The organism is Lentzea roselyniae, from assembly GCF_039537795.1.
Classification (GTDB): Bacteria; Actinomycetota; Actinomycetes; order Mycobacteriales; family Pseudonocardiaceae; genus Lentzea; species Lentzea atacamensis.
The window spans coordinates 1-55,237 of record NZ_BAABBE010000018.1 but is presented as its reverse complement, the minus strand read 5'-3'; the positions used below and the strand labels follow the sequence as shown (position 1 = coordinate 55,237).

Annotated in this window: 67 protein-coding genes (1 of these 67 cut by a window edge); 12 read left to right on the top strand and 55 right to left on the bottom strand. The window is 66.7% G+C overall.

Going from position 1 to position 55,237, the window contains the following annotated elements; genetic code table 11:
- From ABFX45_RS29155 to eccB, 3 genes are all read right to left on the bottom strand, one after another.
- Positions 1–822 carry the 5' portion of a WXG100 family type VII secretion target gene (locus ABFX45_RS29155; RefSeq protein ID WP_346133328.1) on the bottom strand. It extends 237 nt beyond the left edge of the window, so 822 of the gene's 1,059 nt are visible here — the first part of the coding sequence; it begins with the start codon at positions 820–822; its stop codon lies beyond the left edge, outside the window.
- Between the two features lie 11 nt (positions 823–833).
- Positions 834–1,151, bottom strand: coding sequence for a hypothetical protein (locus tag ABFX45_RS29150; protein ID WP_346133326.1), 318 nt, complete (start codon positions 1,149–1,151; stop codon positions 834–836).
- Positions 1,152–1,221: 70 nt separating this feature from the next.
- Entirely contained in the window at positions 1,222–2,832 is a 1,611-nt protein-coding gene (gene eccB, locus ABFX45_RS29145; RefSeq protein ID WP_109632783.1) for a type VII secretion protein EccB, read from the bottom strand.
- A 330-nt stretch (positions 2,833–3,162) separates the two neighbouring features.
- On the opposite strand from eccB, the gene eccE reads away from it, so the two are divergent.
- The 3 genes from eccE to ABFX45_RS29130 all read left to right on the top strand — a co-directional run bounded on the left by eccE (position 3,163) and on the right by ABFX45_RS29130 (position 6,947).
- Positions 3,163–4,311 (top strand): type VII secretion protein EccE, encoded by a 1,149-nt coding sequence (gene eccE / locus ABFX45_RS29140; RefSeq protein WP_428834201.1) that lies wholly within the window; start codon positions 3,163–3,165, stop codon positions 4,309–4,311.
- Positions 4,308–5,033: a hypothetical protein gene (locus tag ABFX45_RS29135; protein WP_109628738.1), complete on the top strand. Its 726-nt coding sequence runs from the start codon at positions 4,308–4,310 to the stop codon at positions 5,031–5,033. Before eccE ends, ABFX45_RS29135 begins: the two co-directional genes overlap by 4 nt.
- A 351-nt stretch (positions 5,034–5,384) precedes the next feature.
- Positions 5,385–6,947, top strand: coding sequence for a S8 family peptidase (locus ABFX45_RS29130; protein WP_109628740.1), 1,563 nt, complete (start codon positions 5,385–5,387; stop codon positions 6,945–6,947).
- 70 nt (positions 6,948–7,017) lie between these two features.
- Here ABFX45_RS29130 and truA read toward each other — a convergent pair whose 3' ends face one another.
- The 37 genes from truA to rpsL form a co-directional block, all read right to left on the bottom strand.
- Positions 7,018–7,809 carry a tRNA pseudouridine(38-40) synthase TruA gene (gene truA / locus ABFX45_RS29125; protein ID WP_211337091.1) on the bottom strand — a complete coding sequence of 264 codons (792 nt, stop codon included), beginning with the start codon at positions 7,807–7,809 and terminating at the stop codon, positions 7,018–7,020.
- A 59-nt stretch (positions 7,810–7,868) separates the two neighbouring features.
- Positions 7,869–8,450, bottom strand: a complete 582-nt coding sequence (rplQ, locus tag ABFX45_RS29120) for a 50S ribosomal protein L17 (RefSeq protein ID WP_109628744.1) — start codon at positions 8,448–8,450, stop codon at positions 7,869–7,871.
- A 48-nt stretch (positions 8,451–8,498) separates the two neighbouring features.
- Complete coding sequence (locus tag ABFX45_RS29115; RefSeq protein WP_109628746.1) at positions 8,499–9,557, bottom strand: DNA-directed RNA polymerase subunit alpha; 1,059 nt, start codon at positions 9,555–9,557, stop codon at positions 8,499–8,501.
- Between the two features lie 145 nt (positions 9,558–9,702).
- Positions 9,703–10,308, bottom strand: a complete 606-nt coding sequence (gene rpsD / locus ABFX45_RS29110; protein WP_030472035.1) for a 30S ribosomal protein S4 — start codon at positions 10,306–10,308, stop codon at positions 9,703–9,705.
- A gap of 23 nt (positions 10,309–10,331) precedes the next feature.
- Positions 10,332–10,739, bottom strand: coding sequence for a 30S ribosomal protein S11 (gene rpsK, locus ABFX45_RS29105; protein WP_086669042.1), 408 nt, complete (start codon positions 10,737–10,739; stop codon positions 10,332–10,334).
- A 37-nt stretch (positions 10,740–10,776) separates the two neighbouring features.
- Positions 10,777–11,157 (bottom strand): 30S ribosomal protein S13, encoded by a 381-nt coding sequence (gene rpsM, locus ABFX45_RS29100; RefSeq protein ID WP_346133320.1) that lies wholly within the window; start codon positions 11,155–11,157, stop codon positions 10,777–10,779.
- A gap of 219 nt (positions 11,158–11,376) precedes the next feature.
- Positions 11,377–11,490: a 50S ribosomal protein L36 gene (gene rpmJ / locus ABFX45_RS29095; protein WP_010148647.1), complete on the bottom strand. Its 114-nt coding sequence runs from the start codon at positions 11,488–11,490 to the stop codon at positions 11,377–11,379.
- A 25-nt stretch (positions 11,491–11,515) separates the two neighbouring features.
- Complete coding sequence (gene infA, locus ABFX45_RS29090) at positions 11,516–11,737, bottom strand: translation initiation factor IF-1 (protein WP_005166804.1); 222 nt, start codon at positions 11,735–11,737, stop codon at positions 11,516–11,518.
- A gap of 122 nt (positions 11,738–11,859) precedes the next feature.
- Positions 11,860–12,534 (bottom strand): hypothetical protein, encoded by a 675-nt coding sequence (locus ABFX45_RS29085; protein WP_346133318.1) that lies wholly within the window; start codon positions 12,532–12,534, stop codon positions 11,860–11,862.
- A 107-nt stretch (positions 12,535–12,641) separates the two neighbouring features.
- Entirely contained in the window at positions 12,642–13,418 is a 777-nt protein-coding gene (map, locus tag ABFX45_RS29080; protein ID WP_109628750.1) for a type I methionyl aminopeptidase, read from the bottom strand.
- A gap of 59 nt (positions 13,419–13,477) precedes the next feature.
- Positions 13,478–14,038, bottom strand: coding sequence for an adenylate kinase (locus tag ABFX45_RS29075; RefSeq protein WP_109628752.1), 561 nt, complete (start codon positions 14,036–14,038; stop codon positions 13,478–13,480).
- Positions 14,039–15,349 carry a preprotein translocase subunit SecY gene (gene secY / locus ABFX45_RS29070; protein ID WP_109628755.1) on the bottom strand — a complete coding sequence of 437 codons (1,311 nt, stop codon included), beginning with the start codon at positions 15,347–15,349 and terminating at the stop codon, positions 14,039–14,041. It lies immediately after the preceding gene.
- A gap of 580 nt (positions 15,350–15,929) precedes the next feature.
- Complete coding sequence (gene rplO / locus ABFX45_RS29065; RefSeq protein ID WP_109628757.1) at positions 15,930–16,370, bottom strand: 50S ribosomal protein L15; 441 nt, start codon at positions 16,368–16,370, stop codon at positions 15,930–15,932.
- Positions 16,367–16,549 carry a 50S ribosomal protein L30 gene (gene rpmD / locus ABFX45_RS29060; protein ID WP_109628759.1) on the bottom strand — a complete coding sequence of 61 codons (183 nt, stop codon included), beginning with the start codon at positions 16,547–16,549 and terminating at the stop codon, positions 16,367–16,369. The genes rplO and rpmD overlap by 4 nt, the downstream gene beginning before the upstream one ends.
- Before the next feature lie 2 nt (positions 16,550–16,551).
- Positions 16,552–17,160, bottom strand: a complete 609-nt coding sequence (gene rpsE, locus ABFX45_RS29055; protein ID WP_053733140.1) for a 30S ribosomal protein S5 — start codon at positions 17,158–17,160, stop codon at positions 16,552–16,554.
- A 34-nt stretch (positions 17,161–17,194) separates the two neighbouring features.
- A complete protein-coding gene (gene rplR / locus ABFX45_RS29050) occupies positions 17,195–17,596 on the bottom strand; it encodes a 50S ribosomal protein L18 (protein WP_109628761.1) in 402 nt (133 codons plus the stop codon).
- Between the two features lies 1 nt (position 17,597).
- Positions 17,598–18,137 (bottom strand): 50S ribosomal protein L6, encoded by a 540-nt coding sequence (gene rplF / locus ABFX45_RS29045; protein WP_030473453.1) that lies wholly within the window; start codon positions 18,135–18,137, stop codon positions 17,598–17,600.
- 12 nt (positions 18,138–18,149) lie between these two features.
- On the bottom strand, positions 18,150–18,548 hold the full coding sequence (gene rpsH / locus ABFX45_RS29040; RefSeq protein ID WP_030473454.1) for a 30S ribosomal protein S8: 399 nt from the start codon (positions 18,546–18,548) through the stop codon (positions 18,150–18,152).
- A 119-nt stretch (positions 18,549–18,667) separates the two neighbouring features.
- Complete coding sequence (locus ABFX45_RS29035; protein ID WP_109628763.1) at positions 18,668–18,853, bottom strand: type Z 30S ribosomal protein S14; 186 nt, start codon at positions 18,851–18,853, stop codon at positions 18,668–18,670.
- Positions 18,854–18,857: 4 nt separating this feature from the next.
- Positions 18,858–19,421, bottom strand: a complete 564-nt coding sequence (rplE, locus tag ABFX45_RS29030) for a 50S ribosomal protein L5 (protein ID WP_109628765.1) — start codon at positions 19,419–19,421, stop codon at positions 18,858–18,860.
- A 2-nt stretch (positions 19,422–19,423) separates the two neighbouring features.
- A complete protein-coding gene (rplX, locus tag ABFX45_RS29025) occupies positions 19,424–19,738 on the bottom strand; it encodes a 50S ribosomal protein L24 (RefSeq protein ID WP_045309812.1) in 315 nt (104 codons plus the stop codon).
- A 2-nt stretch (positions 19,739–19,740) separates the two neighbouring features.
- Positions 19,741–20,109: a 50S ribosomal protein L14 gene (rplN, locus tag ABFX45_RS29020; RefSeq protein ID WP_089949053.1), complete on the bottom strand. Its 369-nt coding sequence runs from the start codon at positions 20,107–20,109 to the stop codon at positions 19,741–19,743.
- A 70-nt stretch (positions 20,110–20,179) separates the two neighbouring features.
- Positions 20,180–20,461, bottom strand: a complete 282-nt coding sequence (gene rpsQ / locus ABFX45_RS29015; RefSeq protein WP_109628768.1) for a 30S ribosomal protein S17 — start codon at positions 20,459–20,461, stop codon at positions 20,180–20,182.
- Positions 20,458–20,700, bottom strand: coding sequence for a 50S ribosomal protein L29 (gene rpmC, locus ABFX45_RS29010; protein WP_086669033.1), 243 nt, complete (start codon positions 20,698–20,700; stop codon positions 20,458–20,460). The genes rpsQ and rpmC overlap by 4 nt, the downstream gene beginning before the upstream one ends.
- Positions 20,700–21,119: a 50S ribosomal protein L16 gene (rplP, locus tag ABFX45_RS29005; RefSeq protein ID WP_030473461.1), complete on the bottom strand. Its 420-nt coding sequence runs from the start codon at positions 21,117–21,119 to the stop codon at positions 20,700–20,702. Before rplP ends, rpmC begins: the two co-directional genes overlap by 1 nt.
- 3 nt (positions 21,120–21,122) lie before the next feature.
- Positions 21,123–21,953 carry a 30S ribosomal protein S3 gene (gene rpsC / locus ABFX45_RS29000; protein ID WP_109628770.1) on the bottom strand — a complete coding sequence of 277 codons (831 nt, stop codon included), beginning with the start codon at positions 21,951–21,953 and terminating at the stop codon, positions 21,123–21,125.
- Positions 21,953–22,351 carry a 50S ribosomal protein L22 gene (gene rplV, locus ABFX45_RS28995; protein WP_030473463.1) on the bottom strand — a complete coding sequence of 133 codons (399 nt, stop codon included), beginning with the start codon at positions 22,349–22,351 and terminating at the stop codon, positions 21,953–21,955. The genes rpsC and rplV overlap by 1 nt, the downstream gene beginning before the upstream one ends.
- Before the next feature lie 34 nt (positions 22,352–22,385).
- Entirely contained in the window at positions 22,386–22,667 is a 282-nt protein-coding gene (gene rpsS, locus ABFX45_RS28990; protein ID WP_015105260.1) for a 30S ribosomal protein S19, read from the bottom strand.
- Between the two features lie 18 nt (positions 22,668–22,685).
- The gene (rplB, locus tag ABFX45_RS28985; protein WP_109628772.1) at positions 22,686–23,519 is read right to left on the bottom strand and encodes a 50S ribosomal protein L2; all 834 of its coding nucleotides are present in this window, start codon (positions 23,517–23,519) and stop codon (positions 22,686–22,688) included.
- Positions 23,520–23,538: 19 nt separating this feature from the next.
- Positions 23,539–23,838 carry a 50S ribosomal protein L23 gene (rplW, locus tag ABFX45_RS28980; RefSeq protein ID WP_109628774.1) on the bottom strand — a complete coding sequence of 100 codons (300 nt, stop codon included), beginning with the start codon at positions 23,836–23,838 and terminating at the stop codon, positions 23,539–23,541.
- Positions 23,835–24,521 (bottom strand): 50S ribosomal protein L4, encoded by a 687-nt coding sequence (gene rplD / locus ABFX45_RS28975; RefSeq protein WP_109628777.1) that lies wholly within the window; start codon positions 24,519–24,521, stop codon positions 23,835–23,837. The genes rplW and rplD overlap by 4 nt, the downstream gene beginning before the upstream one ends.
- Positions 24,521–25,171 carry a 50S ribosomal protein L3 gene (gene rplC, locus ABFX45_RS28970; RefSeq protein ID WP_109628779.1) on the bottom strand — a complete coding sequence of 217 codons (651 nt, stop codon included), beginning with the start codon at positions 25,169–25,171 and terminating at the stop codon, positions 24,521–24,523. Before rplC ends, rplD begins: the two co-directional genes overlap by 1 nt.
- 27 nt (positions 25,172–25,198) lie before the next feature.
- The gene (rpsJ, locus tag ABFX45_RS28965) at positions 25,199–25,504 is read right to left on the bottom strand and encodes a 30S ribosomal protein S10 (RefSeq protein ID WP_003938093.1); all 306 of its coding nucleotides are present in this window, start codon (positions 25,502–25,504) and stop codon (positions 25,199–25,201) included.
- A gap of 586 nt (positions 25,505–26,090) precedes the next feature.
- Positions 26,091–27,284: an elongation factor Tu gene (gene tuf / locus ABFX45_RS28960; RefSeq protein WP_109628781.1), complete on the bottom strand. Its 1,194-nt coding sequence runs from the start codon at positions 27,282–27,284 to the stop codon at positions 26,091–26,093.
- Between the two features lie 149 nt (positions 27,285–27,433).
- Complete coding sequence (fusA, locus tag ABFX45_RS28955; RefSeq protein ID WP_109628783.1) at positions 27,434–29,536, bottom strand: elongation factor G; 2,103 nt, start codon at positions 29,534–29,536, stop codon at positions 27,434–27,436.
- Positions 29,537–29,613: 77 nt separating this feature from the next.
- Entirely contained in the window at positions 29,614–30,084 is a 471-nt protein-coding gene (rpsG, locus tag ABFX45_RS28950; RefSeq protein WP_109628785.1) for a 30S ribosomal protein S7, read from the bottom strand.
- Position 30,085: 1 nt separating this feature from the next.
- Positions 30,086–30,460 carry a 30S ribosomal protein S12 gene (gene rpsL / locus ABFX45_RS28945; RefSeq protein ID WP_030473471.1) on the bottom strand — a complete coding sequence of 125 codons (375 nt, stop codon included), beginning with the start codon at positions 30,458–30,460 and terminating at the stop codon, positions 30,086–30,088.
- Between the two features lie 405 nt (positions 30,461–30,865).
- Here rpsL and ABFX45_RS28940 point away from each other — a divergent pair, with 405 nt between their 5' ends.
- From ABFX45_RS28940 to ABFX45_RS28910, 7 genes are all read left to right on the top strand, one after another.
- Complete coding sequence (locus ABFX45_RS28940; RefSeq protein ID WP_346133306.1) at positions 30,866–31,318, top strand: YbaB/EbfC family nucleoid-associated protein; 453 nt, start codon at positions 30,866–30,868, stop codon at positions 31,316–31,318.
- 2 nt (positions 31,319–31,320) lie between these two features.
- Complete coding sequence (locus tag ABFX45_RS28935) at positions 31,321–31,542, top strand: hypothetical protein (protein ID WP_109628789.1); 222 nt, start codon at positions 31,321–31,323, stop codon at positions 31,540–31,542.
- A 129-nt stretch (positions 31,543–31,671) separates the two neighbouring features.
- Complete coding sequence (locus ABFX45_RS28930) at positions 31,672–32,229, top strand: hypothetical protein (protein WP_346133303.1); 558 nt, start codon at positions 31,672–31,674, stop codon at positions 32,227–32,229.
- A 26-nt stretch (positions 32,230–32,255) separates the two neighbouring features.
- Positions 32,256–33,080, top strand: a complete 825-nt coding sequence (locus tag ABFX45_RS28925; protein WP_346133302.1) for a phosphotransferase family protein — start codon at positions 32,256–32,258, stop codon at positions 33,078–33,080.
- 39 nt (positions 33,081–33,119) lie between these two features.
- A complete protein-coding gene (locus ABFX45_RS28920) occupies positions 33,120–33,428 on the top strand; it encodes a TFIIB-type zinc ribbon-containing protein (RefSeq protein ID WP_109628794.1) in 309 nt (102 codons plus the stop codon).
- Positions 33,429–33,516: 88 nt separating this feature from the next.
- Entirely contained in the window at positions 33,517–33,963 is a 447-nt protein-coding gene (locus ABFX45_RS28915) for a hypothetical protein (RefSeq protein ID WP_109628796.1), read from the top strand.
- The gene (locus ABFX45_RS28910) at positions 33,960–34,397 is read left to right on the top strand and encodes a hypothetical protein (RefSeq protein WP_109628798.1); all 438 of its coding nucleotides are present in this window, start codon (positions 33,960–33,962) and stop codon (positions 34,395–34,397) included. The genes ABFX45_RS28915 and ABFX45_RS28910 overlap by 4 nt, the downstream gene beginning before the upstream one ends.
- Here ABFX45_RS28910 and ABFX45_RS28905 read toward each other — a convergent pair.
- The gene (locus ABFX45_RS28905) at positions 34,394–34,807 is read right to left on the bottom strand and encodes a hypothetical protein (RefSeq protein WP_109628800.1); all 414 of its coding nucleotides are present in this window, start codon (positions 34,805–34,807) and stop codon (positions 34,394–34,396) included. The two genes, ABFX45_RS28910 and ABFX45_RS28905, sit on opposite strands and share 4 nt — an antisense overlap.
- A 108-nt stretch (positions 34,808–34,915) precedes the next feature.
- Here ABFX45_RS28905 and ABFX45_RS28900 point away from each other — a divergent pair, with 108 nt between their 5' ends.
- On the top strand, positions 34,916–35,182 hold the full coding sequence (locus ABFX45_RS28900; protein WP_109628802.1) for a DUF4287 domain-containing protein: 267 nt from the start codon (positions 34,916–34,918) through the stop codon (positions 35,180–35,182).
- On the opposite strand, the gene ABFX45_RS28895 is transcribed toward ABFX45_RS28900, so the two are convergent.
- The gene (locus ABFX45_RS28895) at positions 35,179–35,457 is read right to left on the bottom strand and encodes a hypothetical protein (protein ID WP_346133298.1); all 279 of its coding nucleotides are present in this window, start codon (positions 35,455–35,457) and stop codon (positions 35,179–35,181) included. The two genes, ABFX45_RS28900 and ABFX45_RS28895, sit on opposite strands and share 4 nt — an antisense overlap.
- Between ABFX45_RS28895 and ABFX45_RS28890 the strand changes: the two genes are divergently transcribed.
- Entirely contained in the window at positions 35,444–35,644 is a 201-nt protein-coding gene (locus ABFX45_RS28890; RefSeq protein ID WP_346133296.1) for a DUF418 domain-containing protein, read from the top strand. The genes ABFX45_RS28895 and ABFX45_RS28890 overlap by 14 nt on opposite strands.
- A gap of 297 nt (positions 35,645–35,941) precedes the next feature.
- Here the strand turns inward: ABFX45_RS28890 and ABFX45_RS28885 are convergent, their stop codons facing one another.
- The 13 genes from ABFX45_RS28885 to ABFX45_RS28825 all read right to left on the bottom strand — a co-directional run bounded on the left by ABFX45_RS28885 (position 35,942) and on the right by ABFX45_RS28825 (position 54,766).
- Positions 35,942–39,838 (bottom strand): DNA-directed RNA polymerase subunit beta', encoded by a 3,897-nt coding sequence (locus ABFX45_RS28885; protein WP_109628806.1) that lies wholly within the window; start codon positions 39,836–39,838, stop codon positions 35,942–35,944.
- A gap of 104 nt (positions 39,839–39,942) precedes the next feature.
- The gene (gene rpoB / locus ABFX45_RS28880) at positions 39,943–43,428 is read right to left on the bottom strand and encodes a DNA-directed RNA polymerase subunit beta (RefSeq protein ID WP_109628808.1); all 3,486 of its coding nucleotides are present in this window, start codon (positions 43,426–43,428) and stop codon (positions 39,943–39,945) included.
- 507 nt (positions 43,429–43,935) lie between these two features.
- Positions 43,936–44,745, bottom strand: coding sequence for a hypothetical protein (locus ABFX45_RS28875; protein ID WP_146231334.1), 810 nt, complete (start codon positions 44,743–44,745; stop codon positions 43,936–43,938).
- A gap of 13 nt (positions 44,746–44,758) precedes the next feature.
- Complete coding sequence (locus ABFX45_RS28870) at positions 44,759–45,259, bottom strand: hypothetical protein (protein WP_346133293.1); 501 nt, start codon at positions 45,257–45,259, stop codon at positions 44,759–44,761.
- Positions 45,259–46,488: an MCE family protein gene (locus ABFX45_RS28865; protein WP_346133291.1), complete on the bottom strand. Its 1,230-nt coding sequence runs from the start codon at positions 46,486–46,488 to the stop codon at positions 45,259–45,261. The genes ABFX45_RS28870 and ABFX45_RS28865 overlap by 1 nt, the downstream gene beginning before the upstream one ends.
- On the bottom strand, positions 46,485–47,621 hold the full coding sequence (locus ABFX45_RS28860) for an MCE family protein (RefSeq protein WP_112226744.1): 1,137 nt from the start codon (positions 47,619–47,621) through the stop codon (positions 46,485–46,487). The genes ABFX45_RS28865 and ABFX45_RS28860 overlap by 4 nt, the downstream gene beginning before the upstream one ends.
- Positions 47,618–48,784: an MCE family protein gene (locus ABFX45_RS28855; RefSeq protein WP_211337093.1), complete on the bottom strand. Its 1,167-nt coding sequence runs from the start codon at positions 48,782–48,784 to the stop codon at positions 47,618–47,620. The genes ABFX45_RS28860 and ABFX45_RS28855 overlap by 4 nt, the downstream gene beginning before the upstream one ends.
- Positions 48,781–49,782 carry an MCE family protein gene (locus tag ABFX45_RS28850; RefSeq protein ID WP_109632792.1) on the bottom strand — a complete coding sequence of 334 codons (1,002 nt, stop codon included), beginning with the start codon at positions 49,780–49,782 and terminating at the stop codon, positions 48,781–48,783. The genes ABFX45_RS28855 and ABFX45_RS28850 overlap by 4 nt, the downstream gene beginning before the upstream one ends.
- Positions 49,779–50,810, bottom strand: coding sequence for an MCE family protein (locus ABFX45_RS28845; RefSeq protein WP_112226743.1), 1,032 nt, complete (start codon positions 50,808–50,810; stop codon positions 49,779–49,781). Before ABFX45_RS28845 ends, ABFX45_RS28850 begins: the two co-directional genes overlap by 4 nt.
- A complete protein-coding gene (locus ABFX45_RS28840) occupies positions 50,807–52,123 on the bottom strand; it encodes an MCE family protein (RefSeq protein WP_346133287.1) in 1,317 nt (438 codons plus the stop codon). The genes ABFX45_RS28845 and ABFX45_RS28840 overlap by 4 nt, the downstream gene beginning before the upstream one ends.
- Positions 52,120–52,929, bottom strand: coding sequence for an MlaE family ABC transporter permease (locus ABFX45_RS28835; protein WP_109628824.1), 810 nt, complete (start codon positions 52,927–52,929; stop codon positions 52,120–52,122). The genes ABFX45_RS28840 and ABFX45_RS28835 overlap by 4 nt, the downstream gene beginning before the upstream one ends.
- A complete protein-coding gene (locus ABFX45_RS28830) occupies positions 52,929–53,714 on the bottom strand; it encodes an MlaE family ABC transporter permease (RefSeq protein ID WP_109628826.1) in 786 nt (261 codons plus the stop codon). The genes ABFX45_RS28835 and ABFX45_RS28830 overlap by 1 nt, the downstream gene beginning before the upstream one ends.
- Positions 53,711–54,766 (bottom strand): ABC transporter ATP-binding protein, encoded by a 1,056-nt coding sequence (locus tag ABFX45_RS28825; protein ID WP_109632794.1) that lies wholly within the window; start codon positions 54,764–54,766, stop codon positions 53,711–53,713. The genes ABFX45_RS28830 and ABFX45_RS28825 overlap by 4 nt, the downstream gene beginning before the upstream one ends.
- Positions 54,767–55,237 lie beyond the last annotated feature (471 nt).

The following is a 55,237-nucleotide window of genomic DNA, read 5'->3' as shown; positions in this document are numbered from 1 at the left end:
TGGTTGCTCAGAGACGCCTGTGGCGCCTCCGAACTGCATCTGCGGCGGCGGTGTGGCGGACGCGGCGGGAGCACCGACCGAACCGACCCCGCCCGCACCGCCGCCACCGCCGGTCGACGGGGTACCGCCACCGCCCTTGCCCGCGGCGACCGTGTCGGAAGCCTTGGGCTGGTCGGGAGTCTTGGCCTCCGGCTTGGCCGGAGCGGTGTACGTCCAGTCCTTCTCGGGGTACTTGTGCTCCATGCGCACGGCGTCGAACTTGCCGGCCTCACCGGAAACCCCGTCGCACAGCTTGAGAAACGCCTCGAGCACCTGCCGCGCGGCCTCGTGCAGCTCGCGGACAGGGTCCTTGAGCTCCTCGATGTGCTTGATCGCGCGCTGGTCGCCCTCCAGGGGCAGCGCCGCCGTGCCGGACACCGAGTCTGCGGCGTCGGCGAGCACGTGCGCCATGTCCTGGACGATGTCGCGGACGCCGTCCGCGGTCTCCTCCAACGCTTCCGCCATCGCGTTCATCGCGTCGGACATGTCGCCGCCCGCGAGCCCCACCTTGCGCATGTGGTCGAGGAACGCGTCGGCGTCCTTGCCCTCCCACCGCGCGTCGACCCCTCCGAGCGGTGCCGCAACGTGCTTGTTGACCGCCTCGGTCACCTTCGCCGCCTTGCGCCAGCGTTCGGCTTCCTCGCGCAGGTCGTTCCAGTCGCCCACGAGCGGGTCGAAGAAGTCGTGCACGAGGTCCACGACACCGAGCTTGCGGCTCACCCGCGAGAGGTAGTCGAGCTCGGGACCGACCTCGGCCGCGATCTGCCTGCCGTCCTTGGCCACCACAGCTCCCCCTACCGCCGATCGGCCTTCTTGATCTGGTGCAGGGCCTCCTGCTCGTGACGGCCGTGCTGCCTGGCCACCTCGTGCAGGCCCTTCGCGGCCGCGTCGAGCGTGTCGCAGGCGCGGGCGAGCTGCGAGTTCAACAGCTCGGCCGCACGCGCGTAGCCCTGGGAGCTGCCCAGCGTTCTGCCGATCTCACCGAACGACTCGGGGCGCAGCGGGGACACCTTCATGGCGTCCCGCACCCGCCTCAGATCGTCCGTCGTGCCGTCGATCCGGTCGGCGTAGGCCTCCAACCACTCCGAATCGACGGTGATGCGACCGGCCACGACTGTCCCCTTACGACACTTCCGGATGCATTTGCGTGCATTCGACGGTGATGCACCCGGAACGGTTCCGCTACTTCTGGGTGGACTGCGGATCCTTGATCGTGCCCTTGGGCGTGGGAATCGCGTCGTAGCTGCGGTTCGCCTCGTTCTTGTTGAGCTGCGGTCCCATCGGCAACAGGCTCAGGATCTGGTTCGGCGCCGGCGGGAAGTTCCCCTCGAGGCCCAGCGCCGCCGCGGTCCCGGCGTCCGGGATGCCGTAGCGGACACCGCGACCGGTGACGATCTGCACCGGGCCGGTCCCGAAGTCGCCCTTGCCCTGGCTCGCCCGCACCACCGCCTGCTTGCCCGGCAGCATCAGGAACTGGTCGATGATCTCGCCACCGGCACCCGCCGCGTTCAGCTCGACCGGGGTCATCTCCTGCGGGCCGGGCAGCTTGGAGCCGATCGTCACCGAGGTGTGCTCGGCCTTGGTCGACTCCGTGTAGTTCTCGGCCTTCCAGCCGAGGCAGACAACGGTGTTGCCGGCGTTCGCCTCCAGCGTGGTCGGGATCTTGTCCGGGTACGACTCGAGCTTGAGCGGGTTCTTCGGGTCCTTGTGGTTCGCGACGGCGCTCGGCGAGAGCTTGATCGCCTGCTTGTTGTTCGAGTACGCCCAGCGCAGCAGGTCGCCGACGGTCTCGTCGACGGTCTGGAAACCGTCCTCCAGCGCCACCAGGTACTCGGGCGCGCCGGTCCGCTCGATCTCGACGACCTCACCGATGTTGACGTTCGTCTCGGTGACGTAGGTCGCCCGCTTGCCCTGGTTCGGGACGGCGGGGGCGGTCATCGGAGCGACCTCGGGGATCGCGTTCAGCAGCGCCGTGCTGATCGCGCGCGGCTGCTTGCCCTTCAGGTTGAGCGCGTTCAGCACCTTGTCGTTCTTGAGGTCCACCTCGGCGCGAACCGTCGACGACGAGATGTCGTCCAGCTCGTTGGGCTTCTTGTAGATCAGGTAGGCCTTCTTGGCGCCGGTGCGCTGCTGCACCAGCACCGCCTCCTCGCCCAGGTCCGTGTTGCCGCGGCTCACGCCGGCGATGACCGAGGTCTTGATCTGGTTCTCCGCCGCCTGGTTCTCGCGGAACTCGTCCAGGTCGAGCGTGTCGCAGACCGACCACTGCGCGTCGATGCGGAGGTTCGGCTTCGGCAGCACGTCCGGCGCGTCCGGCAGACCGGTGAGACGGCCGCGCGGCAGCCCGGCCAGTGTCGCCTCGCTCACCAGCTTCGGCTCGCCGCCCGCGACCTGGGCCTGCCCGCCACCCGCGGTGCCGCCCGGCGCGTCGCCGCCACCGGCCTGCTGGTCGGGGTTGTTGCGCGAGTACCAGAGCAGCCGGGCCGAGGCCAGGTTCGTCATCGGGATCAGGCGCTTCGGCGCGGCATCGACCACGTAGACCTGGCCGGTCTCCTTGCTGATGGCGATCTGCGTCTGGTCGTCGAGGCGCGGTGCCGGCTTGAAAAGCCCGTACACGAGGAAGCCGAGCAGACCGACGATGCCCAGGACCACGCCGACCGCTGTCGCGCGCGAGTGATTGCGCATGGGGTCATGCAGCATCACTGCGTCTCTGCGGACCAGAGCGGACTGCATCCGCCGCAGGACGAATTGGTAGGCCTGGACCTGTGACTTGGTGGTGGGTGTTGATGCCATTCTCGGCTCGCTGCTCTCCCAGTCGCGGTACGGTTCGGCAGGATAGCCGGACGCAGGTTGCTCCGTGGGCCGGTTCGCCAAGCCCACCGACCATCGAGGGGAAAGAGACCACAACGGATGTCCGTGACCACTCCACATCCGCCCCGGCCGAACCCAGGGATGGCGCGGCCGCAGGGACCTGCGGGTCCTGGCCAGCAGGCACCCGTGCCTCCGCGTCCTGTCGGGCGTGTCCGGCGCAGAGGTGCCGGAGTCAGCCTCGGCTCTTTGCCCGTCTCGAACGTGGTCACGATCGAGATCGGTCTCGCGATCGCACTCCTCGTGCTCTCACTCATGGGCGTGAAGGACTCAGCCGGCGCGCTGAACGTCGTCTCCGTCTCGATCGCCGGCGGTGTGCTCCTCATCGCACTGATCCTGGCTTTCACCCGATCGCGTGGTCGTTGGCTCACTCAGTGGATCGGTGTCCGGCTCCGCTACAACTTCCGGTCGCACAGCCGCACCGCGAACCGCGTCGCACCGCAGGAGTCCAAGCCCGGTGACGACGAGATGCAGGTGCTCGGCCCGGAGGACCCCCGCGTCGCGCTGTTGCGCCTCGCGATCCCGGACCTGGTGATCGCGAAAGGCGTCGACCACGAACGCCGCCCGCTCGCGCTGTCGTGGCACGACGGCGTGTGGACGGCGGTGCTGCTTGTCGACCCGACCCCGCCGCTGATCTCCCCGGTCGGTTCCGCGCCGTCGCTCCCGCTCGGCGCGCTGGCGCCCTGTCTGGAGGACCGCGGTGTCGTCCTGGACGCGATCACCGTGATCTGGCACTGCTATCCCGGCAGCGCGGCACTCCCGCCGAACGCGCCGGCGGTCAGCTCGTACATGGAGGTGCTCGGCCCGCTGCCCGCGGCCGCCAGGCGCACCACGTGGATCACGGTGCGGCTCGACCCGCGCCGCTGTGGCGAGGCGATCAGGGAGCGTGGCGGCGGCGTCGTCGGTGCACACCGCGCGTTGATCGGCGCGCTTTCCCGTGTCCGCAACGCTCTCGAGTCCGCCGGCGTGACGATCCGCCCGCTCGACTCGGACGAGCTGCTGCGCGCGGCGATCTCGTCCGCGGAGCTGACCGCCGCCGTCGGCAACACGAACCCCGTGTCGCTGCGGGAGAAGTGGTCGGGCGTCACCGCGGGTGGCGTCGGTCACGCGAGCTACGCGATCACCGGCTGGCCGTCGAAGGGCCTGAAGGGCAACCTGAACTCGCTCACGGGCGTGCGTGCGCTGTCCTCGACGCTGGCGATGTCGATCTCACCGTCCCGTGAGGACGGTCAGGTCTCGCTGCGCGGCCTGGTGCGGGTGAGCGCCCGCACGCCGAGCGAACTGGACCGCGCGGAGGACCAGTTGGCGAAGCTGAGCAACAACCTCGACATCACGCTGACCCCGTTGCGTGGCATGCAGCTCGCCGGCCTGGCCGCGACGCTGCCGCTGGGAGGTGCGGCATGAGCTCGTCCCGTCTGCTCGACACGCGTGGCGGCGGCGCGGTGGCACCGGAGTTCCTGGTGTCGCCGAACATGCTCGACGTGGTCAGCCCGAGCGGCGACCGCGGCGGCATGATGCTCGGCCAGGGCACCAAGGGCGAACCGCTGACGGTGTCCGTGCTGCGTCCCACCCCGACCCGCATGGTGGTCGTCGGCGGCCTCTACCTGGCCCGCCAGATCGCGTTGCGGGCCATGGCGACCGGCGCGTGGATCATCATCGCGACGGGCCGCCCGCAGGCCTGGCAGCCGGTCGTGCGCGCAGCGGGCCAGGGCCCGGACGGCCGCCCGTCCCAGCTCGTCCAGCTCCGTCGCCTGTCGCCCGCCGACCTGCCGCGACCGACCGAGGACATGCCGCTGCTCGTCATCCACGACGGCGGCCACGTTCCGCAGGAGCTGTTCCCGCCCCGTGCGCCGTGGCAGACCACGATGTACGTGCTGCCGTACCTGCACCCGCAGGCCGCGTCGACGGCGAACAACGCGGACCTCGTGCTGCTGCAGCGCCTCCCGATGGGCCAGGCGCAGCTCGCCGGCCAGATGTGGCGCCTGCGGCCGCAGATGTTCCAGCAGCTGACCCAGCTGAAGGACGACCAGGTGATCGCGATGGGCCAGGACATGTGGGCACACCTGCGCCTGTACACGACACCTGCCGAGCAGCAGATCCTCGGAGCGGTACGCCGAGGCGATTGAGACGGTGTTCGTCTGCCGCTGCTCCGCAGACGGCAGCGAGTTCGTCTGGAAGTCGGCCATCCGGCCCCCGCTTCGGCCCGAATCGCCTGCGGCGGTTGACCCGAAGGGGCGCCCGGACGACCGACACGAACTCGCTCGACGAAATAGGCGAAACTTGCGCCCCGAACGGTTCATCGTTCGGGGCGCAATTGTTCTGTCCATAGATCAGCGGAACCAATTAATTAACAAAGCGCAGCAAATCTGTTGATTCGCCATTCGAAGGTAGTTTCGTGGACCTTCTTGTGCGAAATCCGTCTGCGCCACTAAGAAAACTCTCACCTGCACGACCCTGCGACGAGGGAGCACGCTGCTATGGGTGAATCGTGGCTCAGACGAGCGGCTGGAATCGGACTGGTGGCGGGCACAGCGCTCGCACTGACGTCCGTCTCCGCCACCGCTGCGCCCGAGGGGGAGATTCGGAACCTCGGTGCGTCCAACGCGGTCAAGGACAACTACATCGTCGTGCTGAAGGACATGAGCACGACCAGTGTGGAGAACATCAGCGCTAAGTACAGCGCGAAGGTGAAACACACCTACAAGTCCGCTTTGCGCGGTTTCTCCGCGCAGATGTCCGAAGCCCAGGCCAAGCGCCTGGCAGCCGACCCGGCCGTCGCCCACGTCGAGCAGGACGGCGAGGTCCACCTCTCGGAGACGCAGACCCCGACCCCGTCGTGGGGCCTCGACCGCATCGACCAGCGCACCCTCCCACTGGACAACAGCTACACCTACCCGAACCGCGGCGCGGGCGTCACCGCCTACATCATCGACACGGGCATCCGCGTCTCCCACAGCGACTTCGGTGGCCGAGCGGTCCACGGCCGCGACACCGTCGACAACGACAACGATGCCACCGACTGCAACGGCCACGGAACTCACGTCGCGGGCACCGTGGGCGGCACGAAGTACGGCGTCGCCAAGGACGTGAAGCTGGTCGCCGTCCGAGTCCTGAACTGCGCGGGCTCCGGCACCTTCGCGGGCGTGATCGCGGGCATCGACTGGGTCACCGAGCAGGTCAACAGCAACCCGGCCAACAAGCCCGCGGTGGCCAACATGTCACTGGGCGGCGGCGCCAACCAAACCGTCGACGACGCCGTGAAGCGCTCCATCGACGCAGGCGTCACCTACGGCCTGGCCGCCGGCAACGACAACGGTGGCAACGCCTGCAACACCTCCCCGGCCCGCACGCCGGAGGCGATCACCGTCGGCTCCACCGACCGCACCGACGCGCGCTCGTCGTTCTCGAACCTGGGCAGCTGCCTCGACATCTTCGCCCCCGGCCGTGACATCACCTCGGCCTGGCTGACCAACGACGACGCCACCAACACCATCAGCGGTACCTCGATGGCCACCCCGCACGTGGTGGGCGCGGCAGCGGTGTTCCTCGGCTCGTCCCCGACGGCAACCCCGCAGCAGGTCCGCGACGCCCTGGTGGAGAACGCCACCTCCGACGCCGTCTCCAGCCCCGGCACCGGCTCCCCGAACAAGCTCCTGCACATCACCGGCACGGCCCCCGGCAACCCGCCCGGCCAGTGCCCGGCCGCCACCAACGACGCCGACACTGCCATCCCCGACGCCTCCTCGGTGACCTCGTCCATCACCATCGCGGACTGCAACGGCAAGGCCAGCACCACCGGCACGGTGAAGGTGGCCATCAAGCACACCTACCGCGGCGACCTGGAACTGGCCCTGATCACCCCGTCCGGCGCCGTGAAGACCCTGAAGGTCTCGAACGGCAGCGACAGCGCCGACGACCTCAACGCCACCTACAGCATCAACGTGTCCGCTGAGGACGCCAACGGCACCTGGCAGCTGCGGGTCCGCGACCTCTACCGCCAGGACACCGGCTACATCGACTCCTGGACGCTCGACATCTAGAACTCTCGTCTCACCCCTCGGAGCCCCCGGTCCCCCCGCCGGGGGCTCCTCCCTCTTCGAGGAGTCGTCCTCAGCTCGACAGCGTCCGGACCTTCCGCGTGGCCTCGGCCCTGGCCGCCAGCTCGGAATCCTCGGGGAAGTCGACGCGCACCAGGCACAGGCCGTGCGCCGGAGCCACGGTAACGCCGCTGGAACGCGCGTGGAGCGACAAAAGGGACCCGGGCCACTCCACCGGCTTGCGCCCCTCCCCGACGGCCAGCAGCGCCCCGATGAGCGACCGGACCATCGAGTGGCAGAAGGCGTCGGCGGACACGAACGCCGTGATCACGTCGTCGTTGCCGCGCGCCAATTCGAGGCGCTGCAGCTCACGGATCGTCGTCGCACCCTCGCGCCGTTTGCAGAACGCGCAGAAGTCGTGTTCGCCCAGCAGGAGCAGAGCCGCCGCGTTCATCGCGGAAACGTCGAGCGGACGTGGCCAGGCCAGCGTGTCCAACCGTCGCAACGGATGCGCGCCGAACGCGGTATCCGAGACCCGGTACTCGTAGTGCCGCCGCAACGCCGAGAACCGCGCGTCGAAGGCAGTCGGCACGACCCGAGCGGAAAACACCCGCACATCCGTGGGCAACGCACGGGCCAACCGCTTGGGCAGCCCCGCGACATCCACAGTGGACGGCAGGTCGGCGTGAGCGACCTGGCCGGAGGCGTGCACGCCGGCATCGGTCCGGCCGGCCACGGTCAAAGTCACGTCCTCGCGCAACACCATCGACAGGGTGTCCTCGAGGACTCCGCACACGGTTCGCCGCGAGGGCTGGCGAGCCCATCCGGAGAACTCGGTCCCGTCGTAGGCGAGGTCGAAGCGCACACGAACGAGCCCGCCGTCCCCGGAAGCGGGAACGACGGGCTCGTCAGCAGACGTACTGCTCAGGACTTGTCCTTGTCAGCGGACTCGTCCTTGGCCTCCTCGGCCTCGACCGCTTCAGCGGTCGGCTCGCCGTCAACCTCGACAACGCCCTCGGCGGGCTCGTCGGAGGCGTCCTTGGTCGCGGACTCGGGCGCCTCGGCGTCCTGGTCGACGACCGCGGCGGCCGGCTTCTCGTCCTTGGCGAACTTCGTCTTGCGCGCGGCCTCGGCCTCGGTCGAGACGAGCTTCTGCTGCACCAGCTCGATGACGGCCATGGGGGCGTTGTCGCCCTTGCGCGCCAGCGTCTTCGTGATGCGGGTGTAGCCGCCGGAACGGTCGCTGAAGAACGGACCGATCTCCGCGATCAGCTTGTGCACGACGTCCTTGTCGCGGATCAGCTTCATGATCTCGCGACGGTTGTGCAGGTCACCGACCTTGGCCTTGCTGATCAGCTTCTCGGCGTACGGACGCAGCCGCTTCGCCTTCGCCTCAGTGGTCTTGATCCGGCCGTGCTGGAACAGCGCCGTCGCCAGGTTGGCGAGCAGCAGCCGCTCGTGCGCCGGAGACCCACCGAGCCGTGGGCCCTTGGTAGGGGTGGGCATCGCTTGCTCCTGTAGTAACTAAAGAGATCCTCTGCTCTGAAACGAGCGTCAGAGCTGCTCGGTCTCCGCGTAGTCCTGACCGTCGTCGTGGGGGTCCAGACCGGCACCGGCACCCCAGCCGCCATCGGCGGGGTGGTAGTCCGACGCGGCGGCGGACGGGTCGAACCCAGGAGGCGAGTCCTTCAGCGCGAGGCCGAGGCCGACGAGCTTCATCTTGACCTCGTCGATCGACTTCGCACCGAAGTTGCGGATGTCCAGCAGGTCCGCCTCGCTGCGCGAAACCAGCTCGCCGACGGTGTGGATGCCTTCCCGCTTCAAGCAGTTGTAGGAACGGACCGTGAGGTCCAGATCCTCGATAGGCATCGCGAACGCGGCGATGGTGTCGGCCTCGGCCGGCGACGGGCCGATCTCGATGCCCTCGGCGTCGATGTTCAGCTCGCGAGCGAGGCCGAACAGCTCAACCAGGGTCTTACCCGCGGAGGCAACCGCGTCCCTCGGGGTGATCGAGGGCTTGGTCTCCACGTCGAGGATCAGCTTGTCGAAGTCCGTCCGCTGCTCAACACGCGTGGCCTCGACCTTGTACGTCACCTTGAGAACCGGCGAGTAGATCGAGTCAACGGGGATGCGGCCGATCTCGGCGCCCGCCTGCTTGTTCTGCACCGCAGGGACGTAGCCGCGACCGCGCTCGACGACGAGCTCGATCTCCAGCTTGCCCTTGCCGTTCAGGGTCGCGATGTGCAGGTCGGGGTTGTGCACGGTGACACCGGCCGGAGGCACGATGTCGCCCGCGGTCACCACACCGGGGCCCTGCTTGCGCAGGTACATGGTCACCGGCTCGTCCTCTTCGGACGAGACGACGAGCTCCTTGAGGTTCAGGATGACGTCGGTGACGTCCTCCTTCACCCCGGGAACCGTGGTGAACTCGTGCAGCACGCCGTCGATGCGGATGCTCGTGACAGCAGCACCGGGGATCGACGAGAGCAGCGTGCGGCGGATCGAGTTGCCGAGCGTGTAACCGAAGCCCGGCTCCAGCGGTTCGATGACGAACCGGGAACGGGTCTCGGAGACCGCTTCCTCGCCGAGCGAGGGGCGCTGGGAAATCAGCACTGGGTTCTTCCTTCCTACGACGACGACCGCTATTTGACGCCGTCAAAGACGCCGGTCGCGGAGACCGGCAAACGCACTCGGCACACCCTTCGCGCCGATGCGGGACCCGACCGCCGGCGACGGCGAACCGCCGCCGACGAGAGGATCACTTCGAGTAGAGCTCGACGATGAGCTGCTCGGTGACAGGCGTGTCGATCTGCGCGCGCTCGGGCAGCTGGTGCACGAGGATGCGCAGGTTCGACGGAACGACCTGCAGCCAAGCGGGAATCGGGCGGTCACCGAAGGACGCGCGAGCAGCCTCGAAGGGCAGCGTCGGCATGGACTTCGGCTTCACGTCGATGATGTCGAACTTCGACACCTGGTAGCTCGGGATGTTCACCTTGTGGCCGTTGACCAGAAAGTGCCCGTGGCTGACCAGCTGGCGAGCCTGGCGACGCGTGCGGGCGAGGCCCGCGCGGTACACCACGTTGTCGAGGCGGGCCTCGAGGATCTGGAGCAGGTTCTCACCGGTCTTGCCCGGACGACGAACCGCTTCCTTGTAGTAGCGGACGAACTGCTTCTCGAGGACGCCGTAGGTGTAGCGAGCCTTCTGCTTCTCCTGGAGCTGCAGCAGGTACTCGGACTCCTTGACCCGACCGCGGCCGTGCTGGCCGGGCGGGTACGGACGGCGCTCGAACGCCTGGTCCCCACCAACGAGGTCAACCTTCAGGCGGCGCGAGATACGCGTCGCAGGTCCCGTGTAACGAGCCATTAGTTCTTACTCCTCCCCGTGCCTCAGACCCGGCGCCGCTTGGGCGGGCGGCAGCCGTTGTGGGGCTGCGGGGTCACGTCCTGAATGGTGCCGACCTCGAGACCAGCGGCCTGCAGCGAACGGATCGCGGTTTCACGGCCGGAGCCGGGACCCTTCACGAACACGTCCACCTTGCGCATGCCGTGCTCGGCGGCCTTGCGGGCGGCGTTCTCGGCAGCCATCTGCGCCGCGAACGGCGTGGACTTGCGCGAGCCCTTGAAGCCCACGTGGCCGGCGGACGCCCAGCTGATCACGTTGCCCATCGGGTCCGTGATGGACACGATGGTGTTGTTGAACGTGCTCTTGATGTGCGCCTGGCCGTGCGAGACGTTCTTCTTTTCCTTGCGCCGGATCTTCTTGACCCCGGCTCCCGTGCGGGACTTGGGTGGCAAAACGAACTCCTAAGTTGAGGGCAGTAGACCCGAGGTCTTACTTCTTGCCGGCCTTCTTCTTGCCGGCCACGGTCTTCTTCGGACCCTTGCGGGTACGAGCGTTCGTCTTCGTGCGCTGACCGCGAACGGGCAGGCCGCGACGGTGCCGAAGACCCTCGTAGCAACCGATCTCCATCTTGCGACGGATGTCGGCCGCGACCTCACGGCGAAGGTCACCCTCGACCTTGTAGTTCGTCTCGATGTGGTCCCGCAGCTTGGCGAGGTCGTCGTCCGTCAGATGCTTGACCCGGAGGTCGGGAGAGATCTGGGTGGCGGCGAGCAGCTCCTTGGAGCGCGTACGACCGATGCCGAAGATGTAGGTGAGCGCGATCTCCATCCGCTTTTCGCGGGGGAGGTCTACGCCAGCGAGTCGTGCCATGTGGCGGTTAACTCCTGTCGATTACTTCCAGGTCTGCTCCTCGCCCGATTCCGGTGACTGACTCGCTGTGTGTCGTTCCGGCTGCTCTCACAGCCGGTGTCCCGGCCCCGGCCTGGAATCCGGGGGTGTCCGCACGCTTGAAGCCCTGCGTGCGGCAGGTGCGAGGAGTGTCTCGTTACTGCGTCATCGATGATCTCGACGAGCGCGTGGTGGAACTGCTCAGCCCTGGCGCTGCTTGTGGCGCAGGTTCTCGCAGATCACCATGACCCGGCCGTGACGGCGGATCACCTTGCACTTGTCGCAGATCTTCTTGACGCTCGGCTGGACCTTCACGCCTGAGATCTCCTGCTACTGGAGGTCACTTGTAGCGGTAGACGATGCGCCCGCGGGACAGGTCGTAGGGCGAGAGCTCCACGACAACCCGGTCCTCAGGGAGGATGCGGATGTAGTGCTGTCGCATCTTGCCGCTGATGTGCGCGAGTACCTTGTGACCGTTCTCCAACTCGACCCTGAACATCGCGTTGGGGAGCGGCTCGACTACGCGGCCCTCGACCTCAATGGCCCCGTCCTTCTTGCCCATGTCCTCCGCGTTTCGTGACGGTGGTAATAACCTTTGGACGCGCGCCAACCCGGTTCGATCTCACCTCGGAGGGCATGACTGAACCGGCGCGACGGATGCGCCACCTGACCAGTGTACGCAGTTCACTCCGGCAACCCAAATCGGCCCCACTCGGAGCTCTCCGCCGGCCGTGCACAGCTCACCAGCAGGGCCCGGAGCCGCGTGATCTCGTTGATCTCCGCCTCGTGCAGACCGAGCACGGACTTGAGCGTCCGGACGCGCTGAGCGGCGATCGCGCTGCCGTAGCCGGTGTCGTCAGAACACCGCTGAGCTGCGTTGTTGAGCGCAACGTCGCCGGATCCGATGCCGTAGCTCTCGAGACTCGGGTCGCCGGGCCCCCGCTGGGTGAACCCGGCCCGGTCGAGGCAGTGCAGCAGCATCACGCCGAGCGCCCGCGTCTGCGCGACCTCCGGCCCGGAGTTCAGCCGCGCGTTCCACTCGCGGACGACAGTGTCGTGCAGCGCCGTGATACGAGTCACGGCGTCGACGTACTCGGGCCCGGCGTCGGCCCGCGCCTTGCCTCCACACCCGCCGTCGACCGGGAGCGGCGGGCTGACGAAGTTCGGCCGGACGATCTGCACGTCGGAGAACGGCGGCTCGCACCGCTCGACCTCCGCGATGGCGTCGGCCAGGAAGATCCGGTCGGCGATCTGCTCCGCCGGAACGTCCTGGTAGGTGAAGTCGGTGGCCGGCTTGGTGGCAGCGCAGCCTGAAACTGAAATCAGTAGGGCGGACAGGACGAAACGGGTGACCCCCACAATGCCCCCAAGCATTGGACTCGTTCGTCACCTCGACCATATCGGGGTTGAGAAACGAAATAACCCCGCTCACCTCACGGCGAACGGGGTTGTTCCAGGTGCTCGGGTTAGTCCTCTTCAGGTGCGGTGAGCACCCAGGGACCGTCCTCCGTGATCGCGACGCTGTGCTCCCAGTGCGCGGCCCGCGTCCCGTCGAGCGTGATGACGGTCCAGCCGTCCTCCAGCTCCTGGGAGTCGTCCGTGCCGAGCGTCAGCATCGGTTCGATCGCGATGGCCATGCCGACCTTGAGCTTCGGCCCCTTGCCGGGCTTGCCGAAGTTCGGCAGGAACGGGTCCATGTGCATCTTGGTGCCGATGCCGTGGCCACCGTAGTCCGCGACGATGCCGTACTCGATGCCGTCGCGCTCACCCGACTCGATGGCCGAGGACTCGATGGCGAACGAGATGTCCGTGAGCCGCCCGCCGGGCACCGCGGCCTCGATGCCCGCGAGCATCGACAGCCTGGTCGCCTCGGACAGCTTGTGGTCGGCCGGCGAGAGCTCACCGCAGCCGACGGTGACGGCGGAGTCGCCGTGCCAGCCGTCGAGGATCGCACCGCAGTCGATCGAGATCAGGTCACCCTCGGCGAGCACCTGCTTCTTGCTCGGGATGCCGTGGACGATCTGCTCGTTCACCGACGCGCAGATGCTCGCCGGGAAGCCGTGGTAGCCCTTGAACGACGGGATGGCGCCGGCGTCGCGAATGGTCTGCTCGGCGATCTCGTCGAGCTCCCACGTGGACACACCGGGCTTGACCGCGTCGACGACGTTGCGCAGCGCACGCGCCACGACCAGGCCGGAGGCGCGCATCGCCTCCAGCTGGCCACGGGTCTTGATCTCGATCATGCGTTCACTGCCTGAAACACCTGTGACGACAGAGCGGAGCCGGTCAAGCAGTCCACCTGTCACTTCTCGCCGCGCAGCGAGTGCAGCGCCGCGAGGGCACGCTCACTGATCTCGTCGATCTCACCGACGGCGTCGATGGAGATGACCTTCTTCGCGTAGTAGTCGAGCAGCGGCGCGGTCTCGTTGCGATACACCTGCTGCCGGTGCCGGATGACATCTTCCTTGTCGTCCGTGCGCCCGCGCGCCAGCAACCGCTCCACCACGACGTCCTCGTCGACCCGGAACTCCAGCACGGCGTCGAGCTCGTGGCCACCGACGGCCAGGAACTCACCCAGCTTGTCGGCCTGCGCCACGTTGCGCGGGAACCCGTCGAGCAGGAACCCGTGCTCCGCGTCCGACTCGGCCAGACGCTTGCGCACCATCTCGTTCGTGATGGAGTCCGGCACCAGCGCGCCCTCGTCGAGGATGCTCTGCACCTCGAGCCCGAGCTCGGTCTGGTTGCTGATGTGTGACCGGAAGAGGTCGCCCGTCGAGATGTGCGGCACGCCGAGCTTGCGGCTCAACACTTCAGCCTGGGTGCCCTTGCCCGCACCGGGCGGGCCAACGAGAACGAGTCGCATCTAGCGGAGGAACCCTTCGTAATTGCGCTGCATGAGCTGGCTCTCGATCTGCTTCACGGTGTCGAGACCGACACCGACCATGATCAGAACCGCGGTGCCGCCGAACGGGAAGTTCTGGTTCTGGTTGTCACCAGTGAGGTCCAGGAACAGGTTCGGCAGGATCGCCACGATGCCGAGGTAGAGCGAGCCGGGAAGCGTGATGCGACCCAGCACGAACTTGAGGTACTCGGCGGTCGGGCGACCGGGACGGATGCCGGGGATGAACCCACCGAACTTCTTCATCTCGTCAGCACGCTCGTCCGGGTTGAACGTGATGCCGACGTAGAAGTACGTGAAGAAGACGATCAGCAGGAAGTACGTCGCGATGTGCACCCAGCTCGACTGCTTGACCAGGTGGGTCTGCACGAAGGTCGAGAACCAGTTGGACTCCGTCGAGGAACCCTGGGTGAGGCGGACGATCAGGTCCGGCAGGTAGAGCAGCGACGAGGCGAAGATGACCGGGATGACGCCGGCCTGGTTCACCTTGAGGGGAAGGTACGTCGACGTACCGCCGTACATGCGGCGGCCGATCATGCGCTTGGCGTACTGCACCGGGATGCGGCGCTGGGCCTGCTCGACGTAGATGACGCTCGCGATGATGACGAGAGCGGCGACACAAACGAGCACGAAGGTGACGGCGCTCTTGTCGAGGATGTTCTTGCCCTCGGCCGGGATGCGGGCGGCGATACCGGTGAAGATCAGCAACGACATGCCGTTGCCGATGCCCTTCTCGGTGATCAGCTCACCCAGCCACATGATGACCGAGGTACCGGCGGTCATGGTGATGACCAGCACGATGAGGGTGAAGATGCTGTCCTTGTTCGGGATGACGTCCTGGTCGCACTCACCGAACAGCTGCCCGCGCACCGCCAGGGCCACCAGACCGGTGGACTGCAGGATCGCCAGCCCGATGGTCAGGTACCGCGTGTACTGCGTCAGCTTGCCCTGACCAGCCTGTCCTTCCTTCTTCAACTGCTCGAACCGCGGGATGACCACGGTCAGCAGCTGAATGATGATGCTCGCGGTGATGTAGGGCATGATGCCCAGCGCGAACACGGACAGGTTCAGCAGCGCGCCACCGCTGAACAGGTTGATCAGCGAGTAGATGTTCTGGCCTTCAAGCTGCTCAGCACACGCCCGCACGTTCTTGAAGGACACGCCCGGCGCGGGCATGGTCGCACCAAGCCGGTACACAATGATGATCCCGAGCGTAAACAGGATCTTCTTGCGTAGATCCGGCGTCGCGAGAGCCGAGCGGAATGCGCCGAGCACGCGAACCTCCTGAGCGTTGCCGACCCCCAGGGACCGGCACATGCGGTAGTTGGCAGGCCGTAGTAGGTAGCCACGACCAAGCAACCCGGAGGACATCCGGGTTCAGCCCGCGACTCTAACAGCCCCCCGCGACCTGCCCGTACCCAGTGGCCAATCACAGGTTCCAACCGGTTGATCTCTCACCGCACAGCTAGGCCATCCGGGGTAGCCCGCCACCAGATTCCGTGCTACGAGCTGTGATTTCGCCAAGCGCGAACGTTTGCACCCAACTCCCAGTTCCCCACCAAAGCAGCAAAAGTTCAGCTACCCGCAGAACCCACTTGCACACCCAAACCAAGTTGGCGATGGCGAAGCCGAGCAAAGGCGGCGGTGAAGCCGAGCTGCCTTGAGCAACGCAGGACCCAACCCCGCGCAAACGCAACCACCTGCGGACACGCAACCGGAACCCGCCAACGCAAACCGTGAGACGGCCTACGCACCCCCACGCGCCCCCAAACCGGCGACACACGGCACCCACCCCACACAAACGCCAAAGGGCCCCGAGGCAAAGCCTCAGGGCCCTTCAGACAGCTAAAACCCGTCACGCCACAGTGGTAGACCCACCAGCAGCAGCGATCTTCTCCACAGCACTCTTGGAGAACTTGTTGGCAGTGACGTCCAGCTTGACGCTGACCTCACCGTCGCCCAGCACCTTGACGAGCGAGCCCTTGCGGACCAGCCCGGCCAGCACCAGCGCGGGAACGTCGACCGAACCACCCTCGGGGAACGAGGCAGCGATGTCGGAGACGTTCACGACCTGGTACTCGGTGCGGAACGGGTTCTTGAAGCCCTTGAGCTTCGGCAGCCGCATGTGCAGCGGCATCTGGCCACCTTCGAAGCGCGGCGAGACGTTCTTGCGAGCGCCCGTGCCCTTCGTACCGCGGCCGGCGGTCTTGCCCTTGGAGCCCTCACCACGACCGACGCGGGTCTTGGCGGTCTTGGCTCCGGGGGCAGGACGCAGGTCGTGAATCTTGATGGTCACGACTGGACCTCCTCAACAACCACCAGGTGGCGCACGGCGTGGATCAAGCCGCGGACCTGGGGGGTGTCCTCACGCACGACCGACTGACGGATCTTGCGCAGCCCGAGGGTGCGCATCGACTCGCGGTGGTTGTGCTTCGTGCCGATGGTGCTCTTCACCTGGGTGATCTTGAGAGCCATGGTCAGACCCCCTGGCCCGCGCGAGCGCGGATCATGCCGGCGGGGGCGACGTCCTCGAGGGGCAGGCCACGACGGGCCGCGACCTCTTCCGGACGCTGCAGACCCTTGAGGGCCGCCACGGTCGCGTGCACGATGTTGATCGCGTTGTCGGAGCCGAGCGACTTCGACAGCACGTCGTGCACGCCGGCGCACTCGAGGACGGCGCGGACAGCGCCACCCGCGATGACACCGGTACCGGCCGAGGCCGGACGCAGCAGGACCACACCAGCGGCCTTCTCACCCTGGATCGGGTGGGGGATGGTGCCGGCGATGCGAGGCACGCGGAAGAAGTTCTTCTTCGCTTCCTCGACACCCTTGGCGATGGCCGCGGGAACTTCCTTGGCCTTGCCGTAGCCGACGCCGACCATGCCGTCGCCGTCACCCACGACCACGAGCGCGGTGAAGCTGAAGCGACGACCACCCTTGACCACCTTGGAGACGCGGTTGATCGCAACCACGCGCTCGAGGTGGGGGGTCTTCTCCTGGGCCGCGCCGCCGCGGCCGCCGTCACGACGGTCGCGGCGCTCTCCGCGCTCGCCCCCGCCGCCTTCGCGACGCGTACGTCCTGGCATCAGGCGTCCCTCTCAATTCCAGTCATCATCATTGTCAGAACTCCAGCCCCGCCTCGCGAGCGGCATCCGCCAGAGCAGCGATCCGGCCGTGGTACGCGTTGCCACCGCGGTCGAACACGACCGTCGTGATACCGGCGTCCTTGGCACGGGCCGCGGCCAGCTGGCCGACCTTGGCCGCGCGGGCCTTCTTGTCGCCTTCCAGCGCACGGACGTCGGCCTCCATGGAGGAAGCGGACGCGACCGTGTGGCCCTTCAGGTCGTCGATGATCTGCACGGTGATGTGCTTCGACGACCGGTGCACGACCAGGCGCGGACGCTCGGCGGTGCCGCTGACCTTCTTGCGGAGGCGGAAGTGGCGACGGGCCTTGGCAACACGACGCCTGGTGGAGATGTCCTTGCCCACCGGCTTGCGCTTCGTAACAGTCGACTCGCTCATGTCACTTACCCGTCTTTCCGACCTTGCGGCGGATCTTCTCGCCCGAGTACCGCACGCCCTTGCCCTTGTACGGGTCGGGCTTGCGCAGCTTGCGGATGTTGGCGGCGACCTCACCGACCAGCTGCTTGTCGATACCGGAGACGGAGAAGCGGGTCGGGGTCTCCACCGCGAAGGTGATGCCCTCAGGGGCCTCGACCTTGACGGGGTGGGAGTAACCGAGCGCGAACTCGAGCTCAGAGCCCTTGAGCGCGACGCGGTAACCGACGCCGTGGATCTCCATCTTCTTTTCGTAACCCTGGGTCACGCCGACGACCATGTTGTGCACCAGCGTGCGCGACAAGCCGTGGAGCGCGCGGTTGCGACGCTCGTCGTTCGGGCGCTTGACCTCGAGAGTGCCGTCCTCAGCCTTCTCCAGGCTGATCGGCTCAGCGATCGTCAGCGTCAGGGTGCCCTTGGGGCCCTTGACGCTCACGTCCTGGCCGGCGATGTTCACGTCGACCCCGGAGGGGACAATGATCGGCTGCTTACCGATGCGCGACATGTCTACTCCCCCTTACCAAACGTAGGCGAGGACTTCTCCGCCCACGCCTGCCTTGTTGGCCTGGCGGTCGGTCATGAGACCGCCAGAGGTCGAAATGATCGCCACGCCCAGGCCGCCGAGAACTCGGGGCAGGCCGGTGGACTTCGCGTACACACGCAGGCCGGGCTTCGACACGCGGCGGAGGCCGGCGATGCTGCGCTCGCGGTTCGGGCCGTACTTCAGCTCGACGACGAGGTTCTTGGCGACCTCGCCCTCCTCGTCGCGGTACGAGGCGATGTAGCCCTCGCGCTTGAGGATCTCGGCGATGTTGGCCTTCAACTTCGAGTGCGGCATCACGACCTTGTCGTGGTAAGCCGAGTTCGCGTTGCGCAGACGAGTGAGCATGTCTGCGATCGGGTCGGTCATCGTCATGGTGACCTGGTCAACCTTTCTCGCTGCGGTTCCCCAGCTCAGGGTCCAGACCCGCCCTCCCCGAAGGGAGGGCCAGGTCGGTCGTGTGCGGGCCTACAGCGAAGTAAATGAAGCTTGCTTTACCAGCTGGACTTGCTCACGCCAGGCAGCTCACCGCGGTGAGCCATCTCGCGCAGGCAGATCCGGCAGAGGCCGAACTTGCGGAACACCGCGTGGGGGCGGCCGCAACGCTGGCACCGGGTGTACGCCCGGACCTTGAACTTCGGCTTCTTCGCGGCCTTGTTGATCAACGCCTTCTTGGCCATCGACTCAGTTCTCCTTGAACGGGAAGCCCAGGAGCTTCAGCAGCGCCCGGCCCTCCTCGTCGTTCGTGGCGGTGGTGACGACGGTGATGTCCATGCCGCGGGGACGGTCGATCGAGTCGGGGTCGATCTCGTGGAACATCGACTGCTCGTTCAGACCGAACGTGTAGTTGCCGTTGCCGTCGAACTGCTTGCCCGAGAGACCGCGGAAGTCGCGGATACGGGGCAGCGCGATCGTCAGCAGTCGGTCCAGGAACTCCCACATGCGGTCGCCGCGCAGCGTGACGCGCGCGCCGATCGGCATGCCCTCACGCAGCTTGAACTGCGCGATGGACTTGCGGGCCCGACGGACCTCGGGACGCTGGCCGGTGATGATCGAGAGGTCCTTGACGGCACCCTCGATCAGCTTGCCGTCACGGGCGGCGTCGCCGACGCCCATGTTGACGACAACCTTCACGACGCCCGGGATCTGCATCACGTTGGCGTAGTTGAACTGCTTCTGCAGCTCGCCGGTGATCTCAGCGCGGTAGCGCGTCTTGAGCCGCGGGATGATCTTCTCTGCGGTAGTCATGCTCAGATGTCCTTCCCGTTACGACGGGAAATGCGGACCCGCTTGCCCTCGTCGTTCGTACGGTAACCAACACGGGTCGGCTTGCCGTCCGAGTCGACCACCATCACGTTGGAGACGTTGATCGGGGCTTCCTGGGTCACGATGCCACCAGACTGCGCACCCCGCTGGGTCTGCGTGATCTTGGTGTGCTTCTTGATCCGGTTGACACCCTCGACCAGGACCTTGCCGGTCTCCGGGTAGGCCTGGATGACCTTGCCCTTCGCGCCCTTGTCCTTGCCGGCGATGACGACGACCGTGTCGCCCTTCTTCACCTTCATGGTCAGAGCACCTCCGGAGCCAGCGAGATGATCTTCATGAACTTCTTGTCGCGCAGCTCGCGGCCGACCGGGCCGAAGATGCGGGTACCGCGGGGCTCGTTGTCGTTCTTGATGAGCACGGCGGCGTTCTCGTCGAAGCGGATGTACGAGCCATCCGGACGACGGCGCTCCTTGACGGTGCGGACGACGACCGCCTTGACGACGTCACCCTTCTTCACGCCGGCACCGGGGATCGCGTCCTTGACGGTCGCGACGATGATGTCGCCGATGCCCGCGTAGCGGCGACCCGAACCGCCGAGAACACGGATGCAAAGGATTTCCTTCGCACCAGTGTTGTCGGCGACACGAAGCCGCGACTCCTGCTGAATCACTTACTTGCTCCTGACCATTCCTGGCCCGCCGGATTTCCGACCCGACGGGCTCGGTCTGTCTAGAAAGGACTTACTTGGCCTTCTCGAGGACCTCGACGAGCCGCCAGCGCTTGGTGGCCGACAGCGGTCGGGTCTCCATCAGCAGGACGCGGTCGCCCACGCCCGCCGTGTTCTCCTCGTCGTGCGCCTTCACCTTGGTGGTGGAGCGCATGACCTTGGAGTAACGCGGGTGCTTCTTGCGGTCCTCGAGCGCCACGACGATCGTCTTGTCCATCTTGTCGGACACGACGAGGCCCTCGCGGACCTTGCGGTCGTTGCGCTTCTCGGTCTGAACTTCGTTGCTTTCGGTCATGCCGCACCCTCACCAGTGGATTCCGGCGAAGCGGAGAGCCCGAGCTCCCGCTCCCGCATCACGGTGTAGATCCGGGCGATCTCGTGCCGGACCGTGCGCAAACGCCGGTTGTTGTCGAGCTGGCCCGTGGCCATCTGGAAGCGAAGGTTGAAGAGCTCTTCCTTCGACTCCTTCAGACGCAGCACGAGCTCTTCCTCGGTGAGCTCACGCAGCTCGGAAGCGGTGGTACCCGCTGCCATCAGAACTCACCACCCTCACGCGTAACGATGCGGCACTTCATCGGGAGCTTGTGGATCGCGCGGCGGAGCGCCTCGCGAGCAACCTGCTCGTTCGGGAAGGCCATCTCGAAGAGGACGCGACCCGGCTTGACGTTGGCCACCCACCACTCCGGCGAACCCTTACCGGAACCCATGCGGGTCTCGGCCGGCTTCTTCGTGAGCGGACGGTCCGGGAAGATGTTGATCCAGACCTTGCCGCCACGGCGGATGTGGCGAGTGATGGCGATACGAGCGGACTCGATCTGCCGGTTCGTCACGTAGGCCGGCTCCAGAGCCTGGATGCCGTACTCACCGAAGGTGACCTTCGTGCCGCCCTTGGCAGCACCCGACCGCTTGGGGTGGTGCTGCTTGCGGTGCTTGACCCTGCGCGGGATGAGCATGACTCAGCTCTCCGTCTTCTCTGCAGCAGCCGGGGCCTCGGCGGACGCGTTGGCGTCAGCTGCGGCACGACCGGCCTCGGTGCTCGTCGCGGTGGTGCCGCTGGCACCCGAACGACGGGCCCGGTTCGGACGCTCGCCACGGTCGCGGCGCGGGGCGCGGTCGGCCTGCGAGGGGGCCGCGTCACGCTCACGCTTGGCGGAGATGCCACCGACGATGTCACCCTTGTAGATCCACACCTTCACGCCGATACGGCCGAACGTGGTGCGGGCCTCGAAGAAGCCATAGTCGATGTCGGCACGGAGCGTGTGCAGCGGCACGCGGCCGTCGCGGTAGTGCTCCGAGCGGGACATCTCGGCGCCGCCAAGGCGACCGCCGCACTGCACGCGGATGCCCTTGACCTGCGGCGAACGCATGGCCGACTGAATGGCCTTGCGCATCGCGCGGCGGAAGGCAACGCGGTTGGACAGCTGCTCGGCGACACCCTGTGCCACGAGCTGCGCGTCCGACTCGGGGCTCTTCACCTCGAGGATGTTCAGCTGGACCTGCTTCTTGGTGAGCTTCTCGAGCTCACCGCGGATGCGGTCCGCTTCGGCACCGCGACGGCCGATGACGATGCCCGGCCGGGCGGTGTGGATGTCGACGCGAACCCGGTCACGGGTGCGCTCGATCTCCACCTTGGAGATACCGGCACGCTCCATGCCGCGCGAGAGCAGCCGGCGGATCTTGACGTCCTCGGCCACGTACTCGGCGTACTGCTTGTCGGCGTACCAGCGGGACTTCCAGTCGGTGGTGATCCCCAGCCGGAAGCCGTGCGGGTTGATCTTCTGGCCCACTACCGGGTTCCCTTCGCGCTGGTCTTCTTCGGACGCGACTCCACCTCAATGGTGATGTGCGACGTCCGCTTGCGGATCCGGTACGCGCGGCCCTGGGCACGCGGGCGGAAACGCTTGAGGGTCGGACCCTCGTCCACAAAGGCCGCCGAAACCCAGAGGGTGTCGGGGTCCAGGGACAGGTTGTTCTCGGCGTTGGCCATGGCGCTGGCGAGCACCTTCGCGACCGGCTCAGAGGCTGCCTGGGGCGCGAACTGGAGCACGGCCAGGGCCTCGCTGGCGTTACGACCCTTGATGAGCTCGACGACGCGACGGACCTTCATGGGGGTGTCGCGGACGTAGCGAGCCCGAGCCACGGCGCGCGGAAACTCCTGCGCCTCAGCGTCCTTACGGGCGTTCATCGCTGCTTTTCCCTTGCTCTTCTCAGTTCGACGCCTAGCGGCGACGAGACTTCCGGTCGTCCTTGATGTGGCCCTTGAAGGTGCGGGTCGGGGCGAACTCGCCCAGCTTGTGCCCGACCATGGCTTCGGTCACGAACACCGGGACGTGCTTACGGCCGTCGTGCACCGCGATGGTGTGGCCAAGCATGTCCGGAATGATCGTGGACCGGCGGGACCACGTCTTGATGACGGTCTTCTTGCCCGACTCGTTGAGAACGTCCACCTTCTTGAGCAGGTGGTCGTCCACGAAGGGGCCCTTCTTAAGGCTGCGAGGCATCCTTCACTCCCTCCCTGCTCAGCGCTTCTTACCGGTGCGACGACGCCGGACGATGAGCTTGTCGCTTGGCTTGCGGCGGCGGGTACGACCCTCGGGCTTACCAGCCGGGTTGACCGGGTGGCGACCACCGGAGGTCTTGCCCTCACCACCACCATGCGGGTGGTCAACGGGGTTCATGGCGACACCACGCACGGTGGGCTTCTTGCCCTTCCACCGCATGCGGCCGGCCTTGCCCCAGTTGATGTTCTGGTGCTCGGAGTTGCCGACCTCGCCGATCGTGGCGCGGCAGCGGACGTCCACGTTGCGGATTTCGCCCGAAGGCATCCGCAGCTGGGCGTACGGGCCGTCCTTCGCCACGAGCTGCACCGAGGCGCCAGCCGAGCGGGCGATCTTCGCGCCACCGCCGGGGCGGAGCTCGATCGCGTGGATCACGGTGCCGACCGGGATGTTGCGCAGCGGCAGGTTGTTACCCGGCTTGATGTCGGCCTTGGGGCCGTTCTCAACCGTGTCGCCCTGCTTCAGCTTCTCCGGTGCGACGATGTAGCGCTTCTCGCCATCTGCGTAGTGCAGAAGTGCGATGCGCGCGGTGCGGTTGGGGTCGTACTCGATGTGAGCGACCTTGGCCGGCACGCCGTCCTTGTCGTTGCGACGGAAGTCGATCAAGCGGTAAGCCCGCTTGTGACCGCCACCCTTGTGCCGCGTGGTGATCTTGCCCGACGCGTTGCGGCCACCACGGCCGTGCAGCGGGCGGATCAGCGACTTCTCCGGCGTCGACCGAGTGATCTCGGCGAAGTCGGAGACGCTCGCACCGCGACGACCGGGGGTCGTCGGCTTGTACTTGCGAATGCCCATCTCTACGCAGTCCTCGTCATCAGGCGGCAGGGCCGCCGAAGATCTCGATCGGCTTGCTGTCGGCAGACAGCGTGACGATCGCGCGCTTCGTGTCCTTGCGCTTGCCGAACCCGGTGCGGGTGCGCTTGCGCTTGCCCTGCCGGTTGATGGTGTTGACGCTGACGACCTTCACGCCGAAGACCTTCTCCACGGCGATCTTGATCTGGGTCTTGTTCGAACCCGGCGCCACCAAGAAGGTGTACTTGTTCTCCTCGAGCAGTCCGTAGGACTTCTCGGAGATCACGGGGGCGAGCAAGATGTCCCTGTGGTCGGGGATCACTTCGAGGCCTCCTCGTCCACCACGGTCGCCGTGGCCTCAGCCGAGCCAGAACCCTGCTGGGCCTTGCTGGCGAGGAACACGTCGAGCGAGTCCTTGGTGAACACCACGTCGTCGTTGACGAGCACGTCGTAGGTGTTGAGCTGGTCGGGCGCGATCACGTGCACGTGCGGCAGGTTGCGCACGCTGACCCACGCGACCTCGTCGGTGCGGTTGAGCACCACGAGAACGCGACGAGCCTGGGTGACCGACTCCAGAACCTTGCGCGCGGTCTTGGTCGACGGGGTGTCCCCGTCCACCAGGCCGGACACGACGTGCACCTGGTTGGCGCGGGCCCGGTCGGAGAGGGCGCCACGCAGAGCGGCGGCCTTCATCTTCTTGGGGGTCCGCTGGGTGTAGTCACGCGGCTGCGGGCCGTGGACGACGCCACCGCCGGCGAACTGCGGCGCACGCGTCGAACCCTGGCGGGCGCGACCGGTGCCCTTCTGGCGGTACGGCTTCTTGCCACCACCGGACACCTCGCCGCGGGTCTTCGTGGCGTGCGTGCCCTGGCGCGCGGCGGCCTGCTGGGCCACAACGACCTGGTGCAGCAGCGCAACGTTCGCCTGCGCGTCGAAAACAGCCGAGGGAAGCTCGACCGTGCCGGCGGACTTGCCGTCCGGCGTACGGATCTCAACCGTCGACATCAGGCACCACCCTTCGCGGCCGTCTTGACGAACACCAGACCGCCCTTGGGACCGGGAACGGCGCCCTTGATGAGCAGCAGGCCGTTCTCCACGTCGATCTTGTGCACCTTCAGGTTCTGGGTCGTGACGCGCACGTGGCCCATGCGGCCGGCCATGCGCAGACCCTTGAAGACGCGACCCGGGGTGGCGCAGCCACCGATGGAACCCGGCGAGCGGTGCTTGCGCTGGGTGCCGTGGCTGGAGCCGAGGCCCCGGAAGTTGTGGCGCTTCATGACACCCGCGGTGCCCTTGCCCTTGCTGGTGCCGGTGATGTCGACAACAGCGCCGGCCTCGAACACCTCAGCGGTGATCTCCTGGCCGACCTCGTACTCGCTGGCGTCGACCGTGCGCAGCTCCACCAGGTGGCGACGGGGCGTGACCCCGGCCTTGGCGAAGTGGCCCGCGACGGGCTTGTTGACCTTGCGCGGGTCAATCGCGCCGGTCGCCAGCTGGATGGCCGTGTAGCCGTCCTTCTCTTCGGTGCGAACCTGGGTGACGACATTCGGCTCAGCCTTCACGACGGTCACCGGGACGACCCGGTTGTTCTCGTCGAAGACCTGAGTCATGCCGAGCTTGGTGCCCAGGATGCCCTTGATCTGCCTGTCAGACATTGGTCCGTTACTCTCCGCGCCCAACGCTTACTGGATGTTGACGTCGACGCTGGCCGGCAGGTCGATGCGCATGAGCGCGTCCACCGTCTTCGGCGTCGGGTCGAGGATGTCGATCAGTCGCTTGTGCGTGCGCATCTCGAAGTGCTCGCGCGAGTCCTTGTACTTGTGCGGCGAGCGGATGACGCAGTACACGTTCTTCTCGGTGGGCAGCGGCACCGGCCCGACGACCCGAGCGCCGGTGCGCGTCACGGTCTCCACGATCTTGCGCGCTGACGCGTCGATCGCTTCGTGGTCGTAGGCCTTGAGCCGGATGCGGATCTTTTGTCCCGCCATGATGGCTTGCCGTTCCTCTGCTTCTCGTACCGCTGCGGTGCGGTGCCTCGGATGAGGCCTGTTACAGCCTCTTGGCGCGCTCCGCCCCTGTTGAAGTGTCATGGTGCCCGGTCCACGCGGTCGGGCGTGTCGCGCCCGGTGCGCATACCGGTCCCACTCAAGGTCTCCCCGGTGGGATTGGGCCTACCACAGCCCATGCACCCTGATGCCCATCTCCGCAAGGAGGCGTTCACTAACAGGGCGCGGACGCTCGGTGAAGGACCAAGGCACACACGAAGTGGGCCCAGCCTTCGTCGAGCAACCCGTAAAGGATGCCACACGGGTGTGAGGCGATCCAAATCGGGGTGGGTGACTTGGAGGCAGATCACGTGCGGATCTTGGCCGGTGAACCGCCGTGTCCGTCGCATGTGGAGCAACGACGGCAACGGTTCCTTTGCCCGGCAACGGAATCCCCGCGAGCGATCTACCACCGAGCACCCTGCGCGTAGTGCACGTGAGCTGTCACACACAACTCACGCCTGAAACGACGAAGGCCGGGCCAACGGAGTCGTTGACCCGGCCTGTCGCCGAACTGGGTCGAGCTAGATCACTTGATGATCTTGGTGACCGAGCCGGCGCCGACGGTGCGGCCACCCTCGCGGATCGCGAAGCGGAGGCCCTCGTCCATGGCGATCGGCTGGATCAGCTTGACCGTCATACCGGTGGTGTCACCCGGCATGACCATCTCGGTGCCCTCGGGCAGCGTCACAACGCCGGTCACGTCCGTGGTGCGGAAGTAGAACTGCGGACGGTAGTTGTTGAAGAACGGCGTGTGGCGGCCACCCTCGTCCTTGGACAGGATGTAGACCTGAGCCTCGAACTCGGTGTGCGGGGTCGTGGTGCCCGGCTTGACGATGACCATGCCGCGCTCCACCTCCTCGCGCTTGATGCCGCGGAGCAGCAGCGCGGCGTTGTCACCGGCGCGACCCTCGTCGAGGAACTTCTTGAACATCTCGATCGAGGTGACAGTCGTCTTCTTCGACTGCTCCTTGATACCGACGATCTCGATCTCGGAGTTCACGTTGATGATGCCGCGCTCGATACGACCGGTCACGACGGTGCCGCGGCCGGTGATCGTGAAGACGTCCTCAACGGGCATGAGGAACGGCTTGTCGGTCTCGCGCTCCGGCTCCGGGATCGCCGAGTCGACGGCGGCCATCAGGTCGAGGACCGACTGGCCCCACGTGGCGTCGCCCTCGAGCGCCTTCAGCGCCGAGACGCGCACGACCGGCAGGTCGTCGCCCGGGAACTCGTACTCGGAGAGCAGCTCGCGGACCTCGAGCTCGACGAGCTCCAGGATCTCCTCGTCGTCGACCATGTCGGCCTTGTTGAGCGCAACGACGATGTAGGGGACGCCGACCTGGCGGGCCAGGAGGACGTGCTCCTTCGTCTGCGGCATCGGACCGTCGGTCGCCGCGACCACCAGGATGGCGCCGTCCATCTGCGCCGCACCGGTGATCATGTTCTTGATGTAGTCGGCGTGACCGGGGCAGTCGACGTGCGCGTAGTGACGGTTCTCCGTCTGGTACTCGATGTGCGCGATCGAGATCGTGATGCCGCGCTGCTTCTCTTCCGGCGCCTTGTCGATCTGGTCGAACGCGAACGAAGCGTTCACATCGGGGTACGCGTCGTGCAGAACCTTGGAGATCGCCGCGGTCAGCGTGGTCTTGCCATGGTCGATGTGACCGATGGTGCCGATGTTGACGTGCGGCTTCGTCCGCTCGAACTTCGCCTTCGCCACTGGATTGTCCTCCTGGACTTCTTCTTTGCTGGTCCGGCGGGCAATGTAGTGGCCGCCCGCCGGACTTACACGTCAGGGTCGGATAGTGCGGACCCCAGGGACTTAACCCCGGAGAGCCCGCGGTGGAACTGCGGTGCTCCGGTGCGGGGTTATTCCCCAGTCGCCTTCGCGATGATCTCCTTCGAGACGTTCGCGGGAACCTCTGCGTAGGAGTCGAACACCATCGAGTAGTTGGCGCGACCCTGGGTCTTCGACCGCAGGTCACCCACGTACCCGAACATTTCCGACAGCGGAACCAGCGCCTTGACGACACGGGTACCGCTGCGCTCCTCCATGGCCTGGATCTGGCCACGGCGGGAGTTCAGGTCGCCGATCACTTCACCCATGTAGTCCTCGGGCGTCGTGACCTCGACGGCCATGATCGGTTCGAGGATCGCGGGAGACGCCTGACGGGCGGCTTCCTTGAGGGCCATCGAACCAGCGATCTTGAACGCCATTTCCGAGGAGTCGACCTCGTGGTAGGCGCCGTCGAGCAGCGTCACCTTCACGCCGACCAGCGGGTAGCCCGCCAGCACGCCGTACTGCATCGCGTCCTGTGCACCCGCGTCGACCGACGGGATGTACTCACGCGGGATGCGACCACCGGTGACCGCGTTGACGAACTCGTAGAGAGCGCCGTCCTCGGTCTTCGGCAGCGGCTCGACGGTGACGAGCACCTTCGCGAACTGGCCGGAACCACCGGTCTGCTTCTTGTGGGTGTAGGAGTACTTCTCCACCGCCTTGCGGATGGTCTCCCGGTACGCCACCTGAGGCTTGCCGATGTTGGCCTCGACCTTGAACTCGCGGCGCATGCGGTCCACCAGGATGTCCAGGTGGAGCTCGCCCATGCCGGCGATGATGGTCTGGCCGGTCTCCTCGTCCAGGTTGACCCGGAAGGTCGGGTCCTCCTCGGCGAGCTTCTGGATCGCCGTGCCCAGCTTCTCCTGGTCGGCCTTCGTCTTGGGCTCGATCGCCACCTGGATGACCGGCTCCGGGAACGTCATCGACTCGAGCACGATGGGGTGCTGCGGGTCGGCGAGCGTCTCACCGGTGGTCGTGTCCTTCAGACCGATCACGGCGTAGATGTGGCCCGCGATCGCCTCGGTGACCGGGTTCTCCTTGTTGGCGTGCATCTGGAAGATCTTCCCGATGCGCTCCTTGCGGTCCTTGGTCGCGTTGACGACCTGGGTGCCGGAGGCGACCTTGCCCGAGTAGACCCGGATGTAGGTCAGCTTGCCGAAGAACGGGTGCACCGCGATCTTGAACGCCAGCGCCGAGAACGGCTCGTCGCTCGAGGGCTTGCGCGACACGACGGTCTCGCCGTCCTGCAGCGTGCCCTCGACCGGCGGGAGGTCCAGCGGCGACGGCAGGAAGTCGATCACCGCGTCGAGCATGGGCTGAACGCCCTTGTTCTTGAACGCGGAACCGCACAGCACCGGGTACGCCGTACCCTCGGCGACGATCTTGCGGAGGCCCGCCTTGATCTCGTCGACGGTGAGGTCGCCCTCTTCGAGGAACTTCTCCATCAGCGTGTCGTCGGTCTCGGCGACAGCCTCGAGCAGTGCCTCGCGGAACTCCTGCGCCTTGTCGACGAGGTCGGCCGGGATCTCCTCGATCGCGTAGTCCTCGCCCTTCTGGACTTCACCACGCCACGTCAGGGCGCGCATCTCGACCAGGTCGACGACGCCGATGAAGTCGCTCTCGGCGCCGATCGGGATCTGGATCGGGAGGGGCTTCGCGCCGAGGCGCTCGGAGATGGTGCGGATGGTGAAGTAGAAGTCCGCGCCCAGCTTGTCCATCTTGTTGACGAAGCAGATGCGCGGGACGTCGTACTTGGTCGCCTGCCGCCAGACCTGCTCGGACTGCGGCTCGACGCCCTCCTTGCCGTCGAAGACGGCAACGGCGCCGTCGAGGACGCGCAGGTTGCGCTCGACCTCGACGGTGAAGTCGACGTGGCCGGGCGTGTCGATCAGGTTGATCTGGTGGTTCTTCCAGTAGCAAGTCGTCGCGGCGGACGTGATGGTGATGCCGCGCTCCTGCTCCTGCTCCATCCAGTCCATCACGGCAGCGCCGTCGTGGACCTCGCCGATCTTGTAGCTGATCCCCGTGTAGAAGAGGATCCGCTCAGTCGTCGTGGTCTTGCCCGCGTCGATGTGGGCCATGATCCCGATGTTGCGGACCTTGGCAAGATCAGTGAGCACGTCCTGTGCCACGGGTCTTTCCCCTGTCTTGAGCTTGTCAGCTCACTAGGGCTGGGAGCGCCCGGCTCCTCGCGGCGCCGGGCGTCACATCACCAGCGGTAGTGGGCGAAGGCCTTGTTGGACTCGGCCATCTTGTGCGTGTCCTCACGGCGCTTGACGCTCGCACCGAGACCGTTGCTCGCATCGAGCAGCTCGTTCATCAGACGCTCGACCATGGTCTTCTCACGGCGCTGCCGGGAGAAGGTGATCAGCCAGCGCAGCGCCAGCGTGGTCGCGCGGCCGGGCTTGACCTCGACCGGGACCTGGTAGGTCGCGCCACCGACGCGGCGGCTCTTGACCTCCAGGGCGGGCTTCACGTTGTCGAGCGCGCGCTTCAGCGTGACGACCGGGTCGGTGCCGGTCTTCTCGCGAGCACCTTCGAGCGCTTCGTAGACGATCTTCTCGGCCACCGAGCGCTTGCCGTCGACCAGCACCTTGTTGATGAGCTGGGTCACCAGCGGCGAGCTGTAGACCGGGTCGGAGATCAGCGGCCGCTTAGGGGCCGGTCCCTTGCGGGGCATCTCAGCTCTTCTCCTTCTTCGCGCCGTAACGGCTGCGAGCCTGCTTGCGGTTCTTCACACCCTGGGTGTCGAGAGAGCCACGGATGATCTTGTAACGAACACCCGGCAGGTCCTTCACACGACCGCCACGCACGAGCACCATCGAGTGCTCCTGGAGGTTGTGACCCTCACCGGGGATGTACGCCGTGACCTCGATACCGCTGGTCAGCTTCACGCGAGCGACCTTGCGCAGTGCGGAGTTCGGCTTCTTGGGGGTGGTGGTGTAAACGCGGGTGCACACACCGCGCCGCTGCGGCGAGCCCTTGAGGGCCGCCGTCTTCTGCTTCGCCACCTTGTCCTGGCGGCCCTTGCGGACCAGCTGCTGGATCGTTGGCATTCGCCGGCTGCTTCTTCCGTCTTTGCGGGTTCGCCTTGCGGTTCACCCTCGTGTTTCTTGATCCCTCTCTGCACCCGAGGTCGGGCGTGTCGCCCGCTCCCAAGGTCCGCAAGCAACAGTTCACGCCAACTACGGCTTCAACTGTCCCTGCGAGTGGAGGACACCACGGCCTCACGGGCACGCGGAGCGGCCCGACATGGGTCGGGCACGAGTAGCAAAGATACCCGCCCACGTCTACCTGGGTCAAAACGGGGGTACCGCACCAGCGCGTTCAGGGGCACCCGCGCCTCGCGATCCACGCTACCCGCGTGACGGAGAACGCACCCGATCCACCTTCGCCGCTCGCGCCCCGGTGTTCGATGTGGACGGAGCCGCCGAAACGGGAGTACCGCGTCCGCTCATGCAGTGGACAACCAGAACGTGAAAGAGGAGATGTCGACGCTGCGCGCGGCGGCGTCACCCGACCGGACGGTCACCGTCGTGGCCGGACCCGGCGGGTCGATCCCGAGCGTCGAGTTCAGACCAGAGGCACTGCGACTTTCGCCACAGGCGCTGTCCCGCGCGGTCATGACGACGCTCCAGCAGGCGGTCGCGCAGTCCGCCCGCGCGTCCGCGGAGCTCGTGCAGCGGTACCCCGGCGACCAGGTCGACATCGCCGCGCGGGTGAACAAGGTGCAGGAGGACGTCTTCGGGCCGGCGCCCGAGCTGCCGCAGCCTCCGCCGATGCAGCCTCCGCCGATGCCGCCGGCTCCTCAGCAGCACCGGATGCCCCCGCCTCCTCCCGTCAGACCACAACGGCAGGGACCGTCGCCGCGAGTGGAAGACGACGACGAGGGCTTCGGCTCAATCCTGCGCTGATCTTGCTGGAAGGCAGCGCGGCGTTGATGAAGACCGCGTACGACCTGGTGATGGACCTGATCGCGTCCCTGATCGAGTGGCTGATCATCACCTGGCTCGCGGCGCAGGCGGCCGCGGTGCCGACCCTCGGCGCGTCCGAGGTGGCCGCCGCTGCCGCGACCACCGCCGAGGTCGCGGTGGCGACCACCAGGGCTCCGCGCAGCAGTTCGGCGAGGACGCGCTGACCAACGCCGGCACCACGTTGCTGGACAACGCGAAGTCCGGCGGGTAAGGGCGTCTACGAGATGGTGACCGACGAAGGCCCCAACCACGCCGGCATCAACCGCAAGCTCTCGATCTGACGGAAAGCGGTCATGACCTCTCCCGCCCAGCAGTGGCACCAGGAACACACGCAGCAGCACGCCGTCGGCAAGAAGCCGAAGATCACCAAGCTCGGGATCGTCGTGACGACGGTCTTCCTGGTCGGTCTCGGAGTGGTCGGGTACTTCTCGTTCCGCAACGACCCCGCCATCGGTGACTGCGCGGAGGCGAAGAGCCAGTCGCGCGAACGGCTCGACTTCGTGAAGGCCGACTGCTCTGCCCCGCAGGCGATGCACCGGCTCGCGGCCTCACCGCGGTCGTCGAGCCCGTCCTGCCCGTCCGGCGACTACCTCACCGACACGGGCAACCGGTCTCGCAAGAGCAAGAAGCAGTCGGAGGACTGCTACACGGTCAACGTGCGTGAGGGCGACTGCCTGACGCTGGCCGAGGTCGGTGAGTTCACCCTGTACCAACGAGTCGCGTGTGGACTGTCACCGAACAAGGTGACGAAGGTCGTGGCGGGCAAGGCGGACGAGAAGCTGTGCAACACCGGCGACGACTCGTACGTCTACTCGCAGCCCGCCTCGACCGTCTGCATCTCGAAGGTGTGAACCGAGGGACCTGATTCACTGTGGGTGTGGACGATCTGATCGCGGCGATGGCCTCGCTGACCGGCTCCTCCGCCGATCCCGAGGTGCTCGGCGGCGACCGCGGTGACGTCGTGGTGGTGCGCGTCGGCGACGTGGTGGCCAAGGCGCATCCCGCGGACACCGACGCGGAGGCGTTGCGGCAGCGGCTGGAGATCGCGGCGGCACACCCCGAGCTGATGCTGCCGCCGCTGAAGCCGCTGCAGTTCGTGGACGACCGGCCGGTGACGGTGTGGCCGTACGGGACGCCGGTGAGCCAGGCGGATCCCGACGCGGCGCCGTGGGAGGAGAGCGCGGCGCTGCTCGCCAAGCTGCACGCGTTGCCCGTGCAGGGACCGGTGGCCGGCGCTCCTGAGCGGATCGTGCGCGCCATCCGGGCGTTGCCGCCGGGCCTGCCGCACGCGGACGTGGTGCTGCGCGCGTTCGAGGTGCTGCCGCCGCTGGACATGGCCGGGCAGGCGTTGATCCACGGGGACTGGCACCTCGGGCAGCTGGTGCACCGGGGTGCGTGGCGGCTCATCGACGTGGACGACCTGGGGGTGGGCGATCCGGTGTGGGACCTGGCGCGACCTGCGGCGTTGTTCGCGGCGGGCATCCTTCCGGGTGATCTGTGGGCGCGGTTCCTCAACACCTACCGTGAAACGGGGGGTGTGGCTCTGCCGACATCGGAGTGGGATGCCCTCAACATTCCGGCTCAGGCGTACGTTGTTCAGATGGCAGCGCGGGCACTAGTGACCGGTCTGCAAGCAGTGGAACCGCTGGTCGAAGCGTGTCATCGGATCATCGCGACGCACGACAACGGCGACCGCGGCTAATATCGTTTTTGTCCGGTCCCACCCAGGAGGCTCACCACGATGCAGTGTCCCAAGTGTCATGCGAACATGCGCACGTTCGACCGCATGGGCGTTCACATCGAGCAGTGCGACGGCTGCCGCGGGGTCTTCCTCGACTACGGCGAGCTCGAGTCGATCACTCGCCTCGAGGCCCAGATGCACACGCCGCCGCCCGCCGCGCCGGCCCCTCCGCCCGTCGCCTACCCGCAGCCGGTTCAGCCCGCCTGGGGCGCCGCGCCGCAGCAGGTCCACCACCACCACGGTGGTCACGGTTACGGCTACGGCCACCGCAAGCACAAGGGCCTCTCCGGCCTCTTCTTCTCCTCGTGACCGGTGACGGCCCCGGATCCCTGCTCCGGGGCCGTTGACGACTACCGAAAAACAGGGCGATAATCGGTAGTCAACGGGAGGAGTAGCCATGTCTGTCGCGACCGAGGCCGCCCTGATCCGGGATCTCTTCGAAACGATCGAGGAGATCGAGTCCGTGGCGTCATCCCTGGCAGAAGACGACGAACGCCGCCACAAGCTGGACGGCGTAGTGGCCCGCACCCTCCGCCAGGCCCCGCCCGTCCGCCCGGTGGTGGCCGGCGAACTGCTGGACCTCACCGAGAAGACCGTGAAGGCCTGGGCCCGCGAGGGCGTACTGGCCATCCACAGCCAAGAACCGCGCATGCTCCTCGACACCGTGCGCCTCCACGAGGTCCTTCACCTCGTGTCCGACCTCCGCCGCGCCGGCAAGACCCGCGGCCTCATCGACGAAGTCCACCGCCGCCTCAGCGACCAGTCCCTGCTCGACCGCAGCGACCTGGCCGCCTCCCTGGACGAGATGCGCAGCGGCAGGGGACGCGTGGTCCGCCAAGCTTGATCGAAGTCGTAGAAACCCACACCGCCCACGCCCAGGCCAACGGCCTCCGCGGCCGCGCCCGCGTGGCCTACGAACGCTTCCTGGACGAACTGGCCCACTCGGGCTGCGCCTCCCTGGGCTACCGCGTGACGGGCCCAGAACCACTCCCTCGCCTGTGCGTGAAGCACCTCCGCGGCGCCGACCGCGTGGTGGTCGCCTTCCCGTCCCCCGAAGTCGTGTGGGTCCTCCTGGTAGGTCCACACGACGACGACCCCGGACTGGACCTCTACGAGGCCCTCTACGAGATGGCCGGCGTACGCCCCCGCCTCTCCGAGAAGCGCACCAAGCCCCGCTGCTGCACCGACGAGTCCGGCGTTCCACCCCTGGTGGACGAACACCTGGTGGACGACCTCGTGATCCGCGCGCGAGCCCTGGCCAGAGCCCGCCGCCGCTAGGGCTCCCGATCCAGCACGAACCCGTCAGCCACCGGGTCGTAGTGCAGGTACGGCATCTCGCTCGGGTCGAACCCCTCAAAGGTCAGCGCAACCGGCCGCCCGAACGCCTGCCCCAGCTCCCGCAGGAACGCACCGAGCAGGTCCAACCGCTCCTGCCCCTGAAGCTCCCGCACGTCGATGTCGAAGAGCACGACATCGTCATCGGCCTCGAAGAAGTTGACCAGAAACCCCTCAGCGGGCCACACGGAGAACCTGACCTCGTCCTCCTCGCGCCGCCAGCCCTTCTCCCGCACCAAACCCACTACGGCCGCCCACGCCTCAGCTCCAACACCGGCAACGCACCCGTCGTGCAACGGCGCGTCATCGGGGTCGAACCACTCACGGACGTCACTCCACCTCAGCTGCCGCATGCCCCCATGGAAGCAGCCACCCACAACCGGATTCCACCGACAAGAAAAGTTGTCAAGACAGCCGAACTTGTCCTACGCTCGTCCCAGACACGAAGAACGGAGACCACGATGTCGTTCCAGGCCTACCTAGACGGAGCCGAGAAGAAGACCGGCAAGACCCCGGCCGACCTGCTGGCGGCAGCCACAGCGCACGGCTTCGACGCCACCACCAAGGCGACCGAGTTCCTCGACTGGCTCAAGAACGACTACGACCTGGGCCGAGGCCACGGCATGCCGCTCTACCAGATCTTCAAGCACGGCCCCGAAATCGCCGCCAAGTACGACAAGTCCCCCACCCCGGCACCGGTACGCCTGGACGGCCTGGCCAACCGCTAACCAACCCCCAGCGCAGGCAACAACGCCTCGTCCACGATCGCCGCAAGCTCCTCCGCAGCAGGCCGGCGATCCAGGTCGATCGCCAACTTGAAGACGAGCGCCTCACCGATCTGGGTGGTGATCGGCGTAAGCCGCTTCGGATCCACCTGCCCATTGGCCACGTAGTGCTGCAGCACCGTGGTGGTGAAAGTCCCGCCCCGCGGGTCGAAAACCTTGCGGTACAAGGCCTCCGCCAGCTCCGGATAGCGGTGCCGCTCAGACGTGATCGCCAGCACCGCCCCCGCCGTGTTCGTGCCATACGCTGGAGGCCTGGGCACAAAACTGGGCACGGCAGAAGCCTCCGCCATAGCCATCTGCACCTGGCTAGCCACCGTGGTGTTCGCCGAAGCCCTACGCCGCAAGGGCAAACAGGGCCCAGCAGAAACACTCCTGCGCCACCTCACATACAACCCAAGGCGCTAGCCCAAGCGAAGGCGAAGCCGAGCCCGCTTGAGCAACGCGGGCCGCCGTGGGGTGGGTCCCGTCACGAGTCGTACCTGATCGTTGGCTCCGGTGCGGCTCATGATGGGACCCACCCCACGCAAACGCAACCACCAACGCAACCGCAAGCCGCCCAAACCAACAGGCGTGCCATCAGCCTGCGCGTGGCGCTGGTGGGTCTTTGATCAGATTGGCGGGGTCTGGGGCGGAGCCCCAGGAACAAACAGAACGGCCCCCAGAAGCCAAAGCTCCCAGGGGCCGTTCCCTCAGACCAAACGACTAGCGGTAGTCCCGCCCAAAGTCGTAGTCGTCCAACGGCACCGCAGCACCCGTCCCAGTCCCGAAGACGTCAGGCGTGTAGTACCCGTCGTCGTAAGAAGGAATCGCGTAAGCCGCAGCCCGCGCCTCCTCAGTCGGCTGAACCTGGATGTTCCGGTACCTGTTGATACCCGTACCAGCCGGGATCAACTTACCGATGATCACGTTCTCCTTCAGACCGATGAGCTTGTCCGAACGCCCGTTGATGGCAGCGTCGGTCAGCACACGAGTGGTCTCCTGGAACGACGCCGCGGAGAGCCACGAGTCGGTCGCCAGCGAGGCCTTCGTGATACCCATCAGCACCGGACGACCGGCAGCCGGCTCGCCACCCTCGGCGACGACAGCGCGGTTGCCCGACTCGAAGTCGGCACGCTCGACCAGCGAACCCGGCAGGAACTCGGTCGCGCCGGAGTCGATGATCGTGACCCGGCGGAGCATCTGCCGGACGATGACCTCGATGTGCTTGTCGTGGATGGCCACACCCTGGGCGCGGTACACCTTCTGCACTTCCTGCACCAGGTGCAGCTGGGCCTCGCGCGGGCCCATGACGCGCAGGACCTCGTGCGGGTCCGGAGTACCTTCCAGCAGCTGCTGACCGACGTGCACGTGGTCGCCGTCCTGCAGCGGGCCGGTCGCCGTGTTGGCGAGACGCTGACGCTTGGACAGCTTCTCGAACACGATCTCCTCGGAACCGTCGTCCGGGATCAGCGTGATCTTCCAGAAGCGGTCGCCGTCCTCGATGCGGACGCGGCCGTCGACGTCGGCGATCGGCGCCTTGCCCTTCGGGACGCGGGCCTCGAAGAGCTCCTGGACGCGGGGCAGACCGGTCGTGATGTCGTCACCGGCCACACCACCCTGGTGGAACGTACGCATCGTCAGCTGCGTACCGGGCTCACCGATCGACTGGGCGGCGACGATGCCGACGGCCTCGCCGACGTCGACCAGCTTGCCGGTCGCCATCGAACGGCCGTAGCAGGACGCACACACACCGACGGCCGACTCACAGGTCAGCACCGAGCGGACCTTCACGCGGACGATGCCCGCCTCGACCAGCGACTGCAACGCCGGGTCGCCGAGGTCGTCGCCGCGGTTCAGGATCAGGTTGCCCTGCGCGTCGTGGATGTCCTCCGCGACCGTGCGGGCGTAGACCGACGTCTGCGCGAACTCGTGCAGGCCGACCTTGTCGCCCAGCTGCTCGCCGACGGTCATCTGCACACCACGGGTGGTGCCGCAGTCGACCTCGCGGATGATGACGTCCTGCGAGACGTCCACCAGACGACGGGTCAGGTAACCCGAGTCGGCGGTACGAAGCGCGGTGTCGGCGAGACCCTTGCGGGCACCGTGCGTCGCGATGAAGTACTCCAGCACCGACAAGCCCTCGCGGAACGAGTTCTTGATCGGGCGCGGGATGTACTCACCCTTCGGGTTGGTGACGAGACCACGCATACCCGCGAGCGAACGGACCTGCGTCATGTTGCCGGCGGCGCCGGACTGCACGATGACGCGGATCGAGTTGTCCTCGGGGAAGTTGTCTTCCATGATCTCGTGGACCTGCTCGGTGGCCTTGGTCCACACCTTGACCAGCTCGGAGTTGCGCTCCTCGTGGGAGAGCTGACCGCGCTGGTAGCGCTTCTCCACCGCGTCCGCGAGGCGCTCGTGCTCCTCGAGGATGTCCTGCTTCGCGGCGGGGACGAGGACGTCCGAGATCGCGACGGTCACGCCGGAACGGGTGGCCCAGTAGAAACCGGCGTCCTTCAGCTTGTCCAGCGTCCGGGCGACGGTGACCATCGGGTACCGCTCGGCGAGGTCGTTGATGATCACGGCCTGCCGCTTCTTGGGCATGACCTCGTTGATGAAGGCGTAGTCCTGCGGCAGGATCTCGTTGAACAGCACGCGACCCAGCGTGGTCTCCGCGAGCCACGGCTGACCGGGCTCCCAGCCCTCCGGCTCCTGACCCTTCGGCGGGTTCTTGTCGGAGACGCGGATCTTGACCATCGCCTGCAGGCCCAGGACCTTGCGGTCGAACGCCATCAGGGCTTCGGCCGGGGACGAGAAGAAGTGGCCCTCGCCGATGTCGCCGGCCTTGTGCCGGGTCAGGTGGTACAGACCCGTCACCATGTCCAGACGCGGCATGGCCAGCGGCTTGCCGGACGCCGGGGACAGGATGTTGTTCGACGACAGCATCAGGACGCGGGCCTCGGCCTGCGCCTCAGCCGACAGCGGCAGGTGAACAGCCATCTGGTCACCGTCGAAGTCGGCGTTGAACGCCTCACAGACCAGCGGGTGCAGCTGGATGGCCTTGCCCTCGACCAGCTGCGGCTCGAAGGCCTGGATGCCGAGGCGGTGCAGCGTAGGAGCACGGTTGAGCAGCACCGGGTGCTCGGTGATGACCTCTTCCAGCACGTCCCACACGGCCGGGCGCGCACGCTCGACCATCCGCTTGGCGGACTTGATGTTCTGCGCGTGGTTGAGGTCCACGAGCCGCTTCATCACGAACGGCTTGAAGAGCTCCAGCGCCATCTGCTTGGGCAGACCGCACTGGTGCAGCTTGAGCTGCGGGCCGACCACGATGACCGAACGGCCGGAGTAGTCGACGCGCTTGCCGAGCAGGTTCTGGCGGAACCGGCCCTGCTTGCCCTTCAGCAGGTCGGACAGCGACTTCAGCGGGCGGTTACCGGGACCGGTAACCGGGCGGCCGCGGCGGCCGTTGTCGAACAGCGCGTCGACGGCCTCCTGCAGCATCCGCTTCTCGTTGTTGACGATGATCTCGGGCGCGCCGAGGTCGATCAGTCGCTTCAACCGGTTGTTGCGGTTGATGACGCGGCGGTACAGGTCGTTCAGGTCGGAGGTCGCGAAGCGGCCACCGTCGAGCTGCACCATCGGGCGCAGGTCCGGCGGGATGACCGGAACGCAGTCCAGCACCATGCCCTGCGGGTTGTTGCGGGTCGCCTGGAAGGCGGCAACGACCTTGAGGCGCTTGAGCGCACGCAGCTTCTTCTGGCCCTTACCGCTGCGGATCGTCTCGCGCAGGATGTCGGCCTCGGCGTCGACGTCGTAGTCACCCAGCAGCTTCTGGATGGCCTCGGCGCCCATGGCGCCGGTGAAGTAGTCGCCGTAGCGGTCGTACAGCTCGCGGTAGAGCAGCTCGTCCGCGATCAGCTGACCGCGGTCGAGCTTGGTGAAGGTGCTCCAGATCTCGTCGAGCCGGTCCAGCTCGCGCTGGGCACGGTCGCGGAGCTGGCGCATCTCGCGCTCGCCGCCCTCCTTGACCTTGCGGCGGACGTCGGACTTGGCGCCCTCCGCCTCCAGCTCGGCCAGGTCGGCTTCCAGCTTCTGGGCACGCGCCTCGACGTCCGCGTCACGGCGGTTCTCGACGCGCTTGCGCTCGACCTGCATCTCGCTCTCGAGCGTGGGCAGGTCGTTGTGGCGCAGCTCGCCGTTCACGCCGACGATGACGTAGGCGGCGAAGTAGATGATCTTCTCGAGGTCCTTGGGGGCCAGGTCGAGCAGGTAGCCCAACCGGCTGGGAACGCCCTTGAAGTACCAGATGTGCGTGACCGGAGCGGCGAGCTCGATGTGGCCCATGCGCTCACGACGCACCTTCGCACGGGTCACCTCGACGCCGCAGCGCTCACAGATGATGCCCTTGAAGCGCACGCGCTTGTACTTGCCGCAGTAGCACTCCCAGTCCCTGGTGGGACCGAAGATCTTTTCGCAGAACAAGCCGTCCTTCTCAGGCTTGAGCGTGCGGTAGTTGATGGTCTCGGGCTTCTTGACCTCGCCGTAGGACCACTGGCGGATGTCGTCCGCGGTCGCGAGACCGATGCGGAGCTCATCGAAGAAGTTGACGTCGAGCACGTCTACTCTCTTCCCCTTTTTAGATCGGTGGCAGCAGGAGCTGGTCGGATAGGTCAGGGAGCGCTACGCGGGAGGCATTGCGCTCCCTGACCCGAGCGAGGTGACTAGTTGACGACGTCGTCCACGGAGGGCGACTCGGACCGCGACAGGTTGATGCCGAGGTTCGCGGCCGCGCGCTCCAGGTCTTCGTCGTCGCCGTCGCGCATCTCGATCGCAGCACCGTCCGAAGACAGGACCTCGACGTTGAGGCACAGCGACTGCAGCTCCTTGAGCAGCACCTTGAAGGACTCCGGGATACCGGGTTCCGGGATGTTCTCGCCCTTGACGATGGCCTCGTAGACCTTCACGCGGCCGAGCACGTCGTCGGACTTGATCGTGAGCAGCTCCTGCAGGGTGTATGCGGCGCCGTACGCCTGCATCGCCCAGCACTCCATCTCACCGAAACGCTGACCACCGAACTGCGCCTTACCACCCAGCGGCTGCTGCGTGATCATCGAGTACGGGCCGGTCGAACGCGCGTGGATCTTGTCGTCGACCAGGTGCAGCAGCTTGAGGATGTACATGTAGCCGACCGACACCGGGAACGGGTACGGCTCGCCGGAGCGACCGTCGAAGAGCTGAGCCTTGCCGTTCTCCTTGACCATCCGCTCACCGTCGCGGTTCGGGATGGTCGAGCCCAGCAGACCCGTGATCTCCTCTTCCTTCGCGCCGTCGAACACCGGCGTCGCCGTCCGGGTGTTCGGCTCGACGTCGTACAGCTCCTCGGGCAGGTTCTTCGCCCAGTCCGGGTCGCCGTTGATGCTCCAGCCCTGCTTGGCGATCCACCCGAGGTGGGTCTCCAGCACCTGGCCGATGTTCATACGACGCGGCACACCGTGCGTGTTCAGGATGATGTCGACCGGCGTGCCGTCCTCGAGGAACGGCATGTCCTCGACGGGGAGGATCTTGCCGATGACGCCCTTGTTGCCGTGGCGGCCGGCGAGCTTGTCACCGTCCTGGATCTTGCGCTTCTGGGCCACGTAGACGCGGACGAGCTCGTTCACGCCCGGAGGCAGCTCGTCGTCGTCCTCACGCGAGAAGACGCGGATGCCGATGACCTTGCCGTACTCACCGTGCGGCACCTTGAGCGAGGTGTCGCGGACCTCGCGCGCCTTCTCACCGAAGATCGCGCGGAGCAGGCGCTCCTCGGGGGTCAGCTCGGTCTCACCCTTGGGCGTGACCTTGCCGACGAGGATGTCGCCGGGCTGCACCTCGGCACCGATGCGGATGATGCCGCGCTCGTCGAGGTCGGCGAGGACCTCCTCGGAGACGTTCGGGATGTCCCGCGTGATCTCCTCGGCACCGAGCTTCGTGTCGCGGGCGTCGATCTCGTGCTCCTCGATGTGGATCGAGGTCAGGACGTCGTCCTGGACGAGACGCTGCGACAGGATGATCGCGTCCTCGTAGTTGTGGCCTTCCCACGGCATGATCGCCACGAGCAGGTTCTTGCCGAGCGCCATCTCACCGTTCTCGGTGCACGGCCCGTCGGCCAGGACCTGGCCCTCCTGCACCCGGTCGCCCTCGTTGACGATGGGCTTCTGGTTGATGCAGGTGCCCTGGTTCGAGCGACGGAACTTGTGCAGCGCGTAGGTGTTGCGCGCACCGTCGTCGGCCATGACGGTGATGTAGTCGGCGGAGACCTCCTCGACCACACCGGTCTTCTTCGCGACGACGACGTCACCGGCGTCCACCGCGGCACGCAGCTCCATGCCGGTGCCGACCAGCGGCGACTCGGAACGCAGCAGCGGCACGGCCTGACGCTGCATGTTCGCACCCATCAGGGCGCGGTTCGCGTCGTCGTGCTCGAGGAACGGGATCATGGCGGTCGCGGCCGACACCATCTGGCGCGGCGAGACGTCCATGTAGTCGACGTCCATCGGGTCGATGAACTCGACCTCGCCGCCCTTCTTGCGGACCAGGACGCGGTCGTCGGTGAAGTTGCCCTCGTCGTCGGTCGGCGAGTTCGCCTGCGCCTTGACGAAGCGGTCTTCCTCGTCCGCGGTCAGGTAGTCGATCTGGTCGGTGACCCGGCCGTCGGTGACCTTGCGGTACGGCGTCTCGATGAAGCCGAACGGGTTGACCCGCGCGTACGACGAGAGCGAACCGATCAGACCGATGTTCGGGCCTTCCGGCGTCTCGATCGGGCACATGCGGCCGTAGTGCGACGGGTGGACGTCGCGGACCTCCATGCCGGCCCGCTCACGGGACAGACCACCGGGACCCAGCGCCGACAGGCGGCGCTTGTGGGTCAGACCCGCGAGCGGGTTGGTCTGGTCCATGAACTGCGACAGCTGCGAGGTGCCGAAGAACTCCTTGATCGCCGCCACAACGGGACGGATGTTGATCAGGGTCTGCGGCGTGATGGCCTCGACGTCCTGCGTGGTCATGCGCTCGCGGACGACGCGCTCCATGCGGGACAGACCGACGCGGATCTGGTTCTGGATCAGCTCGCCGACGGTGCGCAGACGACGGTTGCCGAAGTGGTCGATGTCGTCGACCTCGACGGGAACCTCGGTGCCGTTGGCGCCGTCCATCATCGTCTCGCCCGCGTGCAGGCGGACCAGGTACTCGATCGTCGTGACGATGTCGTCCTCGGTCAGCACACCGGTGTTGATCTCGGTGTCCAGGCCCAGCTTCTTGTTGACCTTGTAACGGCCAACCTTCGCCAGGTCGTAGCGCTTGTCCTTGAAGAACAGGTTCTCCAGCAGGGCCTGCGCGGACTCCTTCGTCGGCGGCTCGCCAGGACGCAGCTTGCGGTAGATGTCGAGCAACGCCTCGTCGGTACCCGCGGTGTGGTCCTTCTCGAGCGTGGTCAGCAACGTCTCGCTGAACGCGAACCGCTCGCGGATCTGCTCGGTGCTCCAGCCCAGAGCCTTCAGCAGCACCGTCACCGGCTGGCGACGCTTGCGGTCGATGCGGACACCCACGGTGTCGCGCTTGTCGACGTCGAACTCCAGCCAGGCACCCCGGGACGGGATGATCTTGACGCTGAAGACGTCCTTGTCCGTCGTCTTGTCGACCGCGGTGTCGTAGTAGACACCGGGCGAACGCACGAGCTGCGAGACAACCACGCGCTCGGTGCCGTTGATGATGAACGTGCCCTTGTCCGTCATCATCGGGAAGTCACCCATGAACACCGTCTGGCTCTTGATCTCGCCAGTGGTGTGGTTGGTGAACTCCGCCGTGACGAACAGCGGTGCCGCGTACGTCATGTCCTTGTCCTTGCACTCTTCGGTCGAGGCCTTGACCTCGTCGAAGCGCGGGTCGGAGAAGGACAGTGACATGGAGCCGGAGAAGTCCTCGATCGGCGAGATCTCGTTGAGAACCTCTTCGAGACCACTCGTCGGGGTCTCGTCGCCGGCGTCGACGCGGCGCTGGAACCACGCCTCGTTACCGGTGAGCCATTCGAAGGACTGGATCTGCAGGTCGAGCAGGTTGGGCGTCGAGAGCGGCTCGTGAATCTTTGCGAACGAGACGCGCTTCGGCGCTCCAGGGATCCCCGACGTGGAGTTGGTCGCAGCAGTGGCCTTGGTCGCGCGAGAGATCGCCAAGATGCGTCCTTCCAGGGACAGGTAGCTGGCTAGAGCGAACTAGCACGGCTGTCAAGGGTGCGGCGATGCCCGACTAATCCACGCTCTCGGCGAAGGGCAAGCGGAAAATGGGCAGCGCAAAGGGGCAGTCTAGCCACGCGCACGGCGACTGTCGAGAGGCACCTGGAAGGACCCTCCTCTTGCTCACCGACAGAGTGACCCTGCATGAGCGCGCAGTCAAGATGTGGACGGCCGATCCACCCTCTGGATGGAGCGCCTATCACCGTCTGTCACCCAATTGACCTGCATAAACACGCGTGCGGCCGATTTGGTGGGAAGTTGGCGGCGTTCAAGCGGTCTTACAGAGCGCCACGAGAATTGTGTGACTGAGATCACGCGTGTCGGGGCTGGCGGAGGGGGTATTTCGAGTGCTTCCAGGGTTCCCTGAGAGTTGTTGATCTTAGTCCACCGCGATCGGCGGGCCGACACCGGCCCGGGCCAAACGATCGAGCGCGCGGCCGGTGTCCGTCAGCAGTTCTGGAGCTGCTGGTTCTGCTCGGCGGTCGCGCCGAACATCTCCATGTTGTCGATCTTCCACCGGCCATCGGAGTCCACGGCGCTGACGCGGAGCATGGCGGTGCCGCCGCCCGACTGGTTGTCGGTGGTGCGGGTGGTGACCTGGTCGGCGAAGACCAGGACGGTGGCGTGGCCGTCCTTGAGCGACGACACGGCGGAGGAGACGACGCGGACGGTCACGACCAGCTTCTGCTCGGGCGCGACCTTCTTCACCGGGCCGAACACGGCGTTGTACTGGCAGAGGGCCTTGCCGGTCAGCAGTTCGCGGGCGGCCTTCTCGGTGGACTCGACGTCGGCGAAGTTGTAGGAGAAGGACTTCTCCACGGCCTCGCGGACCTGGCCGTTCACCGCCGAGGTGGTCGCTGAGTCGACCAGGGCGGCGTCGTAGGACACCGAGCGGGACTTGAGCAGGAAGAACGTGCCGAGGCCGCCGAGCAGCACCGCGACCGCGAGCAGGGCGACCGGCAGCACCCAGCCGGTCCTGGCGGCAGCGGCGTAGTGCGCCGGGTCGAACTTCACGGCCTCCGGCTGCTTCGGCTCCTTCGAGGGCTTCGGCTGCTTGGGCTGCTTCGCGGCCGGGGGCGTCCACTCGACCGCCGTCGGCGCCTTCAACTCCTCCGGCTCCTCCACAGCCTCCGGAACCACGGCCTCGGCAGCCTCGACGGGCTCGTCGGGAGCCGTGGTGCGGCGGTGCAGGCCGGCCACCTTGGGGCGGCCGCCGGCGGGCGGCGTGGGGATGGGGCGGCGGCGGGATGGGGGCACGAGCTCAGTCCAATCAGACGCCCGCCCGCAGCGGGCCCAGCTGGCTCAGCTTCCAGCCGTCCTCGGTGCGGGTGAGCTTGGTCAGGTACCGGTTGATCTTGGTGACCTTCTGGCCGTTGTCCGGGGTCACGGTGCTCTCGACCACGGCGATCATCGACGCGGTGCCCGCGCGGTCGTCGAGTTCGGTGATGGCGGAGTCGAGGACCTTCGACGACGTCACGGACTTGGCGTCGACCAGCTGCTTCTTGCGCGAGTCCTTGTCCTTGTCGATCTCGGCGCGCAGCTCGCCGGTCGACGAGTTGAGCCAGCGCTGCAGGTCCTCGTCGACCTTCTTGTAGTCGAGCGTCAGGAAGTTCGTGATGCCCACCTGGCCGGAGCGCAGGGCCTCGTCGCGCGTCGCGGCGAACTCCGACTCCGACGAGTGCGACGCCGAGTACCAGGCCACGCCGAAGTACGCGGCGTACCCGAACGTCAGCACCGCCAGGACCGCGGCCACCACCGTGAAGATCCGCACTACTTCTTCTCCTCTGGCAAACCCAGCAGCTGGCCCAGCGACGTCAGCAGCGGCAGCTCCGGGGCCGTCTGCTGGCCGGCCGGCTCCTGCCCCGGCTGCGTCGTCGCGTTGCCCACCGGTGTCGTCGGCGTTCCACCGTACGGAGCATTCTGCGAGCCTCGCACCGATGTCGCCGAACCGCGCGCGAGAGCGCAGTACGCCTGGGTGTTCAGCGGCACGGCGGAGGTGTCACTACCAGGGCGGATGGTCGTGCCCTCGTAGCCGACGGTGCAGGGCATGGGATCGAACATGTTCAGCGCGAGGCCGAAGTGCGCGGTGCCGTCACCCGGCGCCACGGTGAAGCCACCACCGACGGCGAGGGGGTACGTCACCGCGATCTGCTCCAAACCATCACGCCTGGTCACGAGGATGTTCGCCGTGGTCAGCAGGTTCGCGAACACCACACCGAGGTTCGGCCCGCTCTCCTTCAGCAGCGCCGACACCTGCTCCGACGCCGGCGGCACCGCGACGATCAACCGGCGCAGGTCGCCGTCGGACGCCTTCAGCTGCTCCGCGATCAACCTCAGGTCACCGCTGAACGAGCGGATCGCACCGCCCTGCGCGGCCTGCGTGGCCAGCACGATCTTGCCGTCCCTGAGCAGCTGCGTCGTCTGCGGCAGGTGCTCGGAGGCAGCCGCCGTGAACGCCGCGGTGTTGTCGATCAGCACCTGCAAGTCGCCACCGGTGCCGCTGAACGCGGTGTGCAGTTCGTCGACGATGGTCTTCAGCGAATCAGTCGGCACCGACGACGCGAACGCGTCCAGGTTCGACAGCAGGCCGTCGACCGGCGGCGGCGTCTTGGTGGCCGAACGCGGGATGACCGACCCGGCCTCGAGGTACGGCCCGTCGTCGTTCTTCGGCCGCAGGTCCACGAACTGCTCACCGACGGCCGACCGGTTCGCGACCACGGCCTCGGTCGACGCGGGCACGCGCGGCGCGTCCGCGTCCAGCTCCAGGTCGACCTCGATGCCGTCGGCGGTCAGCCGCAGCTGCCCGACCCGGCCGATCGTCACACCGCGGTACGTGACCTCGGCGTTGGTGAAGATGCCGCCGGAGTCGGCGAGCTGCATCGTCACGACCTTCGACGACGACCGGAACAGCCCGACGTAGTTGGCGCTCACGTACGAAATGCCCAGCAACGCCACGAGCACGAACGCCACGATCTTGAACTTGGTGCCCCGCGTGATCACTTGCGACCACCTCCCAGCAGGCCGCCGAGGACGTCGCCCAGCGCGGACCCGGTTCCCTGTCCCAGGTTCGGCAGCGGGATGTTCGGCATCGGCAACGGCGTGCCCTGGCTCGGGACGTGGCCGTCCAGCGGGGACTGCCGCGACCGGCCCAGGTTGTCCAGGATCGTGCCGAGGTTGAGGTCGAGGTCGGCGTAGAGGTTCGTGTAGTCGCCCTTGATGCCGTCGACCGCCGCGTCCGGGAACGGGTAGGTCAGCAGCAGCTCGAGCGCCTTCGGCAGGTTCTGCCCCGACTCCGCGAGCTTCTGCAACGTCGGCTGCAGCGCCTTCAGGTCCGCCACGATGTCGTCCCTGCTCTTGTTGACCGTGTCCGTCGCGACGTCGGAGAGCTTGTCCAGCGACTTCAGCAGCGTCACGAGCTGCGTGCGCTGCTCGGCGATCACCCGCAGGCCGGGTTCCAGGTCCGTCAGCGCCACCGCGATCTTCTCCCGCTGCTGGGCCAGGGTCCCTGCCAGCCGGTTGATCGAGTCGAGCGCGCGGACGATCTCCGCCTTGTGCTTGTCGAGCTCCCCGACGAACGTGTTCAGGTTGCCCAGCAAGGAGCGGATCTCCTGCTCGTTGCCCTCCAGCGCGGCGTTGAGCTCCTTGGTGATGTTCTGCAGCTGCGCCACACCACCACCGTTGAGCAGCATCGACAACGCGCCGAAGACCTCTTCGACCTCGGGGTTGCGGTTCGTCTTCTCCAACGGGATCACGGCGTTGTCCGCGAGCTTTCCGCTGGCGTCCTTGGGCTTGCCGAGCTCGACGAACTTCTCGCCCAGCAGCGCCGACTGCCTCAGCTTCGCGAACGCGTTGGCCGGCAGCTGCACGTCACCGTTGACCAGCATGGTGACCTCGGCCGTCCAGCCGTCACCGGCCAGGTCGATCCTCTCGACCCGCCCGACCGGCACGTCGTTGACCTTCACGCCGGCCTGGGGCACGAGGTCCAGGACGTCCTTGAACTGCGCCTTGACCCGGTACGGGTGGTCACCGACGTCGGCGCCGCCGGGCAGCGGCAGGTTGTAGACGCCGTCGAACCCACCGGAGCCACAGCCGGCGAGAACGAGAGCTGAGAGCACGATCGCGAGCTTCTTCACCGTGGCACCCCCGCGACCGGCAGGGGCAGCGGCAGCTTGCCCGCGTTGAGATCGCTGATCACCTGAGCGGGCGAGCTCAGCGGAACCGCACCGGACAGGATCGGCTCCAGCTGCTTGCACGTCTGCGCGAGCACCGGCGGCACGTTGTTCGGCGTGGCCTGCTGCACCAGCTTGCAGATCAGCACGATCGGCGGCTGGTTCAGCTCGTTGATGTTCGCGCGGGTGTCGAGCGTGCCGGACGCCGCGTTGTAGGAGTTCTGCAGGTTGCCCAGCGCCAGCGGAGCCACGTCGAGCGTCTCGGCCAGCGCGGCCCGCTGGTTCACCAGCACCTGCGTGATCGACGCGAGCTTGTCCACATTGGACTTCAGCACCTCGCGGTTGTCCTTGATGAAGCCCTGCACCTGCTGCAGCGCGGTCGCCAGCTCGTTCAGCGCGGCACCGAGGTCACCGCGCTCGTCGGCGAGCAGCTTGCTCACGTCCGCGAGCTGCCGGTTGAAGTCCCGGACCTGGCTGTCGTTCGCGGCCAGCATCGCGGTGAACTTCTGCAGGTTGTCGACGGTCGCGAACAGATCCTCCTTGGACCCCGACAGCGTCCGCGTGGCCTGGCCGAGGTTCTTCAACATGTCGTTGAGCGCCTGGCCGTTGCCCTCGAGGTTCTTCGCCGCCGAGTTCAGCAGGTCCGCCAGGGCCCCGTCGGCGTTCGCGCCGTTCGGTCCCAACGCGGTCGTGAGCTTGTCCAGCGACTGGTAGAGCTCGTCCAGCTCGACCGGCGTCGCGGTGCGCTCGCGCGGGATCACTGCGTTGTCGCCCATCGTCGGCCCACCGGTGTAGGCGGGCGCGAGCTGCACGTACCGGTCGCTGACCACGCTCGGGGCGACCACGACGGCCTGCGCGTTCTCAGGGATCCGCACCGAGCGGTCGACGGTGAACACGACCCGCACGGTCTTGCCCTCCGGCACGACCTCGTCGATCGTGCCGACCTTCACGCCGAGCACGCGCACGTCACCGCCGGGGTAGACGCCGACGGCCGCGGCGAAGTGCGCGGTCACCTTGCGCTCGTTCATGCCGGAGAAGATCCACCACAGCGCCGCCGTCACGACCAGCGCGAGCACGCAGCCCATCGCGATCAGGCGGCCGACCTTGGTGTTCGCTGCCGTTGTCATCGCTGCACCCCCGGAGGCAGGCAGCCTTCCTCGTTGAACCCGACGACGCCGAGGTTCACCGAGGGCGGCAGCAGGCCGCAGATGTAGGTGTCGAACCAGCGCCCGTTGCCCAGGGTGTTCGCGAACACCCGGTAGAACGGCGCCATCAGCGCGAGGCTGCGGTCGAGGTTGTCCTGGTTGCGCTGCAGGATCGTGGTGACCCTGCCGAGCTGCTCCAGCGCAGGCTTGAGCTGGTTCTGGTTGTCCTGCACCAGACCGCTCAGCTCCCGCGCCAGGTCCCGCGTCCCGGTCAGCAACGCGCTGATCGCCTCCCGCCGCTTGCGCAGCTCGCCGAGCAGCAGGTTGCCGTCGGAGAGGAGCTTCTCGAACTCGGAGTTGCGGTCGGCCAGCGTCTTGCTCAGCTGCCTGGTGTTCTCCAGCAGCTTGGCCAGCTGCTGGTCACGCGAGGAGATCGTCTTCGAGAGCGCGGACAGACCGTCCAGCGCGCCCCGGACGTGCTCCGGCGAGTTCTTGAAGGTGTCGGACAGCACGGTGAAGCTGTCCGCCAGCTGCTTGGTGTCGATCTGGCCGACGGTCGTCGCGAGCCCGTTGAACGCCTCGTTCACGTCGTACGGCGCGAGAGTGCGCTCCTTGGGGATCGGGTCGCCCGGCGACAGCGGCTGGGAGCCCTGCGGGTCGAGCGACAGGAACTTCTGCCCCAGCAACGTCTTGATGCGGATCATCGCGGTCGTCCGGTCGCCCACCCAGGCGTCCTTGACCTTGAACGTGACCCGCACGCGGTCGCCGTTCAGCCTCACCTTGGTGACCTTGCCGACCTTCACGCCGGCGACGCGGACCTCGTTGCCGGGCACGAGTCCCGCGGCCTCGCTGAAGTCCGCGGCGTAGCTCGTGCCACCGCCGACGATCGGCAGGTCGTCCGAGTAGAACGCGGCCAGCAAGAGCAGGGCGATCAGTGTCAGGCTGATCGCGCCGGTCCTGATCGGGTTGCGCTGTTTCATCGGCGGCACCTCTGCTGTGTCACCGGCAACGCCGTGATCGGAATCGGGTCCTTGATGACCGGTGGAACCGCGATCTGACCGGTTCCCTCGCACAGGAAGAAGTTGAACCACGAGCCGTAGGTCGCGGTCCTCGTGATCGTCTCCAGCTTGTTCGGCAGCCGCTGCAGCATGCCGTCGACGAGCTGTTCGTTGTCCGCCAGCGTCTGCGAGACCAGGCCGAGCTGCGCGATGTCGTTCTTCAGCGGCTCGCGGCCCTGCTCCAGCAGGCCTGCCGTGGCGTTGGTCAGGTCGCCGAGCGCGGTGATCGCGTCACCGATCGGCTGGCGGTCCTGGGCGAGCCCGGACACCAGCTGCTGCAGCGTGATCACGAGGTTGTTGAAGTCCTCGTCACGCGAGTTCACGGTGTCCAGCGCGGTGTTGAGGTTGTCGACGACCTCGCCGATCACCTTGTCCTTGCTCGCCAGCGTGCTGGTCAGCGACGCCGTGTGCTTGAGCAGGCTGTCGATCGTGCTGCCTTCTCCCTGCAGCACCTGGATGATCTCGAACGACAGCTTGTTCACGTCCTCCGGCGACAGCGCCTGGAAGAGCGGCTTGAAGCCGTTGAACAGCACGGTGAGATCCAGCGCGGGCTTGGTGCGCTCCAACGGGATCGTGCCACCTTCCGGCAACACCGCCTTGGTGTCGCCGGTGCCGGCTTCGAGCGCGATGTACCGCTGTCCCACCAGGTTGCGGTACTTGATCGTCGCGATGACCGACGCGGGCAGCTTGCGGTCGCCGTCGATGGAGAAGTCGACCTCGGCGGTCTTGCGGTCGACGACCTTGATCTCGTCGACCTGCCCGACGCGAACACCGGCGATGCGGATGTCGTCACCCTCGTTCAACGCGGTGACGTCGGTGAACCTCGCCTTGTAGTCCGTGGCACCGGCCAGGTTTACGTTGGCGATGGTCACCGCGAGCAGCGTCGTGGCGAGGATCGTGACCACCGCGAAGGTGATCAGCTTGACCAGCGGGGCGAGTACTCCCCTCACTTGACCGTCACCTCCGTTCCGCGGACGAGCGGCCCGAGCAGCAGGCTCGACCAGCTGGGCATGTCACGCGGGTCCATGCCGAGCTGCGGCCCGTAGAGCGCCGCGATCAACCTGGCTTCCTCCGGCGAGTTGGCGAGCCTGAGCACGTCCTGCGCCGACGACGTGGACGTGTTGCCGGCGTTGGCGGGCGGCAGGATCCCGTCGTTCGCGACGCGGGCGGGCGGCGGCGAGCTGGAGCCGTCCTGCACCGGTCCCTCCGGCGGATACTGCGGGAACGGGTTCGGCCGCGGCACGATGTCGTAGCAGCGGGGACCGCGCTTGTCCCTGTACTCGGGCTCGTCGAGGTTCGGCTTGTACTTGCCGCGGTTCTGCGTGATCTCCAGCGTGATGTGCAGGCCGGGCTCGTTCGTGCCCTCGCCGAACGCCTTGCTGATGATCGGTTCGAACTCAGCGAGTCCCTTGAGCAGACAGGGGTACTCGGGCGCGTACTTGGCCAGCAGCTCCAGCGTCGGGCGGCTGGTGTCGGCCAGCGAGATGATGTTGTTCTTGTTGACCGTGACGAAGCTGGTGAGGTCCTGCGACGTCGTGGTCAGCGACCCGTACAGCGCCAGCAGGTTGTCGCGCTGCTCGACGACGGTCTTGGTCGTCGTGGTCATGTCGTTGAGGGCCTGCAACAGATCCGGCGCGGCGTCGGCGTAGACGTTCGAGACGTCCGCGAGCTTGGAGATGTTCTCCTTCAACGCGGGCAGGTGCGGGTTGAGCTCACCGAGGTAGGCGTCCAGCGACACGAGCGTCTGGCCGAGCGGCTTGCCGCGCCCGTCCAGCGCCTGCGACAACGCGGTCAGCGTGGTGGCGAGCTTCTCCGGCTGGATCGCCTGCAGCACCGGCATCAGGTTGTCGAGCACGCGTTCCAGCTCGATCGCGCTGCTGGAGCGGTCCTGCTCGATGACCGCGCCCTCCTGGATCGCGCCGCTCTTCTGCTGCGGCAGCACCAGGTTCACGTACCGCTCGCCGAACAACGTCTTGGGCAGCAACCGCGCGCTGACGTTGGAGGGAATCTGGTTCACCTTGTCCGGCAGCAGCGCGAGCTCGAGCTCGGCACCGTTCCCGCTGGTGCGAACAGCCTTCACCGAGCCGACGATGAGCCCGCGCACCTTGACGTCGCTGGCCGTCTGCAGCTGGTTGCCGATGTGGTCGGTCTTGAGCGTGACCTTCACGTAGTCGCCGAAGACGTCCTTGTACAACGCCACCGTGAGCGACAGGAACATGGCGATCGCGAGAAGGAAGGCGATGCCCAGCACGCGTTTCCTCATCCCGCGATCCTCACCGTCGTCGTGGCACCCCAGATCGCGAGGCTCAGGAAGAAGTCGAGCAGCGCCGTCGTGACGATCGCGGTCCGCACCGCCCGCCCGACAGCCACACCGACACCCGCCGGCCCACCGCTCGCGCGGTAGCCGTAGTAGCAGTGGGTCATGATGATCACGACCGCGAAGACCAGCACCTTGCCGAACGACCAGAGCACGTCGATCGGAGGTAGGAACAGGTTGAAGTAGTGGTCGTACGTGCCCGCCGACTGCCCGAAGAACTCGACAGTGATCGTCCGCGCCGCGAGATAACTGGTCAGCAGTCCGATCACGTACAGCGGGATGATCGCGACGAACCCGGCGATGATCCGCGTGGTGACGAGGAACGGCAGGCTGGGAATGCCCATGACCTCGAGCGCGTCGATTTCCTCGGAGATCCGCATCGCACCGAGCTGCGCCGTGAAGCCCGACCCCACCGTCGCCGACAACGCGAGCCCGGCCACGAGCGGCGCGATCTCACGCGTGTTGAAGTACGCGGACACGAACCCGGCGAACGCCGACGTGCCGATCTGGTTCAGAGCCGTGAAGCCCTGCAGACCGACAACCGTGCCCGTGAAGACACTCAGCCCGACCATCACACCGATCGTGCCGCCGATGACCGCGAGCGCCCCCGACCCGAAGCTGACCTCGGCCAGCAGCCGCATCGTCTCCTTCGAGTACCGCTTGAGCGCACGAGGCGTCCAAGCCAGCGCCTTGATGTAGAACGCCAGCTGGTCGCCGAACCCGTCCAGAGTGGACAACGCCTTGTTCGCCATCAGCTCCCCTTCGCGGGCACGACCTGCAGGTAGATCGTGGTGAGGACGAAGTTGACGAAGAACAACAGCAGGAACGTGATGACCACGGCCTGGTTCACCGCGTCGCCCACGCCCTTCGGCCCACCGGCGGGGTTGAGCCCCCGGTACGCCGCGACGATGCCCGCGATGAACCCGAAGATCAGCGCCTTGATCTCACTGATCCACAGGTCCGGCAGCTGCGCCAACGCGCTGAAGCTCGCCAGGTAAGCGCCGGGCGTGCCGTCCTGCATGATCACGTTGAAGAAGTAGCCGCCCAGCACACCGACGACGCTCACCATGCCGTTGAGCAGCACGGACACCAGCATCGCCGCCAGCACCCGCGGCACGACCAGCCGCTGGATCGGGCTGACGCCGAGCACTTCCATGGCGTCGATCTCTTCGCGAATCTTCCGCGACCCGAGATCCGCACAGATGGCCGAACCACCGGCACCCGCGATCAACAGCGCCGTCACGATCGGACTGGCCTGCTGAATGATCGCCAGCACGCTGGCCGCGCCCGTGAAGCTCTGCGCACCGATCTGCCGGGTCAAGCTCCCGAGCTGCAACGCGATGACCGCGCCGAACGGAATCGACACCAGCGCCGTCGGCAACACCGTCACGCTGACGATGAACCAGCTCTGCTGGATGAACTCCCGCAGCTGGAACGGCCGCTTGAACGACGTCCGCACGACGTCGATCCCGAGCTGGCACAGCTTCCCCGTCTCCCGCAGCGCCCCAGCGCCGGGGAAAGTCGTCTGCGTGCTCACAGCACACCACCACGACGCGGCCAGGGGCTGGGCGTAGGAGCCGCAGCGTGCACGTTGTACCGCACCAAATCGTCCGGCGTCAGGCTGGCGATGATCCCCTGCTGCGCCTCGTGGGGCAGCTGGTGAATGATCGACATGACCCGGTCCTTGCGCCGCCGAACAGCATCGCGGAACGGCAACCCGGGCGTCGGCTCCAACTGCGGCACAACCCCGCGCATGTCCTCGTCCGGCGACCCGTCCGAATGCCCGGCATCCGCATGCGCCTGCTCGGCGGCCATGGTGGCCTGGTCCTTCTCCTCGGACATGCCGATGGGCCCGAGCCGCCGCCCGTTCAAGAACTGCTCGACAACAGGCTCATCGCTGGTCAACAACACCTCACGAGGCCCGAACATGACCAGCTCGCGCCGGAACAACATCCCGAGGTTGTCCGGCACGGTCCGCGCAATGTTGATGTTGTGCGTGACGATCAGAATCGTCGCGTCGATCTGCGCGTTGAGGTCGATCAACAACTGGCTCAGGTACGCCGTGCGCACCGGATCAAGTCCGGAGTCCGGCTCGTCGCACAAAATGATCTCGGGGTCGAGCACCAGCGCCCGCGCCAGCCCAGCACGCTTGCGCATACCGCCGGAGATCTCACCGGGGAGCTTCTTCTCCGCACCGACGAGACCGACCATCTCCATCTTCTCGAGCACAATCCGCCGGACCTCAGCCTCGGTCTTGCGGGTGTGCTCCCTCAACGGAAACGCGATGTTGTCGTACAGGTTCATCGACCCGAACAACGCACCGTCCTGAAACAGCACGCCGAACATCTTCCGAATCTCGTAAAGCCGGTGCTCAGAACACCGCACGAGATCCGTCCCGTTGATGACGATCTTGCCCTTCTCCGGCTTGAGCAGCCCCACCAGCGACTTCAGGAACACGCTCTTGCCGGTACCGGACGGCCCGAGCATCACGCTGACCTCACCCGGAGGCAGCGTGAGCGTGACGTCCTGCCAGATGGTCTGCTTGCCGAAGGACTTGGTCAGACCCTCGACGACCACCTCGACGCCCATCCGCACCTCCGCACACGCCCAAGACGCCGCGGCGATCGGCGTCACACTGGGGCAACGAGTTCGTTCGCGGCAGGTTACTCACCAGTTGGCCTAACGGCGGTTGCGTTCCGATAACGGCACGCAGGGTGACCTCGCAAAACGGTCAGCCACACCTGAACCACTCCCCGACAACCGGGAAATTCCAGCTCAGTGTGACAGCCAGCACACCAGCACAAACGCCAAAACACCACTCAGCGCAACCACAGGCAAAAGCGAGGCCGAAGGCGAGCTCGAGCGAAGGCGAAGCCCCGCGCGCGGGGCTGGTGGGTCTTTGATCAGATTCGCGGGGATCTGGGGCGGAGCCCCAGGGTTCCGGCAAAGTCGTGTCCGCCGTTTGGACGTAGGACGGGCACGGCTCTCTGGTTGATCATGTGAGTGTCTAAGTCTCATGATCTTCTGGGAGTGCCGTGCCCGCCGTGTCATCCTGCCCGA

Bases quoted from the DNA above. Each gene is read 5' to 3' on its own strand.
- rplF (WP_030473453.1), bottom strand. From the start codon at position 18,137: ATGTCGCGCATCGGTAAGCAGCCGATCATTGTCCCCTCCGGGGTCGAC.
- ABFX45_RS29035 (WP_109628763.1), bottom strand. From the start codon at position 18,853: ATGGCCAAGAAGGCGTTGATCAACAAGGCCGCGAAGAAGCCGAAGTTC.
- rplD (WP_109628777.1), bottom strand. From the start codon at position 24,521: ATGTCGACGGTTGAGATCCGTACGCCGGACGGCAAGTCCGCCGGCACG.
- ABFX45_RS28850 (WP_109632792.1), bottom strand. From the start codon at position 49,782: ATGAAACAGCGCAACCCGATCAGGACCGGCGCGATCAGCCTGACACTG.
- rplQ (WP_109628744.1), bottom strand. From the start codon at position 8,450: ATGCCCACCCCTACCAAGGGCCCACGGCTCGGTGGGTCTCCGGCGCAC.
- rpsH (WP_030473454.1), bottom strand. From the start codon at position 18,548: ATGACGATGACCGACCCGATCGCAGACATGCTCACTCGTCTGCGCAAC.
- ABFX45_RS29135 (WP_109628738.1), top strand. From the start codon at position 4,308: ATGAGCTCGTCCCGTCTGCTCGACACGCGTGGCGGCGGCGCGGTGGCA.
- ABFX45_RS28825 (WP_109632794.1), bottom strand. From the start codon at position 54,766: ATGGGCGTCGAGGTGGTCGTCGAGGGTCTGACCAAGTCCTTCGGCAAG.
- rpsQ (WP_109628768.1), bottom strand. From the start codon at position 20,461: ATGACCGAAAGCAACGAAGTTCAGACCGAGAAGCGCAACGACCGCAAG.
- ABFX45_RS28930 (WP_346133303.1), top strand. From the start codon at position 31,672: ATGACCTCTCCCGCCCAGCAGTGGCACCAGGAACACACGCAGCAGCAC.
- ABFX45_RS29075 (WP_109628752.1), bottom strand. From the start codon at position 14,038: ATGCGACTCGTTCTCGTTGGCCCGCCCGGTGCGGGCAAGGGCACCCAG.
- rpsM (WP_346133320.1), bottom strand. From the start codon at position 11,157: ATGGCACGACTCGCTGGCGTAGACCTCCCCCGCGAAAAGCGGATGGAG.
- rpmC (WP_086669033.1), bottom strand. From the start codon at position 20,700: ATGGCAGCGGGTACCACCGCTTCCGAGCTGCGTGAGCTCACCGAGGAA.
- ABFX45_RS28835 (WP_109628824.1), bottom strand. From the start codon at position 52,929: ATGGCGAACAAGGCGTTGTCCACTCTGGACGGGTTCGGCGACCAGCTG.
- ABFX45_RS28840 (WP_346133287.1), bottom strand. From the start codon at position 52,123: ATGAGGAAACGCGTGCTGGGCATCGCCTTCCTTCTCGCGATCGCCATG.
- rpsS (WP_015105260.1), bottom strand. From the start codon at position 22,667: ATGCCTCGCAGCCTTAAGAAGGGCCCCTTCGTGGACGACCACCTGCTC.
- rplC (WP_109628779.1), bottom strand. From the start codon at position 25,171: ATGTCTGACAGGCAGATCAAGGGCATCCTGGGCACCAAGCTCGGCATG.
- rpsJ (WP_003938093.1), bottom strand. From the start codon at position 25,504: ATGGCGGGACAAAAGATCCGCATCCGGCTCAAGGCCTACGACCACGAA.
- ABFX45_RS28855 (WP_211337093.1), bottom strand. From the start codon at position 48,784: ATGACAACGGCAGCGAACACCAAGGTCGGCCGCCTGATCGCGATGGGC.
- eccB (WP_109632783.1), bottom strand. From the start codon at position 2,832: ATGGCATCAACACCCACCACCAAGTCACAGGTCCAGGCCTACCAATTC.
- ABFX45_RS28900 (WP_109628802.1), top strand. From the start codon at position 34,916: ATGTCGTTCCAGGCCTACCTAGACGGAGCCGAGAAGAAGACCGGCAAG.
- rplE (WP_109628765.1), bottom strand. From the start codon at position 19,421: ATGACTACCGCAGAGAAGATCATCCCGCGGCTCAAGACGCGCTACCGC.
- rplX (WP_045309812.1), bottom strand. From the start codon at position 19,738: ATGAAGGTGAAGAAGGGCGACACGGTCGTCGTCATCGCCGGCAAGGAC.
- ABFX45_RS28905 (WP_109628800.1), bottom strand. From the start codon at position 34,807: ATGCGGCAGCTGAGGTGGAGTGACGTCCGTGAGTGGTTCGACCCCGAT.
- map (WP_109628750.1), bottom strand. From the start codon at position 13,418: ATGATCGAGATCAAGACCCGTGGCCAGCTGGAGGCGATGCGCGCCTCC.
- ABFX45_RS28915 (WP_109628796.1), top strand. From the start codon at position 33,517: ATGTCTGTCGCGACCGAGGCCGCCCTGATCCGGGATCTCTTCGAAACG.
- ABFX45_RS28920 (WP_109628794.1), top strand. From the start codon at position 33,120: ATGCAGTGTCCCAAGTGTCATGCGAACATGCGCACGTTCGACCGCATG.
- eccE (WP_428834201.1), top strand. From the start codon at position 3,163: ATGGGCGTGAAGGACTCAGCCGGCGCGCTGAACGTCGTCTCCGTCTCG.
- rplP (WP_030473461.1), bottom strand. From the start codon at position 21,119: ATGCTCATCCCGCGCAGGGTCAAGCACCGCAAGCAGCACCACCCCAAG.
- infA (WP_005166804.1), bottom strand. From the start codon at position 11,737: ATGGGCAAGAAGGACGGGGCCATTGAGGTCGAGGGCCGCGTAGTCGAG.
- rpsG (WP_109628785.1), bottom strand. From the start codon at position 30,084: ATGCCCCGCAAGGGACCGGCCCCTAAGCGGCCGCTGATCTCCGACCCG.
- rpsD (WP_030472035.1), bottom strand. From the start codon at position 10,308: ATGGCTCGTTACACGGGACCTGCGACGCGTATCTCGCGCCGCCTGAAG.
- rpsE (WP_053733140.1), bottom strand. From the start codon at position 17,160: ATGCCAGGACGTACGCGTCGCGAAGGCGGCGGGGGCGAGCGCGGAGAG.
- rplV (WP_030473463.1), bottom strand. From the start codon at position 22,351: ATGAACGCCCGTAAGGACGCTGAGGCGCAGGAGTTTCCGCGCGCCGTG.
- rplB (WP_109628772.1), bottom strand. From the start codon at position 23,519: ATGGGCATTCGCAAGTACAAGCCGACGACCCCCGGTCGTCGCGGTGCG.
- rpsL (WP_030473471.1), bottom strand. From the start codon at position 30,460: ATGCCAACGATCCAGCAGCTGGTCCGCAAGGGCCGCCAGGACAAGGTG.
- ABFX45_RS29130 (WP_109628740.1), top strand. From the start codon at position 5,385: ATGGGTGAATCGTGGCTCAGACGAGCGGCTGGAATCGGACTGGTGGCG.
- rpmD (WP_109628759.1), bottom strand. From the start codon at position 16,549: ATGGCTCTCAAGATCACCCAGGTGAAGAGCACCATCGGCACGAAGCAC.
- rplR (WP_109628761.1), bottom strand. From the start codon at position 17,596: ATGAGCGAGTCGACTGTTACGAAGCGCAAGCCGGTGGGCAAGGACATC.